The organism is Microbacterium sp. 71-36, from assembly GCF_001898305.1.
Classification (GTDB): Bacteria; Actinomycetota; Actinomycetes; order Actinomycetales; family Microbacteriaceae; genus Microbacterium.
Window position 1 is genome coordinate 1 of sequence record NZ_MKTP01000006.1, and the last position, 53,063, is coordinate 53,063.

A 53,063-nucleotide genomic window follows, 5' to 3' on the forward strand; every position below is an offset into this window, starting at 1 on the left:
GGCCGTATGGGTGGCGAGCGCGTGACCGTCCTCAACCTCACGGTGCACGCCGTCGACGCCGAGAAGGGTCTGCTGCTCGTCAAGGGCGCCGTCCCCGGTGCGCGTGGCCGCATCGTCTACGTCCGCAACGCAGTGAAGGGTGCCTGATCTCATGGCTGACTCGACTCTCGCGCTCGACGTTCGCAAGTCCGACGGCAAGAAGGCCGGCTCCGTGGAGCTGCCCGCCGCGATCTTCGACGTCAAGACGAACATCCCGCTGATCCACCAGGTCGTCGTCGCCCAGCGCGCCGCCGCCCGCCAGGGCACGCACTCGACCAAGCGTCGTGGCGAGGTCTCCGGTGCCGGTCGCAAGCCCTTCAAGCAGAAGGGCACGGGTAACGCCCGTCAGGGCTCGATCCGCGCACCGCACATGACCGGTGGTGGCATCGTGCACGGCCCCAAGCCCCGCGACTACGGCCAGCGCACCCCGAAGAAGATGATCGCCGCCGCGCTCCTGGGCGCGCTGAGCGACCGCGCTCGCGGCGAGCGTCTCCACGTCGTGGAGTCGTTCGGCATCGAGGGTGCTCCCTCGACCAAGGCCGCCGCCGCGGTCCTGACCGCCTTCGGCGCCGTCAAGAACGTCCTCGTGGTCATCGACCGCGACGACGAGCTGACGGTGAAGAGCGTGCGCAACCTCGCGTACGTCCACGTGCTGACCTTCGGCCAGCTGAACGCCTACGACGTGCTCGTCTCCGACGACATCGTCTTCACCAAGGCCGCCTACGACGCGTTCGTCGCCTCGAAGTCCGGCGCCACCGAGGAGGTCTCGGCATGACCGCCGTCAACAAGGACCCGCGCGACATCATCCTGAAGCCGGTCGTCTCCGAGAAGAGCTACTCGCTCATCGACGAGGGCAAGTACACGTTCCTCGTGGACCCCCGCGCCTCGAAGACCGAGATCAAGCTCGCGATCGAGAAGATCTTCGGCGTCAAGGTGGCTTCGGTCAACACGATCAACCGCGTGGGCAAGGCCCGTCGCACCCGCTTCGGCATCGGCAAGCGCAAGGACACCAAGCGCGCGATCGTCAGCCTCAAGTCGGGCACCATCGACATCTTCACGGCAGTCGGCTGACGGTCGGGATAGAGGACAAGAACAATGGCTATTCGCAAGTACAAGCCCACGACGCCCGGTCGCCGCGGCTCGTCGGTGGCCGACTTCGCCGAGATCACCCGATCGACGCCTGAGAAGTCGCTGCTGCGCCCGCTGTCGAAGACCGGTGGCCGCAACAACCAGGGCCGCATCACGACGCGTCACATCGGTGGCGGTCACAAGCGCCAGTACCGTCTGATCGACTTCCGTCGTAACGACAAGGACGGCATCGACGCCAAGGTCGCTCACATCGAGTACGACCCCAACCGCACCGCGCGCATCGCGCTCCTGCACTACAAGGACGGCGAGAAGCGTTACATCCTCGCCCCCAACAAGCTGCAGCAGGGCGACATCATCGAGTCCGGTGCCGGCGCCGACATCAAGCCCGGCAACAACCTGCCGCTGCGCAACATCCCCACCGGTACCGTGATCCACGCGATCGAGCTGCGTCCCGGTGGCGGCGCGAAGATGGCCCGTTCGGCCGGCGCCTCGGTGCGTCTGGTCGCGAAGGACGGCCCCTACGCGCAGCTGCGTCTGCCCTCGGGCGAGATCCGCAACGTCGACGTGCGCTGCCGCGCCACGATCGGCGAGGTCGGCAACGCCGAGCAGTCGAACATCAACTGGGGCAAGGCCGGCCGCAAGCGCTGGAAGGGCGTCCGTCCCACCGTCCGTGGTGTCGCCATGAACCCGGTCGACCACCCGCACGGTGGTGGTGAGGGCAAGACGTCCGGTGGTCGTCACCCCGTTTCGCCGTGGGGCAAGGCCGAGGGCCGCACCCGCCACGCGAACAAGGAAAGCGACAAGCTGATCGTCCGCCGTCGCACCGCCGGCAAGAAGCGCAAGTAGGAGTAGAGGAAGATGCCTCGCAGCCTTAAGAAGGGCCCCTTCGTCGACGAGCACCTGCTTCGCAAGGTCGTCTCGCAGAACGAAGCCGGCACCAAGAACGTCATCAAGACCTGGTCGCGCCGTTCGATGATCATCCCCGCCATGCTGGGACACACCATCGCCGTGCACGACGGTCGCAAGCACATCCCCGTGTTCGTGACCGAGACCATGGTCGGCCACAAGCTGGGCGAGTTCTCGCCCACCCGCACCTTCCGCGGCCACGTGAAGGACGACAAGAAGGGCCGCCGCCGCTGACGCGGGGCGTAAGAGGAGAGAGAAATGGTGGAGTCCATCGCACGCGTGCGACACATCCGCGTGACCCCTCAGAAGGCTCGTCGTGTCGTCGCTCTCATCAAGGGGAAGCAGGCCGAAGAGGCCCTCGCCATCCTGAAGTTCGCGCCGCAGGGCGCGAGCGAGCCGATCTACAAGCTCGTCGCCTCGGCGATCGCGAACGCTCGCGTCACCGCCGACAAGACGAACGAGTTCCTGGATGACGCCGACCTGTACGTGAAGAACGCGTACGTCGACGAGGGCACGACGCTGAAGCGTTTCCAGCCCCGCGCACAGGGTCGCGCCTTCCAGATCAAGAAGCGCACGAGCCACATCACGGTCGTGCTCGCGACGCCGGAAGACGCAGCTGCGGCCCCGGCTCGCGCCAACAAGAAGGCGAGCAAGTAATGGGACAGAAGGTCAACCCGTACGGCTTCCGCCTCGGCATCACCACCGACCACGTGTCGCGCTGGTTCTCCGACTCGACGAAGCCCGGACAGCGCTACGCCGACTACCTCGCCGAGGACATCAAGATCCGTCGCCTGCTGACCACCTCGCTCGACCGCGCGGGCGTCAGCAACATCGAGATCGAGCGCACGCGTGACCGCGTCCGCGTCGACATCCACACCGCCCGCCCGGGCATCGTGATCGGTCGCCGCGGCGCCGAGGCCGAGCGCATCCGCGCCGACCTCGAGAAGCTCACCGGCAAGCAGATCCAGCTGAACATCCTCGAGGTCAAGAACCCCGAGGCGGACGCTCAGCTGGTCGCCCAGGGTGTCGCCGAGCAGCTCTCCGCCCGCGTGGCCTTCCGCCGCGCGATGCGCAAGGGCCTGCAGGGCGCGCAGCGCGCGGGCGCCAAGGGTGTCCGCATCCAGGTGTCCGGCCGCCTCGGCGGCGCCGAGATGAGCCGCTCGGAGTTCTACCGCGAAGGCCGTGTGCCCCTGCACACCCTGCGCGCGAACATCGACTACGGCTTCTACGAGGCCAAGACGACCTTCGGCCGCATCGGCGTGAAGGTCTGGATCTACAAGGGCGACCTCACCAACAAGGAGCTCGCCCGCGAGCAGGCCAACGCGCCCAAGTCGCGCGGTCGTGACGACCGCGGTGGCGACCGTCGTCGTGGCCCGCGCAACGAGGCCCCCGTGGCAGAAGGAGCGTCGGCGTAATGCTCATCCCCCGCAAGGTCAAGTACCGCAAGCAGCACCACCCGGGCCGCTCGGGTCAGGCCACCGGTGGCACCACGGTGTCGTTCGGTGAGTTCGGCATCCAGGCGCTCACGCCCGCGTACGTGACGAACCGTCAGATCGAGTCTGCTCGTATCGCGATGACGCGTCACATCAAGCGTGGTGGAAAGGTGTGGATCAACATCTACCCCGACCGCCCGCTCACCAAGAAGCCGGCCGAAACCCGCATGGGTTCCGGTAAGGGTTCGCCCGAATGGTGGGTTGCGAACGTCAAGCCGGGTCGCGTCCTCTTCGAGGTCGCCGGTGTCAACGAGGAACTCGCTCGTGAAGCACTGACCCGTGCCATCCACAAGCTGCCGCTGAAGGCACGCATCATCAAGCGCGAGGAGGGCGACGCGTAATGGCGATCGGCACCAAGCAGCTCGCCCCGAGCGAGCTCGACACGTTCGAAGACCAGCGCCTCGTCGAGGAGCTGCGCAAGGCCAAGGAAGAGCTGTTCAACCTGCGCTTCCAGTCGGCCACCGGCCAGCTCGAGAGCCACGGCCGCATCCGTGCAGTCAAGCGCGACATCGCGCGCCTGTACACGGTGATCCGTGAGCGCGAGCTCGGCATCCGCGCCACCCCGGCCCCGGTCGAGGCGACGAAGGCGAAGAAGAGCAAGGCGAAGAAGGCGGATGCCGCCGACGACGCCGCGAAGGAAGAGGCGGAGTAATGGCTACCGCGAAGAAGGCAGAAGCCGAGGCGCAGGTCGTCGGCCACGAGCACGCCGCGAACGACGTCCGTGACGAGAGCGCCCGCGGTTACCGCAAGGCGCGTCGTGGCTACGTCGTCAGCGACAAGATGGACAAGACGATCGTCGTCGAGGTCGAGGACCGGGTGAAGCACCCGCTCTACGGCAAGGTCATCCGTCGCACGTCGAAGGTCAAGGCCCACGACGAGACGAACTCGGCCGGCATCGGCGACCTGGTCGTCATCAACGAGACCCGTCCGCTCAGCGCCACCAAGCGCTGGCGCCTGGTCGAGATCCTCGAGAAGGCCAAGTAAGCCTCGCGGCTTGCTTGGAACCCAAGGAGTAACAAGTGATTCAGAACGAATCCCGGCTGAAGGTCGCCGACAACACCGGCGCCAAGGAGCTGCTGACCATCCGTGTGCTGGGCGGCTCGAACCGCCGGTACGCGGGCCTGGGCGACGTCATCGTCGCCACGGTCAAGGACGCGATCCCCGGTGGAAACGTCAAGAAGGGCGACGTGGTCAAGGCCGTCGTCGTCCGTGTGGTCAAGCAGACCCGTCGTCCCGACGGCTCGTACATCAAGTTCGACGAGAACGCCGCCGTGATCCTGAAGAACGACGGGGAGCCCCGCGGCACCCGCATCTTCGGACCGGTCGGCCGTGAGCTTCGCGACAAGAAGTTCATGAAGATCGTCTCGCTCGCCCCGGAGGTCATCTGATCATGGCGAAGATCAAGAAGGGTGACCTGGTTCAGGTCATCTCGGGCAAGAAGCAGGACAAGGGCGGCGACCGCGGCAAGCAGGGTAAGGTCCTCGAGGTCCTCACCGAGCAGAACCGCGTGATCGTCGAGGGCGTCAACTACGTCACCAAGCACAACCGCGTCGGCCAGTCCCAGCGCGGCACCAAGACCGGTGGCATCGAGACGTTCGAGGCCCCGATCCACATCTCCAACGTCGCGATCGTCGACCCCTCGACCAAGAAGCCGACCCGTGTCGGTCACCGCGTCGAGGAGCAGGTGAAGGACGGCGTCAAGCGCACCGTCCGTGTGCGCTACGCGAAGAAGTCAGGCAAGGACCTCTGAATATGAGCACCGACACTGCCGTGGTGGCTGGCAAGATCCAGCCCCGCCTGAAGCAGAAGTACAACACCGAGATCAAGAAGGCCCTGCAGGAAGAGTTCGGCTACGCGAACGTCATGCAGATCCCCGGTCTGGTCAAGGTCGTCGTGAACACCGGTGTCGGCGAGGCTGCTCGCGACAGCAAGGTGATCGATGGCGCGGTCGAGGACCTCACCAAGATCACCGGTCAGAAGCCCATCGTCACCAAGGCCCGCAAGTCCATCGCGCAGTTCAAGCTGCGCGAGGGCCAGGCCATCGGTGCGCACGTCACCCTCCGGGGCGACCGTGCATGGGAGTTCGTGGACCGTCTCGTCAACCTCGCACTGCCCCGTATCCGCGACTTCCGCGGTCTCTCGGCCAAGCAGTTCGACGGCAACGGCAACTACACCTTCGGTCTCCAGGAGCAGTCCGTGTTCCACGAGATCGATCAGGACCGCATCGACCGCGTGCGTGGTTTCGACATCACGATCGTCACCACCGCCAAGACCGATGACGAGGGCCGCTCGCTGCTGCGTCAGCTCGGCTTCCCGTTCCAGTCGGCGGACGCTCAGGCCTGAGCCCCGGGCCCCCGGGATCCCGGGGGCCTCTCATCGAAGGTCGCCTGTCGTGTAACGGCAGTCGAAACCTCATGATCGAAAGAAGCAACACATGACGATGACAGACCCGGTCGCAGACATGCTGACCCGTCTGCGCAACGCGAACTCGGCACACCACGACTCCGTGTCGCTGCCGAGCTCGAAGCTCAAGACGCACATCGCCCAGATCCTCAAGCAGGAGGGTTACATCGCCGACTGGTCCGTTTCGGACGCCCGTGTCGGCCAGACCCTCACCATGACGCTGAAGTACGGCCCGAACCGCGAGCGGTCGATCGCCGGCATCAAGCGCGTTTCGAAGCCCGGCCTCCGCGTGTACGCGAAGTCCACCGAGGTCCCCACGGTCCTCGGCGGCCTGGGCGTCGCCATCCTGTCCACCTCCTCCGGTCTCCTCACCGACCGTCAGGCCGAGCAGAAGGGCGTCGGCGGGGAAGTCCTCGCCTACGTGTGGTGATCTGACATGTCGCGTATCGGACGTCTTCCCATCGACATCCCCGCCGGCGTCACCGTTTCGGTGAACGGCCGGGAGGTCGCCGTCAAGGGCCCCAAGGGCGAGCTCACGCTCACCGTGGCATCCCCCCTCGAGGTGTCGGTCGAGGAGAACCAGGTTCTCGTCACCCGCCCCGACGACGAGCGCGAGTCGCGGTCGCTTCACGGCCTGACCCGCACGCTCATCAACAACAACATCATCGGTGTCACCCAGGGCTACACCAAGGGCCTCGAGGTCGTCGGCACGGGTTACCGCGTGGCGCAGAAGGGGAGCTCGGTCGAGTTCGCCCTCGGCTTCTCGCACCCCGTCCTGATCGACCCGCCCGCGGGCATCACCCTCACGGTCGAAGGCAACAACAAGCTGACCGTGAGCGGCATCGACAAGCAGGCCGTCGGCGAGGCCGCCGCCAACATCCGCAAGATCCGCAAGCCCGAGCCCTACAAGGGCAAGGGTGTGCGGTACGCGGGTGAGGTTGTGCGCCGCAAGGCCGGAAAGAGTGGTAAGTAGCCATGGCTATCAAGACAAAGTCCGCCGCCCGCGCGCGTCGCCACGCTCGTCTGCGCAAGAAGGTCGTGGGTACGGAGCTCCGTCCCCGTCTCGTCGTGACGCGCTCGGCCCGCCACGTCTTCGTCCAGCTGGTCGACGACAGCAAGGGTCACACCGTGGCGTCCGCCTCGACGCTCGAGGTCGACCTGCGTTCGTTCGACGGTGACAAGACCGCCAAGGCCCGCAAGGTCGGCGAGCTCGTCGCCGAGCGCGCGAAGGCCGCCGGCTTCTCGGACGTCGTGTTCGACCGCGGCGGCAACCGTTACGCCGGTCGTGTCGCCGCGATCGCCGAAGGCGCCCGCGAAGGAGGGCTGAACCTGTGAGTGACAACAAGGAGACCGAAGTGACCGAGCAGACTGCACCGACTGAGGGTGCGGCTGGGTCCCAGGCACCCGCCGAGCGTGAGCGCGAGCCGCGCCGCGGTGGTCGTGAGCGCAACACCAACCAGCGCGACCGTGGTTCGCGCGACCGCAACGAGAGCCAGTTCCTCGAGCGCGTCGTGACGATCAACCGCGTCTCGAAGGTCGTCAAGGGCGGTCGTCGCTTCAGCTTCACGGCGCTCGTCGTCGTGGGCGACGGCAACGGTGTCGTGGGCGTCGGCTACGGCAAGGCCCGCGAAGTCCCCCTCGCCATCTCGAAGGGTGTCGAAGAGGCCAAGCGCAACTTCTTCCGCGTGCCGCGCTCCGGCTCGACCATTCCCCACCCCGTCCAGGGTGAGGCTGCCGCCGGTGTGGTGCTCCTGCGCCCCGCCGCCGCCGGTACCGGTGTTATCGCCGGTGGTCCCGTCCGCGCCGTCCTCGAGTGCGCCGGCATCCACGACGTGCTCTCGAAGTCGCTCGGTTCGTCGAACACGATCAACATCGTGCACGCGACCGTGGAGGCTCTGAAGTCGCTCGAGGAGCCCCGCGCCGTGGCCGCCCGCCGCGGTCTGGAGTTCGACCAGGTCGCCCCGGCCCGCCTCGTGCGCGCCGAGGCCGCGGCCCAGAAGGTAGGTGCCTGATGGCCGAGCGTCTGAAGGTCACGCAGATCAAGTCCAAGGTGAGCGAGAAGCAGAACCAGCGCGACACGCTGCGCTCGCTCGGTCTCAAGCGGATCGGCGACTCGGTCGTCCGTCCCGACGACGCGCAGACGCGCGGCTACGTCAAGACCGTCGCCCACCTCGTCAAGGTTGAGGAGATCGACTAATGGCTGACAAGAAGGACGAGACCACCACGGTCGACGCCCCGAAGAAGGCTCCGGCCCGTAAGACGGCCGCGAAGAAGGATGCCGCTCCCGCGGCGCGCCCCGGCGTGCTGAAGGTGCACCACCTGCGTCCCGTCCCCGGCGCCCACACCGCGAAGACCCGTGTCGGTCGCGGTGAGGGCTCGAAGGGTAAGACCGCCGGTCGTGGTACCAAGGGAACCAAGGCCCGCTACCAGGTCAAGGTCGGCTTCGAGGGTGGGCAGATGCCGCTGCACATGCGCACCCCGAAGCTCCGCGGCTTCAAGAACCCGTTCCGGGTCGAGTACCAGGTCGTCAACCTCGACAAGCTGGCCGAGCTCTACCCGCAGGGCGGCGACGTGACCGTCGTCGACCTGGTGGCCAAGGGCGCCGTGCGTAAGAACGAGAAGGTCAAGGTGCTCGGCACCGGCGACATCTCGGTCGCGCTCAACGTGTCGGTCGACAAGGTCTCCGGCTCCGCCGAGCAGAAGATCGTCGCCGCCGGCGGCTCCATCAACTGACGTCACACCCCGAAGGGGCCGGCGGCCGTGTGGCCGTCGGCCCCTTCTGGGTTAGTCTGATTCCGCGTGCGCCTCGTCGCGCGCCGAGATCGTTCTGGAGGAATCCCCTTGTTCAGCGCCATCGCGCGGGTTTTTCGCACGCCCGACCTGAGGCGGAAGATCGCCTTCACGCTGGGCATCATCGCCCTCTACCGGCTGGGTGCCCACGTGCCCACGCCGTTCGTCGACTTCCCGAACGTGCAGAGCTGTCTCGCCGCGTCCGGCAGTACCGAGGGCCTGCTGTCCCTGGTCAACCTGTTCTCGGGCGGGGCACTCCTCCAGCTGTCGATCTTCGCCCTCGGCGTCATGCCGTACATCACCGCGACGATCATCGTGCAGCTCCTGCGCGTGGTCATCCCGCACTTCGAGACGCTCTACAAAGAGGGGCAGGCCGGTCAGGCCAAGCTCACGCAGTACACGCGCTACCTGACGATCGCACTTGCGCTGCTGCAGTCCACGACGCTGGTGACGGTCGCGCGGTCCGGGCAGCTGCTCGGCACCGGCGGCGTTCCGGAGTGCCAGCAGCTGCTGACCAACGACATCTGGTGGGCCCAGCTGCTGATGATCATCACGATGACCGCGGGCACCGGCCTGGTCATGTGGTTCGCCGAGCTCGTCACCGAGCGTGGTGTCGGCAACGGCATGTCGATCCTCATCTTCACCTCGGTGGCCGCGACGTTCCCGGCTGCGATGTTCGCGATCCTGAACACGCGCGGCGTCGAGGTCTTCCTCCTGGTCCTCGCGGTCGGCATCGTCGTCGTCGCGCTGGTGGTGTTCGTCGAACAGTCCCAGCGGCGCATCCCCGTGCAGTACGCCAAGCGGATGGTCGGCCGTCGCACCTACGGCGGCACCAACACCTACATCCCGATCAAGGTCAACATGGCCGGTGTCGTGCCCGTCATCTTCGCCTCGTCGCTGCTGTACATCCCCGCGCTCATCGCGCAGTTCAACCAGCCGCAGGCCGGACAGGAGCCGGCGGCGTGGGTCACGTGGATCTCGCAGTACCTCACGCGCGGTGACCACCCGCTCTACATGCTGGTGTACTTCCTGCTGATCGTGGGCTTCACCTACTTCTACGTCGCGATCACGTTCAACCCGGTCGACGTCGCCGACAACATGAAGAAGTACGGCGGCTTCATCCCCGGCATCCGCGCGGGACGTCCGACCGCCGAGTACCTCGACTACGTCCTGACGCGCATCACTCTCCCGGGTTCCATCTACCTCGGCCTCATCGCCCTGCTGCCGCTCGTGGCGCTGGCGACGGTCGGTGCCAACCAGAACTTCCCGTTCGGCGGCGCGTCGATCCTCATCATCGTCGGCGTCGGCCTCGAAACGGTGAAGCAGATCGACGCTCAGCTCCAGCAGCGTCACTACGAGGGGCTTCTGCGATGACCGCACGTCTTCTGATCGTCGGACCTCAGGGATCGGGCAAGGGGACGCAGGGCGTCCGCGTCGGCGAGGCGCTGGGGATCCCCGTCGTCTCCACCGGGGACGTCTTCCGGGCCAACGTCTCGCAGGGCACCGAGCTGGGGCTCCAGGTGAAGTCGATCATCGACGCAGGGAGCCTCGTCCCCGACGAGCTCACCAGCGCCGTGGTCCGCGACCGCCTGTCGCAGCCCGATGCGGCCGAGGGGTTCCTCCTCGACGGGTACCCGCGCAACCTCGCCCAGGTCATGCACCTCGACGAGTTCCTCCAGGGGCGCGACGAGAAGCTGGATGCCGTGATCGCGCTGGTCGTGCCGCGAGAGGAATCGCTCACCCGTCTCACGGCTCGGGCAGCCGAGCAGGGACGCGCCGACGACACCGAGGCGGCGATCGCCACCCGGCTCGAGATCTACGAGCGGGAGACCGCGCCGATCCTCGACGTGTACGGCACCCGCGGCATCGTCGACGAGATCGACGGCGTCGGCGGCCTCGACGAGATCACGGCTCGCATCTCCGCCGCTCTCGAGGCGCGCGGCCTGCGTCCGGCGCTCTGACGTGGTGCTGCGCTCCTCGATCTACAAGAAGCCCGCACAGCTGCGTGCGATGGTCGAGCCCGGGCTGATCACTGCCGCGGCGCTGGACGCCGTTCGCGAGATGATCGCGCCGGGCGTCACGACCCTCGACCTGGATGCCGCCGCATCGCGCGTCATCACCGGCCGCGGCGCGAAGTCGAACTTCCAGATGGTGCGGGGGTACCGGCACACGATCTGCGCGTCCGTGAACGACCAGGTCGTGCACGGCATCCCGAACGACCGTCCGCTGCAGCCGGGGGATCTGCTCTCGATCGACGCCGGTGCGGAGTTCCGTGGGTGGAACGGGGATTCGGCGTTCACCGTCGTCGTGCCGGGCGACGCTCCGGAAGAGCTGATCGCTCCTCGACGCCGGCTGTCCGACGTGACGGAGGGGTCGCTGTGGGCGGGGATCGCCGCCCTCAGCCGTGCCGCGCATCTCGGGGAGGTGAGCGCCGCCATTGAGTCGTACATCGAGGACAACGCTCCCGCCGGGGGATACGGCATCCTGCGCGACTACGTCGGCCACGGCATCGGTCGCAAGATGCACGAGTCGCCCAGCGTGTTCAACTACCGGGTGCCGGATCGCGGTGCCGAGGTGCGGCCCGGCCTCGCGGTCGCCATCGAGCCGATGGTCGTGATCGGCGACCAGGAGACGCGGGTCGAGGACGACGGGTGGACCGTGTCCACGATCGACGGCACGGCCGGCTCCCATTGGGAACATAGCGTCGCCGTGCACGATGGAGGTATCTGGGTCCTCACCGCTCCCGACGGCGGTGCGGAGAAGCTGGCACCCTTCGGTGTGGTGCCGAAGGAGATCGATTGATGATGATGGCCGCTGCCCGCAAGTCCACGAACTGGTTCGCAATCGGGGTGACGGCGGCTGCCGTGGTCATCGTCCTCGTGATCGGGGGAGTGGTCTGGTTCGCCAACAACCAGGCGACCTCGCCCGGAACGGCGCCGGAGTCCTCGGCGGTCAACGCCGACACGGGCGCGATCGCGGTCGGGTCCGGCAGTCAGACGGTCGACACGTACATCGACTTCATGTGCCCGATCTGCAACTCCTTCGAGCAGGCGTACGGGCCGACCCTCCAGCAGCTGGTCGCCGACGGCACGATCACGTTGAACATCCACCCCATCTCGATCCTCGACTCGCAGTCGCAGGGCACCCAGTACTCGACGCGCGCGGCCAGCGCCGCGTACTGCGTGGCCGTCGACGACGCCGCCAACATCCCGGCGTTCGTGACGGCGATGTACGCCCAGCAGCCCAAGGAGGGCACGGCCGGTCTCGACGACGCCACGCTCGCCTCGATCGCGAAGGATGCCGGTGCGTCGGACGCCGTGACTTCGTGCATCACGGACGGGACGTACACCAAGTACGTGACGGCGTTGACGAAGAAGACGCCGTCGCAGACGGGTTCGGGCATCGCCACGCCGACGATCGCGATCAACGGCACCGTTCTGGTGAATCAGAACGACCTGACCGGCGACCCGCAGAAGGACATCGTCGGCCGCCTCAACGGTTGAGGCGAGGCGGCGAGTTGCCGCATCGCGCTCTACCACGTATGCTTGATCTTTGGTGCGTTGCGCCTTCATTGGCGTGTCGTAGCACCGAATCCCCATCCACCGCAGACCGGCCGGTCTGCAATGAGCGTGAGCGAGTTTATGGCGAAGAAAGACGGTGTCATCGAGATCGAGGGCACGGTGTCCGAGGCACTGCCCAATGCGATGTTCCGTGTCGAACTGACCAACGGTCACAAGGTGCTCGCCACCATCTCGGGCAAGATGCGGCAGAACTACATCCGCATCATCCCCGAGGACCGCGTCGTCGTCGAGCTGAGCCCTTACGACCTCACGCGAGGTCGCATCGTCTACCGCTACCGCTGAGTCCGGCCGAGAAGTAACGAACCGCTCCGGCGGATCGAAGACAGCGAAACAGGAACATCATGAAGGTCAACCCCTCCGTCAAGCCCATCTGCGACCACTGCAAGGTGATCCGTCGCCACGGGCGCGTGATGGTGATCTGCAAGAGCAACCCGCGCCACAAGCAGCGCCAGGGCTGAGCTCTTCCCCCAGCTCCACACCTCCCAACTGAATACACAACGGCAGGCTCAGAACCCGCGATGCGGGGGACACCTCGGGGCGGAGGCCCGGGCACCGATCCTGCTCCACACCTCCACGACACTCTGAGGAGAGCCGCATGGCACGTCTCGCCGGCGTCGACATCCCGCGCGACAAGCGCGTGGTGATCGCACTTACTTACATCTACGGCGTGGGCCGCACCCGCTCCACCGAGATCCTCACCGCGACCGGCATCAGCCCGGACGTCCGCGTCAAGGACCTCACCGACGACCAGCTGGTCACCCTGCGCGACCACATCGAGGGCACCTACAAGGTGGAGGGTGACCTCCGTCGCGAGGTGGCCGCCGACATCCGCCGCAAGGTCGAGATCGGTTCCTACGAGGGCCTGCGCCACCGCCGCGGCCTCCCGGTGCGCGGTCAGCGCACGAAGACGAACGCGCGTACCCGCAAGGGCCCGAAGCGCACCGTCGCCGGCAAGAAGAAGGCGCGCTAGGCCTCCGCCGGCGCAGGATTCAGGAGAACCGCACATGGCACAGGCCAAGTCCGCCGCGCGCAAGCCGCGCCGCAAGGAGAAGAAGAACATCGCTGTGGGTCAGGCCCACATCAAGTCGACGTTCAACAACACCATCGTTTCGATCACCGACCCCTCCGGGGCCGTCATCAGCTGGGCCTCGTCCGGCGGTGTCGGGTTCAAGGGCTCGCGCAAGTCGACGCCCTACGCCGCAGGTATGGCCGCGGAGTCCGCTGCACGCCAGGCCCAGGAGCACGGCGTGAAGAAGGTCGACGTCTTCGTCAAGGGTCCGGGCTCCGGCCGCGAGACCGCGATCCGCTCGCTGACCGCCGCAGGCCTCGAGGTCGGGTCCATCCAGGACGTGACGCCGCAGGCGCACAACGGCTGCCGTCCGCCGAAGCGCCGCCGCGTCTGACGCATCGTTCCCGGGGAGTGCTCGTCACTCCCCGGGACGTTCGCGCTCCCGCGCGCCCCACGGACATCCGGATGCCGCAGACCGCTGGGCGAGCGGCATCCGGCGAGTACAACTCAACACCTCACCCCATTACACGTGTCATATAGCGGGCACGTGATCGAAAGGAACACATAGTGCTCATCGCACAGCGTCCCACTCTGACCGAGGAGAAGATCGGGGAGTTCCGCAGCCGTTTCGTCATCGAGCCGCTCGAGCCCGGCTTCGGTTACACGATCGGCAACGCGCTGCGTCGCAGCCTCCTGTCGTCGATCCCCGGCGCGGCCGTCACGAGCATCCGCATCGATGGCGTCCTGCACGAGTTCAGCACCATCCCGGGCGTGAAGGAAGACGTCACCGAGATCATCCTGAACATCAAGCAGCTCGTCGTCTCGAGCGAGCGCGACGAGCCCATCACGGCCTACCTGCGCAAGACGGGTGCCGGCGAGGTCACGGCGGCGGACATCTCCGCTCCCGCCGGCGTCGAGGTGCACAACCCGGAGCTCGTCATCGCGACGCTCAACGACACCGCGAAGTTCGAGCTCGAGCTCACCATCGAGCGCGGCCGCGGCTACGTCTCGGCGACCCAGAACCGCAACGAGTACGCCGAGGCCGGTCAGATCCCGATCGACTCGATCTACTCGCCCGTTCTCAAGGTCAGCTACCGCGTCGACGCGACCCGTGCCGGCGAGCGTACCGACTTCGACAAGCTCGTCCTGGACGTCGAGTCGAAGCCGTCGATCGCCCCGCGTGACGCGGTGGCGTCGGCCGGTCGCACCCTCACGGAGCTGTTCGGTCTCGCGCGCGAGCTGAACGTCGAGGCCGAGGGCATCGAGATCGGCCCCGCGCCGGTCGAGACCGTCCTCTCGAACGAGCTGTCGATGCCGATCGAAGACCTCGACCTCTCGGTGCGCTCGTACAACTGCCTCAAGCGCGAGGGCATCAACACCGTTTCGGAGCTGGTCGCCCTCTCCGAGACCCAGCTGATGAACATCCGCAACTTCGGTCAGAAGTCGGTCGACGAGGTGCGCGACAAGCTCACCTCCCTTGGCCTGTCGCTCAAGGACTCGGTGCCCGGCTTCGACGGCGCCCAGTTCTTCGGCGGCTACGACGACGAGACCGTCTGACCTGTCGGACCCGACCGAACCTTCCTACTGGAGTAACACGACATGCCCAAGCCCACGAAGGGTCCCCGTCTCGGCGGCGGCCCGGCCCACGAGCGCCTGCTTCTCGCGAACCTCGCGGCGGCCCTGTACACCCACAAGTCGATCAAGACGACCGAGACGAAGGCCAAGCGCCTGCGTCCGCTCGCTGAGCGCCTGATCACGTTCGCGAAGCGGGGTGACCTCCACGCCCGTCGCCGCGTCCTGTCGGTGATCGGTGACAAGGAGGTCGTGCACACCCTCTTCACCGAGATCGCTCCGCTGGTCGCTGACCGCGACGGCGGCTACACCCGCATCACCAAGGTCGGCAACCGCAAGGGCGACAACGCCCCCATGGCTGTGATCGAGCTCGTCCTCGAGCCCGTCACGAAGAAGCCGTCGGCGTCGAAGTCGGCTGCGCCCGCTGCGGCTGCTGCCCCCGCTGCCGAGGAGACCCCCGTCGAGGAGGCTCCCGCTGAGGAGACCCCCGCCGCCGACGAGGCCGCCGACGCCGGCGCCGAGTCGCAGGAGGAGGGCGCGGCCGCCGAGGCTGCGGCCGAGGACGCCGTCGAAGGCGACGCCAAGGCGTAATCCTCTCTCTCACGAACCGAGGCCCTCTCCCGCACGGGAGGGGGCCTCGGTCGTGTGCGCGAGGGGCACGTAGGCTGAATGGGTGCGTATCCGCCTCGACATCGCCTACGACGGCACACACTTCCGCGGATGGGCGCGTCAGCCTGGTCTGCGGACGGTCCAGGGCACACTCGAGACGGCGCTGGGCCGCATCGTCGGAGGGGAACCGCGCCTGGTCGTGGCCGGCCGGACGGATGCCGGGGTGCACGCCTCCGGGCAGGTCGCGCACATCGATCTCGACGAGACGCAGGTCGCCCGTCTCCCTCGTCGACGTCGAGAGGGCGACGAGCCGGATGGCGTCGCGGCACTCGCGGGTCGCATCAGGGGGGTGCTGGGCGCCTACCCCGATGTCACCGTGAATCGCACGGTTCGGGCGCCCGACGGATTCGACGCGCGCTTCTCGGCCGTGTGGCGCCGCTATGTCTACCGGATCGCGGATCTCTCGACCGGGTACGACCCGCTCGAGCGGGCGCGCACGACCACCGTGAAAGCGCATCTGGACGTCGAGGCGATGGATGCCGCGGCGCGGAGTCTCATCGGCCTCCACGATTTCGCGGCGTACTGCAAGGCACGTGAGGAGGCGACCACCATCCGGACGCTGCTGGAGTTCGGCTGGCGTCGTGACCCGGAGGGTGCGCTCATCGCCCATGTGCGCGCCGACGCGTTCTGCCACAGCATGGTGCGCGCCCTGGTCGGTGCGTGCGTGGCCGTCGGCGAGGGGCGGATCGACCGCGAACGGGTCGTCGCGATCCGCGACGCGGGTGCCCGCCTCCCTGACACGAAGGTCCTCGCCGCGCGCGGGCTCGTGCTGGCCGAGGTGGGGTACCCCGCCGATGAACTGCTCGCATCGCGAGCCGAGCAGACCCGGAACCGACGCGATGCGGACGACATCGGTTCCTGAGCGTTTCGCAACCCTCAGCAACCCGTGGGGTGCGCCTTCTAGGCTGGCCTGGCCATGAAGGTCATTTCGTACAACCTGCGCAAGCATCGCGCGGCGGGGGAGCTCGCCGCGCTCGTCGACGCGCACGCGGTCGACGTCCTCTGTCTCCAGGAGTGCGACACCCGCGACATCCCCGCCGAGATCGCCGGGCTGCGGCTCGCGGAGGCCACGCAACGCAATCGCCTCGGACTCGCCGTCTACTACCGCGAGAACACGTTCCGCGCGGTCGAGGTGCGTTCGATCGCCCTCAAGAAGTCACTGCACGACTACGTCTTGAAGCCCGCGGAGGAGCGCATGCTGGGCGTCCGGCTGCGCGACATCGACGACGGCCACGAGGTCATCGTCGCCTCTTTCCACGCGGCTCCGCTCACGGCCCTGAACTCGCTGCGTCGCCATCAGATCCGTACGGCGCTGACGGAGTTGCAGGACCTCGGTCCGGGGCTCCCCGCTCTCATGGTGGGCGACTACAACTATCCGGTGTTCAAAGAGAACCTCGGCCAGGCGGTCCGTGATCAGGGGTACGAACTCACCCTCAGCGATGCCCGTACGTACACGCGTTACCGCTTCTTCCGGGGACACTACGATTTCGCGACATCGATCGGCTTCGACATCGCCCACATCCGGACTCTTCCGCAGGGGTTGAGCGACCACCTGCCGATCCTCATCACCGCGGAGGTCGAGGGCAACCGACCCGCGGTCGCCTCCTAGCCCCGGGAGGGACGTCCGCCCGCGGGAGGCTCCGGCGCCTCAGGCGTCGAGGTCCTGGCGGTGACGTCGGACCGTGGTTCCGACGGCGATCGCGCCGCCGACGAGAGCGAGAGCGCCGCCTCCGATCCAGATCCCGAGCGCGGGCGTGCCGCCGCCGGAGACACTGGCGGCGGCGTGCGTCGTCGCGCCGTCGGAGGTGTCGGTCGTCGTCGCGTGGGCGACGGAGGGAATCGCCAGGGCCGCTCCCGCGACAAGAGCGGCAGTGGCCACGGAACGGACCAGCGTGTTCTTCATGCGGTACCCACAATCCTCAAGAACGGGAGACCGCGCACGGCACGTGCAACGGAACGGCGGTCATCGGCCGCAGCACGATAGGGATCCGCCTCTTCGAGGATCCCCCATCCGTGCGCCACGCGCCACCGATGGGAGTTTCGATTGCGTAAAGGATGGGTGTCGTCGGCGCTCCCCGTCCGTGCACGCGCGAGCATGGGCACTTCTGATCGGGCGTCGCGCCCTGGGCCTGCCCGTTGGCGGCCGCCTAGAATCGGAAGACGACCACAGGAGGATTCATGGGGGACCGGGTGCGCCGCGGCCGAGCCGTGCTGGGTGCGATCGGCGCGGGAGCGATGCTGCTCGCGCTGGTCGGTTGCGGTGCGCCGCCGTGGGCTCAGGGCGGGCAGACGTCTCCTTCGCCCACCGTCGCGACCTCCGCTTCCACCGTTCCCGTCCCGGCGCCCGTGCCGAACGACCTGTCCAGCGGTTCCACCGAGAAGAAGGTGACGGCGGGCGCCATCGCCGCGACCGTGAAGTACTGGTCGACGCTGTCGATGGACCGCTGGACGGCGACCGCGCTCAAGCCGGTCAGCATCTCCATGGACACCACGGTCACGCCCAACGACGGGCAGCAGGTGTATCTGCAGCGGGCCACGATGACGGCGGTACCGGGGAACGCCACGCAGTCGTTCGCCGCGCTGACGCCACAGGTCGATCAGAGCAACCCGCCCGGATACGTCGTCCTGTCGCCCTACAGCTACTCGCAGACGTTCAACGTGGGGGAGGTCCCCGCCGAGGCGACCTTCGTGACGCTCCAGTTCACGTACGAGTTCCTGCTGCAGACGACACCGACCTCGAGCGACTTCGCCAAGCAGACGGCCAGCGACACCGTCACGGTCGCGATCGCCCGCGACGCGACGACCGGCGGCTGATCAGGCCCGGAGCCGCTCCCATCGGTCGCCACCCAGTCCGGTCGCCGTCAGCGCCGCTTCCTCGGCACGGTTCACGAGTTCGTCGAGGTCGTACCAGGCCGACTCCGCAGGGACCCACCCGATGCTCGCCGAGAGCTGGAGATCGGCCCAGTCGTCGGCATCCATCTCGGTCACGCGGCGCAGAAGAGTGCGCACGTGCTCCCGGAGAACCGGTCCGGGACGGCAGACGACCACGACGAGGCGGCCTCGAGCCGGGCGCCCGATGTCGGCCTCGGCCGGCAGCGTCGAGGCCACCAGCGCCTCGAAGGCCGAGACGATGCGGTTCCAGCCGTTCTCGCCGATCGTGCTGCGGATCTGATCGGGATCGTCGAGTCGGATCGCCAGCACGTTCCAGGAGCTCTCCTGCGAGCGACGGGCACGCGCGAGCCGGTCGTCCGCGGTGACCGAGAACTGCGGCCACGATCGGGCTGCGCGTGTCCCGACGGGAGAGACCGACGTGAAGTACAGCACGCTCACCGTGGCGCACACGAGGTAGATCAGCATCGCGAGGCCGTTGAGGATGCGCGGGAGCGTGAGATCCTGCGCGCTCGAGGGCAGGGCGAGACCGGCGACGACGATCGCTCCCGCGAGGGCGACGAATCCGGCGGACACGACGATCAGCGGCAGCGCGAGGCGCTCGAATCGGTCGGCGGCCCGACGGACCTCGGCGATCGTGAGACCCGCGAAGATCGCCGCCCCCAGGAAAGCCACCCGGAACGTCATCCCGTACACCTGGAGATCGGAAGCCAGGACGAAGGCGACGGCGGTGGCGATCGACTGGAGCACCGCGATCCAGGGCAGGGCGGGAACGTGCCGCCGCGCCCGGAAACCCGACCAGATCAGCGCGGGGGCACCGAGCATCAGGCCGAGTCCGGCCCGGCGGACGCCCTCGTCGTCGACCACCGAACCCGTGACCGAGATCCATGTGCTCGACATCGCCAGCACGAACGCCAGCGACCAGAGCAGCGCCGCGCGCGACGGGCGGTGCAGGAACCCGAGACCGATCACCATCACGGTCGCCAACGTGGCGACGGTCGCCTGGGCGAGCCCGAGGTTGGCGAGCGTCTCCTGGGTCGTCATGCCTCGGCCGCCGTCGAGCGCGAAGGCAGACGGACCGTGACCGTCGTGCCCGTGCCGACCTCGCTCTCGAGCTCCAGCGATCCCCCCTGCTCCTCGACGATGCTGCGGACGATGCCCATCCCGAGACCCGTACCGGGCGTGGGGCTTTCGCGCGCCGCACGGGCGCGGAAATAAGGGTCGAAGATCCGGGGGAGGTCTTCGGGATGGATGCCGATGCCCGTGTCGGCGAACGTGAGCTCGACGTGATCGTCGAAGACGTGGCCCGTGACGTGCACGCTCCCGCCTCCGGGGGTGTACTTGATGGCGTTGCTGAGGATGTTGTCGAACGCCTGCCGCAGACGGAATCCGTCTCCCGCGACTTCGGCCGTCGCCGGGAGGTCGTCGTTCACGCTGACACGGCGGGCGGCCGCGGCCGGCCGGAACGACTCGAGCGACGAAGCGATGATGCGGCTGGCATCCGCCGTCGCGGACGCCTTCTCTTCGCGGAACACCCCGCGGGAGTTCGCCAGGATCTCCGAGATGAGCGTCTGCATGCGTTCCCCGGCGCCCGCGATGACCTCGAGCTGCTCGCGCACCTTCGGCGTCAGGTCCGGCGCGTCGAGCGCGAGGTCGGCGTGGCCGATGATGGCCGTGAGCGGGTTGCGCAGCTCGTGGGAAACGGTCGCGGCGAGGCGCTCCCGCGCCCGTTCCGCCTCGATGAGGGCGGTGATGTCGTGGACGATGAGAAGCGTGCTCTCGGGCTCGTCGGACGGCACGAGGCGCCGGGTGGACACGGACAGAGCGTGCCAGTCGCCCTGCGCGTCGAAGAGCCACACGCGTTCATCCTCGAACTGCTCGCCTCGTGCGGCCCGCACGAAGGGGCGCTCCGTGTCGGGCAGCGGTTCGCCGCGCAGGGTGGCGTATTCGACCGCTCCGCCGGGCCGCGACGGCTCGTCGCGCTCGATGCCGTACAGGTTCACGTACATGTCGTTGAGCGCGAGGACCTCGCCGTCGACCGACAGCCGCGCGATGCCGGTGTCCAGGCCGTTGAGCATCTGCGACACGCGCCGTTCCTGTCCGGTGACGCGTTGCAGCGTGCCCTGCAGTCGGGTGGCCTGGCGCCGGAGGAGTTGCTTGAACGCGCGGGTCTGTCGCGAGGACAGATACGCCGTGATCGCGATGAACGTCAGTGACAGGAGGACCACGATCAGCCGCAACGCCGTGGCGGGGCCGGCGCCGTTGACGGAGGCGTCCGCCACGATGATCACGCCGACGGCGGCGAGGGAGGCGATCATCATGCTGAGGACGAAGTGGGTGGCGATCCAGGTGATCGGGAACACCCAGAAGAACCCGAAGCGCAGGTCGGTTCCGAAGCTCAGCAGCCCGATGCCGACGATGTCGCCGAAGGGGATGAGTGCGACAGCATTCCGCGGGAGCCGGTGCCAGGGCACCATGATCGCGACCGCGGTCAGGGCGATGACGACGCCCACGCCGGTCGAGAACGTCCACACCGCGAAGAGGGACGGCACGAGGGCCTGGACGAGCAGGACGGTGATGACGACGCTCGCGCCGAGGACCAGCTGCAGGAGCCAGACTGAACGCGTCCGGCTGCTCGGGCCGCTCGCGTCGTCGGCGTCGGAAGCGACCGGCGAAAACACCGACCGAACGCTCCTCACGGCTGCCATGTGATCGAGTGTATAGACGATGGTGTAGTCTTCTGCGCGCCATCCTGTCTCTGCTCGCCCTTCGCTTCCTCCCGGGTCGCGTCGTCCGGTCAGACTCCCCCTGAGGCCTGCATCCCGCAGTGTGATGGTCGTTTCGTCGACCTCCGCGCACCTGCGCCCTCAGTACCAGGAGATACCCGTGAGCAGCTCCACTCACCGCCGAACTCTGCGCGCCGCGGCGCTCGCCGCCGTCGTCGCCCTCGGCGGTCCGATCACCCTTTCCGGGTGCGCCCAGGTCGCGGACGCGTTCAACGCGATCCAGGCGCAGACGTCCGGTGGGGGACAGTCGGTCGTCGTCGCGACCCCCGCGCCGCAGGCGACGGCTTCCGCCATGCCGTTCGACTCCCGGTTCACCTACGACGGTTCGGTGTCGCTGTCCTCGGAGGTCGCCGACGGCCTCGAGCTGCGCCTCGACGTCTGGGCGGTCGACCCGAAGCGCACCATGGAGTGGACCGCGACCAACGAGAAGCAGTTCGGCTTCGCGCTCAACGTGCACGATCACCGCGTCGACGAGAAGTCGGTCCTCACCCAGAAGCGTCGCGTCTACATCTCGTCGGTCTCCATCACCTCGCAGACCGCGCAGTCCGGCGGTCAGGTGTCGAATCCGTTCCAGTTCAGCGCCGACCCGCGCACGCTCGTGCCGACCGACACCCTCCGCTCGGACCGCGGCCTGCTCCTGAACAGTTTCCAGGGCGGCCTGCTCGTGCCCACGACCTCGATCCGCCAGCTGCCGAACGACACCTACGGCATCACGCTGGAGTTCGCGCTGAACATCGCCGTCGAGGGCTCCGCGAACTCCGACACGTCGTTCACGCAGCAGACGGTGTACCAGTATCTGCCGATCGCCATCTTCTCCTCCGACGGGTCGGCGACCGCCAGCCAGTCGAGCGATTCGACGACGGGCACCGGCCGCGCGCCGGGCTGGGGCCAGAGCAGCGACCAGGGCTGAACGCCCGGCTGCGTCCCGGCTCAGACGTGCGGAACCGCGCCCGACCCGGGACGCAGTCGGCGGCTCTCCATCAGCAGGGAGAGGTCGTGCACGTCGACGACGGTGTGGTGTTCGAACGTCACGTCGGGGGTGTCGGTGTAGTCGATCAACGGCATCTGCCCGGCGAAGATCCGTCGCACCGCGGCCTCCGCCTCGGTGCGGGGCGTCGATCCGGCGTGCAGCACGAAGACGGTGTCGCGTGCGGGGACGCCGGACGAGGACCCCGGCAGCGCTTCGTGCGTGGCATCCACCAGCACCGTGATCATCTCTTCGGCGCGGCCTGCGCTGTGCGCCGCGCGGATCAGATCGATCTCGGGGATCCGGGCGATCATGACGTGGACCCGCTCGTGGTCGCGCAGGATGTCTTCCGCGGCCAGACGGAGGATGCGGCGATCGTGCGCCCGGGTCCCCGGTGACGGATCGTCGTCGAGCTGTCGTCCCAGGAGCACGGACCCGAACCCCATCCCCACGATCGCCAGCGCGCTGAGGAGGGTGGTGATCTGCGTCGACGCGGTGACGTGCCACAGGGCCGACGTCATCCCGGCGGTGACGCCCACCACCAGCCGGTAGAGGTTGAAGGCCCCGAACACGACGAGTGTCGCGACGAGGATCCGAGCACCGGCCAGATCGCTCACGGGTCGACGCGCGAACTCCACCGCGGCGAGGACGGCGAAGACCACGAGTCCCGCTGTCTTGAGGAGAGTGGCCTCGTCCGCGGGGACGACGAAGGTGACGGCGAGCATCAGGATGCCGACGGCCCCCGTCGTGGCCGCACCGATCCCGCGCCGCGCGTTGAGGCGACGGGCGCCCGCCCAGGCCAGTCCGACCGTCACGACGTTGGTGGCGTTCCCCACCGCGGCGGCGAACGTGCCGCCGCCGGCCACCTCCACCACGTTCGCCAGGGAGCACGCCAACGCGGCGAGGGCGGCGACGCCCATGTACCGCACGAGTTCCGCGCGTGGGCCGCCGCGGTCGTCGCCATGGCGGCCGTGCGCCAGGAACAGCGCGGCTCCCGCGACAGATGCCGCGGCGATGGCGGCGAGGAGGTCGAGGACGACCATCTCGGAGCTCTCCCTGTGCCCGGGCCCCGCGGGAATCTTGAGGAAATCTTGCGGGGACGGTGGTCATGTGCGGCGGTGGCCTTGCGGTGAACCTATCAGAGTGGGACACGGCTGAACCGCCGCCCCTCCGACAGGAAGACACCGCCATGACCGATGCGCGAAGCTTCGCTCCCCAGAACCGGGCGCTCACCTATCCGGTGGGCGGCGCGGCGGCTCCCATCGTCGAGGAGCACGCGTTCCCGGACGACTTCGCCTCCGTGCTGGAGCACTCGACGGTGCACCGCTCGACCATCGGATGCGTCATCCCGGCGTACAACGAGGAGGAGTCGATCGCCGAAGTGATCGAGGCCCTGCTCGGTCAGACCCGCGTGCCCGATGTCATCCACGTCGTCGTCAACAACACGTCCGACGCGACGGTCAAGATCGCGTCCGAGTACAGTGGCCCGCACGAGATCACCACCGACCTCGGTGAGCAGTTCACCGAAGTGTTCGTCCACGACATCGGCAAGAACCCCGACAAGAAGGTCGGCGCACTGAACTACGGCTACTCGCTCGTCGAGGGGTACGACTATCTCCTGGGCGTCGACGGCGACACCATCGCCGACAGCAAGGCCGTGGAGTACCTCGAGACCGAGGCCGTGTCCGACTCCCGTATCGGCGGCATCTCGGCGATCTACACGATCGACGACAAGCCCATCAAGGGCATGATCGCCCGCTTCCTCACGGCCGGCCAGCGGACGCAGTTCGCCGCCTTCAACCTGCAGAACCTCCTGCGCGGCCGCAACATGGCGGTGCTCGGCGGGCAGTTCTCGATCTTCTCCACCAACGCCCTCCGCGAGGCGATGAAGCAGAACCACCAGGTCACGCCCTGGGTCAAGGACTCCGAGGTGGAGGACTCCCTGCTGTCGCTGCAGATCAAGAGCGCCGGCTACCTGACCAAGATCAGCCCGTACGCCCGCGCCAACGTCGGCGGCATGACGACGCTCTCCGGGTACGACGCCCAGCAGGTGAAGTGGACCTACGGCGCCATCGAGCTCATGTGGCCGGGGCAGCGTGGGGACACCAAGGGACAGCCGTTCCACCCCAACCTGCGTCTGCGCTGGTTCGAGAACTTCGGCATGCTGACCAACCTCTTCGTCCGCGTGGCGTTCCTGACGCTCCTCGCCGGTTCGCTCTCGATCAACGCCTTCGTCTTCTCGCCCCTGTGGCTGATCCCGCCGGTGGTGGCCATGCTGCTGAACCTGCGGATCGCCCGCACGATGGCCGCGGTCGACCGCACGGACATCCTCTTCGCCGTGCTGTTCTTCCCGGCCGAGATCTTCATGTGGATCCGCATCAGTCACTTCGTGCGCTCCTGGACCCGCTTCCTCTCGCGGAAGAAGGTCGACAACTGGGCCATGCAGGCCAAGGCCGAGCGCGGTGGCGGCCTCGGTCACTGGGCGCCGATGGTGGTCCTCATCGCCGTCGCGATCGCGCTCGCCGTCATCTGGGTCCTCGTCGGGCCGATGGTGCAGTCCTCGATCCTCTGGATCGGCTGGCCCATCGTCGGTGTCGTCACCGTCCTGCAGACCCTCCTCATGTTCTCCAAGCTCGTCCGTCGTCACCACGGATACAAGGTCTGAACGCGACCCGAACGCGTCAGAAAACGGATGCCTCGGCCCTGGGGAGGGTCGAGGCATCCGTGATGTCCGGGCTCGGTCAGGGCGTCGCCGACAGCTCCGACGTGAGACGGTAGCCGACCCCGCGCACGGTCTCGATGTACCGGGGATTCGCGGGGTTGTCGCCGAGCTTTCGGCGGAGGTTCGTCATGTGCGCTTCGATCGCGCGCTTGTCGGCTTCGCCGACGAAGTAGCTGGTGACGTACGACTCGCCGCGCAGCACGAGGGTGAGGTCGGCCTTGCTCCGCACACGGCGCTTGGACTCCATGAGCGTGGCGAGCAGGTCGAACTCCGTGCGGGTGAGGTCGAGTTCGAGCCCGTCCACCCGCACGATACGGCTGTCGGGGTCGAGCTGGAGGTCGCGGTGGACGATCCAGGGGCCGCCGTTCGGCGTCAGTTCGCCGTGCGCCCGCGGGGCGAGCTCGGTGCCGGGTCGCGGCGCGAGGTCGGTGCCCGGGGGAGTGGCCCACGGATCGGGGCCCTGCGACGACGGCACGACGACAGGGGCGCTGGGCAGCGGGGCCGCCGGCGCGGGGGCCGGGGTCGGTTCGACGTGGGCCACGGGTTCGGGGGCGGGACGCGCGGCCGGGAAGGACGGTCCGACACTGTCCTGGCGCGGACTCGGGACGGCGGAGCCGCCGGCGCGCGGGCGGCGCAGGAGCGCCTCGATGCGGGCGCGCAGCTCGCGGGGACGGAAAGGCTTCACGACGTACTCGTCCGCACCCGCGCCGAGGCCGAGCACGACGTCGGCCTCCTCTTCGAGCCCCGTCAGCATGATGATGTAGGTGTCGCTCTGCTGACGGATGCGGCGGGCGGCTTCGAAGCCGTCGATCCCGGGCATGTTGACGTCGAGCGTGGTGATGAGGGGCTGGTAGGCGATGACCGCCCGGACGCCGTCGATCCCGTTGCCGACCGACACGGTGGAGAACCCGGCCGATTCGAGCACCTCGACGAGGAGGTGGCGGATGTCGGGGTCGTCCTCGACGATCACGGCCGTCTTCAGCATCTCGGTGCTGTCGCTCATCCCACCACTCTTCCGGCTTCTGCACGGGGCCCGTGCCCGCGTCCTCCCCCGAGTCGCGGCGGCCGCACAGCGGCCGAGCCACATCTTTACATACTTCGCGGCGCTTACGGTTAGTCGGTGGCGGGCAGTCGTGGATCAGCGGCTCTCGCGGGTCAGCTCGACCGCGGCATCCGGCCACCAGGTTCCTGCAGCGGGCCCGCCGTTGCACTCGCCGTCGCTCTCGCCGGGTGGTTTGATCCACAGCGTCGTGTCGACGACGCCGTCGCCGAAGGCTCCGCCGGCCGCGCCCACGAGTCGGCCCGCGGGGTTGCACCACTGCGAACCGGCTGGACCTGCGCCGTTGCGGGAGGTGTCGATGATGGCGTGGGTCCCTCCGAGCAGATCGGAGAGCTGGTGCGCATAGGCGAACTCGTTCGCGGTGTCCTGATAGTTCGAGACGTTCAGCGCGATTCCGCGCACGTCGCCCATCAGCCCGGTGGAACGCAGGAGGTCGGCCATCTCGGTCGCCGGATGCCAGGCGGAGTGCCCGCCGTCGAGGTAGATCCACGTGTCGACGCCGCGGATGTTGTCCACGGCGGTGCGGAGGTATCCGGCTCGGTCGTCGAGCGATCCGCACGACGGGGCGAGCGCGATGCTGTCGGGCTCGAGGACCACGATCTTGCGCACGTCGGAGGCGTTGCGCAGAGCATCGCCGATGCGCGCCGTCCATTCGGCGTAGGCCTGCGGGTCCAGCCCCCCGGCGGAGTGATTGCCGCAGTCGCGGTCGGGGAGTCCGTACACGGCAACGGAGACCGTCGCGTCCTGATCGCGGGCCTCGGCGGCGAGGTGCGCGATGCGGTCCCACACCTCGTCGACGGGGTCGATCTCGGGGGTGAGCCAGTAGGTCGTCGGTTGGGCGGCCAGCCACGCCGCGGCGTCCGCCTCGGGAGTGCCGGCCGCGGCCTGTGCCGCGGCCTTCGCCGCCTTCGACTCGTCCGGGGTGACGATCCGCGTGTCCACCGCGGGGGGTCGCGCCGAGAGGGTCTGGAACAAGGAGGTCACCAGCGATCCGACGACGGCGATGCCGGCCAGGAGCGCGACGGCGAGCACGACCGCTCCCGTGACCAGGACCGGCCGAGGTATCCGGCGCCGTCGACCCGGGCGGTGCGCTCTCCCCACCCTCGAGACTTTAGTCGAGGGCTCGAGCGCTGCGGCCGAGCTCCGAAGGGTACGGAGCCGACGCGGTGATTATGGACTCGATCCGGAAATTCCCAGCACTCGTACGGCCCGCGTGTACTGGTTAGCCCAGCGGACCGGATACCCTCGGAACGTGGGCAAACTGGTTTACAACGCGCTCGGTCACTCGTTCGACATCGAGGACCGGACGCTCGCTCACCTGCGGTTGGTCTTCATGAACAAGTTGCGCCGAGGCGAGCCGTTCATGTTCCATTTCCCGGTGGGCGACGGCAGTGGCACGCGCACCCTCTGGATCCACCCGTCGATCCCGCTGGTCTTCCACTTCTACGGCAGTCGTTCGCCGCACGTGAACCGTCGTTGGGTCGACGAGCTCATGCACGAGGCGAGTTCACCGAACGGGCTCACGGTCGTCGCAGAACCCGATCCGGATGCCGTGGAGCCGGCGACGGTCTGATCCGTCAGCGGCACTCCGCATCGACGACCTCGCGAACGCGGTCCAGGAAGTCCGCCAGATGGTCGGCGGCTCCGGGCGGCAGATCGAGCGCGAACTCGCGGATCCGTGCCGTGACGGGGTCGATCGCATCGACGTCGGCACTCCGGTCGAAGGGCACCACGAATTTGCTGCGCCGGTCCGAGGGGTTGGCCACGAAACCGATGAGGCCGCCGGCCGCGAGGCGATCGAGCATCCCCGTGACCGACGCCGTCGAGACGGCCAGGGCCTGGGCGATCTCCGTCGGGGTCACGGTGGCGCCTTCGTCCGCACGCTCGAGGATCAGCCGCATCGCCGCGCGGGCGTTCTCACTGGGACCGCAGTCGGTCTGGCGTCGCCGGGCGAGGCGGGCCTCGGCGAGTCGCAGTCTCTCGACGGCGCGGGCGGCGACCGTCGAGGGGTCGTCTTCAGTCACGATCGTCATGGCTCTCCTGTAAGGGTCCGGCCGCCCGATGCGACAGTCTAGTTAGGCAAACGAGATTCCAGTGATGCGATGGACCCGGCGAAGCCCATGGTGAACGGTAAAGAAACTTGGCGTGTGCCGGATATTCCTGCGTGATTCATTAGGTAATAGTTAGGCAATCTAGTAAAATATGAATTGCCGAAACTCCGGAAGGAGATGCTCATGGGCCTACTGTTCTACGGGTCGTCCGAGCGCCCGATCCGGATACCGGACCGTGTGCTCGCCCACGTGAAGGTGGTCATCGCCACCAAACTCCGCCGCGGCGAGAGCTTCACGATGTCCTGGCGCCACCCCGAGGGGGAAGAAGGAGGGCGCAGCACGATCTGGATCCAGCCGTCGATTCCGCTCCGCTTCGTCTTCGGCGCGGTCGAACCCGAGATGCTCGATCCCGCTCTGCTGCAGTCATACGCCAATTCGGCCAACTCATCGAGCGGCCTCACCATCGACCTCGATGCCGCGGTGCCCGCCGATGCCGGAGAGTCCGCTCGCCGGACGGCGTGACGCGGGGCCGACTCGGGTCCCGCGGGAGCGGTCATCTCAGCGCCGCCCCGACGCGTGCCGGTGAGCGATGAGCGACATCCACTCCATCCCCGGGCACGGCGGTGCCGAGCGTCCGCGCATGCGCTCCCAGGCCTCGACGTAGATGCCCTCGAGAAGGGATGCCGCCGTGTCGGCGTCACGCGTGAGGGTTAGCAGGACCGCGTACACGCGGGGCGAGGTGGCGTCGTAGAAGGCGACGAAGGCGTCGCAGTCCCCGGTCGCCGCACGGACCAGGAGGGCATCCAGGTCGACCTCGCCGAGCGGGGCGGAAGGGCTGACGGTGAGCGTCATGGGCACCTCCCTGCTCGTCGTTTCCTCAGTCAACCGGCCCCTGCGCTCCGTGTCCGGGGGTTGCGCTCGCGGGGCGATTCCCCTAGACCCGGTGCGGCGACCCGCCGACGCCCGTGGGGTGTCCCGTCAAGCCCGGGCCGGACACCCGGGTGCGCGTCTAGCCTGACCGCATGAGACCGTTCGTCCGATGGGCCCTCGCCCTGGCAATGACCTTCGCCGGTGTGGCGCACCTCACGTTCGCGCGACGCGACTTCCAGGCGCAGGTGCCCGACGCCCTCGTCGAACGCGTCCCCCTCGATCGCGACGCCGTCGTCGTGGCATCCGGGGTCGTCGAGATCGCCTTCGGCGTCGCGCTGGTCGCGCTCCCCAAGGAACGACGCCGCATCGGGGCCGCGCTCGCGGCGTTCTACGTCGCGATCTTCCCGGGGAACGTCGACCAGTGGCGGAAGAAGCGGTCGGCGTTCGGACTCGACACCGACCGCCGCCGGTTCACACGGCTCTTCTTCCAGCCCGTGCTCGTCGCTGCGGCGTGGTGGTCGACCCGCTGACTCGGCGATGACCGCCGTCGTCAGCCTGGAGTTCGTCTTCGACGCCGCAGCGGACGCGGCGGTGCGCCGCGAGTGGGACCTTCTCGCCGCGGCGGACCTGCCCAGTCAGGCCCGGCACACGGGGGCGAGCAACCGTCCGCACGTCACTCTGCTGGTGCGCCCGGTCCTCCCGGACTCCTCCGTCGGCGGGCTGTCCGATCGGCTCCCGGTTCCGGTGACGCTGGGTCCGCCCGTCCTCTTCGGCTCCGGTCGGACGCGCGTGCTCGCGCGTTCGGTCATCCCGACCATCGCGCTGTTGGATCTGCACGCCGACGTGCACGCGTCGGCGGGAGCCGGCGACGACGCTCCGCACACCGTGCCGGGGGAGTGGACGCCGCACGTGACGCTCGCGCGGCGCGTGCCCGTCGACCGCGTCGGCGAGGCGCTCGCCGCGCTGTCCGTCGAAGGCGGGGAGCCGATCGCGGCGTGCGCGGTCGGCATCCGCCGGTGGGATGCGGCCACCCGGACGATCACGCACGTCGCCGGACGTGGCACGCTGGGATCGTGCTGAACGACGACGCCCTGGCCTTCCTCGCCGAGTATCACCTCGCGACCCTCTCGACGATCGGTCGTTCGGGACGCGTGCACGCCGTCCCCGTGGGCTTCACCTACGACGACGGTGTGGTGCGCGTCATCGGCTCTCGCGGAACGCAGAAGTTCGTCAACGCGGAGCGCTCCGGCCGCGCCTCGATCTGCTCGGTCGACGGCGGCCGATGGATCAGCTTCGAGGGGCCCGCGCGCGTGAGCGAAGACCCCGAGGCCGTCGCGCGCGCCGTCGACCTGTACACCGCGCGCTACCGCCGGCCGCGAGTGAACCCCGAGCGCGTGGTCCTGGAGATGACCGTGGAGCGGGTGCTCGGATCCGCCCCCTTCCGCGCCGGGGCGGCGTAACCTGGAGGCATGTCCTTCCCTCCTCCTGTGATGCCCCTCGGGCGTGAGGGGGTCGTCGGCGTCCGCATCGCCGACGGCAGAGGCGCGATCGGACCCGTGGCCCTCGCCGCTTGATCGGCGACGTCGCGCGACCCTCGAGTCGTGCGCCCACGCGCCGCGTTCGACCTCCGTCGGCGTGGCGTCCTCCGTTCTCCCGCGCACCGACGCGGGTGTCCTCCGACCGGACAACCTCCGGTCCACCGATGGGACCCTCATGATCGCCCTCACCGAATCCACCGTCCGATCCAGCTTCGTCAACGTCTCGCTGCGCGAGCGCAAGGCGATCGTCCTTCCCGCGGATCTGGCGGGTCACGACTGGGACCGTCTCGACTACTTCGGCTGGCGGGACCCGAAGTCGCCCCTCATGGGGTTCATCGTCGCCGAGATCGACGGGAGCGCCGTCGGCCTGCAGCTGCGTCAGGCCGAGCAGCCCACCCGGTCGAGGCCGCAGTGCTCGTGGTGCTCCGACGTCACGCTGCCCAACGACGTCGTGTTCTTCGCGGCACGGCGGGCCGGGAGCGCCGGAAAGGCGGGCAACTCCGTCGGCACGCTCCTGTGCGCGGGGTTCGAGTGCTCGGCCAACGTGCGGCGCCTGGACCCGCCGGCCTATCTGGGTCACGACGCCCAGGCGGCGCGGGATCGCCGCATCGAGGGTCTCCGCGCCCACGTCGACGGCTTCTTCCGCGACCTCATGGTCGGCTGAGCCGGGTACGTCCCCGCGCGCCCCGATGCCGCCCGGCCCCGTTCGGCTGGGCCCGCCGGGTCAGCGGGGCGGGCAGGTGGCGAAGGCGTACTCCGCGGCGTCCGGGGTCGAGAGGCGCCGGTCGCGCAACACGGTCGCCGTGGGGGTCGCGTCGTCGGCGCACATCTGAGCGAACGAGCGCGGCAGCTGGTCGGTGTACTCGATGTCGATGACGTGGGCACCGTACACGTCCGAGTACGCGGAGCATTCGTCGTAGGCCGCGCACTCCTCGGCGACCGCGAAGTCGAATCCCGCGGCATCCCGGAGTCGATCCGCGAACTCGGCCGCGTTCTTCTGACCGGCGGCGAGGCCCGCCCCGTGCGCCGCCGCCACCAGTGCGGCGGCGACGGCGGCGTTGTCATCGAACGTGAGCGCGCCGTCGGTGCGCGTGAAGGTGTCGAGGTTGTCGAATTCCACCGCCTGGAATCCGGATGCCGCACACCCGCGGATCCACGCGGCGACGTGCTCCACCACGCGTCGGCGTGCTTCGTCGGTCGAGGTGTCGACGAGGCGTTCGTCCGGCCAGTCGGGGTCGAACACCGGCTCACCGTCGCGCTCGAGAAGGGTCCCGTCGGGCCAGTCGTCACTCTCGCCGGGTTGGGTCTGGAACGCGTTGACGTAGCAGATGGAGTACAGCCCGTCGGCGGGTTCGGCCGTGCGGTCGCGGACGACGACGGTCACCCCCTCGGCCGGTGGGTAGGCGGCGCCGAGCTGATAGTCGACGCGCGCGTCGGTCGGGAAGCTCGTCGAGGCGTCGCGTGGGGGCGCGTCGGCGACCGTGCTGCACGCGGTGAGGGCGAGGATGAGCCCGGCGATCGCGACGAGGGGGACGGCGCGCGGCATGCGACCACCCTACGATCCGGCGCCTGGGATACTCGACGCGATGAACCGCAGCCTCAGCGCCCTGATCGCGGTCGCCCTGTGCGCGGCCGCGCTGTCGGGGTGCGCGCTCGAGCCGACGATCGTTCCCTCCGCATCCTGCGCCCCCGGTGCCGTCCAGGTGGGCGAGGGGGCCGACGCCCTGCAGGCCGCGCTCGACGCGGCCGCCCCGGGAGACGTGCTCCAGTTGTCCCCGTCGGTGTACCGCGGACGTTTCCGCGCGGCGGCGGTCGCGACACCGGACGCCCCGATCGTGCTGTGCGGTTCGACGGGCACGGTGCTGGACGCCGGCGACGTCGCGGATGGGTACGCGCTGCACCTGGAGGGCGCGGCGTACTGGGACGTCCGCGACCTCGCGGTGCGGGGCGGACAGAAGGGAGTCGTGCTCGACGCGACGACGCATTCTTCGCTCAGCGGTCTGACGATCTCGGACGTGGGCCAGGAGGGGCTGCATCTGCGCGCGGGGAGTGCGGACAACTCCGTGCGCTCCGTCACGGTCGAGCGCACCGGACTCACCGACCCTGAGTTCGGCGAGGGTGTCTACGTCGGTTCGGCACAGTCGAACTGGTGCCGCTACACCGGGTGCGATCCCGACCGCAGCGATCGCAATGAGTTCGTCGGGCTCGTCGTGCGCGACACGACCGCCGAGGCGCTCGACGTCAAGGAGGGCACCACCGGCGGAACCGTGCGCGACTCGTCGCTGTCCACGGGCGCCGCGTCCGCCGTCGACAGCGCGGTCGACCTCAAAGGTTCGGACTGGCGGCTCGAGAGCAACACGATCGAGGGACGCGTGGATGCCGTGAGCATCCACGTCATCCTGGCGCCGTGGGGTTCGGGCAATGTCGTGGCCGGGAACGTTCTCCGTCCGGGGCAGGCCGGAGTCGGCGTCGCCGTCGTCGGCGCCGCCCGGGATGCGGGCAACACCGTCGCGTGCGAGAACACGGTCGCCGCGGGCGTGTCCCTCAGCGACGTCACATGCACGTGACACGGACGCGGTAACCTGCACTGTCACCCCCGGACCGTAACTCGGCGTATCCGCCGCAGGCAGGGGAGGACACGTGGGCCAGGGCTCATTCGGTGAACAGCTGATGTGGCTGCTTCCGTTCGGGTATCTCGGGATCGTGTCCTGGGGCTTCTGGCTCGTCCGCAAACTGCTGGCCGCGACGTCGCGTCCGGTGCGCAACGACTACCGCACGACCACCACGGTCGTGGTCCCCTCGTTCCACGAGGATCCCGACGTGCTGGTGCGTTGCCTGCAGACCTGGGTGCGTCAGGGGCCGTCACGGATCATCATCGTCCTGGACGTCGCCGACGTCGAGGCACAGCAGCGCATCGAGGCGATGGGGCTGCCCACGGTCGAGGTCGTGATGTTCCACCACCGGGGCAAGCGTTCGGCGCTGGGTGTCGGCATCCGGATGGTGGACACCGAGCTGATCGTGTTCGTCGATTCCGACACCGCGTGGGAGGACGGCATGCTCGACGCCGTCCAGATGCCGTTCATCGACCCGGCGGTGGGCGCGGTCAGCACCCGCCAGAACGTGTACATGCCGAAGTCGAGCGTCTGGCGCCGCGTGGCCGACTGGATCATCGACCTGCGCTACACGGACTACGCCCCCGCGATGGGGCGCTTCGGCGGCATCATCTGCGCGTCGGGCCGCACGGCGGCCTATCGCACCTCGGTCATCCAGCCCCGGGTCGAAGACCTCGAGCACGAGATCTTCTTCGGCAAGGAATGCATCGCCGGCGATGACGGGCGCATGACCTGGCTGGTGCTCTCGCAGGGTTTCCGCGTGGCGCACCAGGACAGCGCCCGTGCCCTGTCGATGTTCCCCGGCACGTTCCGGGCCTTCGTGAAGCAGCGCGTGCGATGGAGCCGCAACTCGTTCCGCTGCTACCTCACCGCTATCCGCCACGGGTGGGTCTTCAAGGTGCCGCTGATCTCGCAGATCACGATGATGCAGATCCTGTTGACCCCCTTCACGATGTGCGTGGCACTGGCCTACATCTTCCTGTCGGTGCGCGCGCAGCAGCCGATCCTCGCCCTCACACTCGCGATCGTCTGGCTGTTCGTGGGGCGTGGCATCCGCGGGATGTCGCACCTGTGGCGGCGTCCCGAGGACATCGTCCTGCTGCCGCTGGTGACCGTGATCATCATCTTCGTCGCCCTGCCCGTCAAGGTGTACGCGCTGTTCACGATGAACAAGCAGGGCTGGTTGACGCGCTCCGCCGACGCGCAGGGCGGAGAGGGGCAGTCCGAGGCGAGTCTGGGCGGCGAGGGGCAATCCGCCGCGAGCATGGGATGGGCGACTTCGTCCGCGGACGCCACGGATCCGGCGCGTGGCTGACGACGGCGCACTGACCGCGCTGGAACGCGGCGACACGCACCCGGCCATCCGAGGGGTGGCGCGGGTGATCATGGTCGTCGCGGTGATCGTGCTCGTGGCCGGCGTCGTCCTCGCGGGCAATTTCGTCCACACCGGCACGTTCCTGCCCTGGCTCCGCGCCGACGCGCCGACGGGCCCGGTCGTGGGGGTGTCTCCGACCCCGGATGCCGGCGAGACCCCGGCCGCTCCGAAGAGCCCCGCCGAATTGGTCGCGGCCGAGGACGCGCGGCTGACGGCCGTGGCCGCGCTGGCGCCCGGGGACCCCGCGCTCGTGGACCAGTGGAACACCGTCGTCCTGGCTCCACAGAACGGGCAGGCGACGCTGTACCACGTCGCCGACCTGGTGGCTCTGGGGGCGGTCCGCGCCGAGGATGCACGGACCTTCACCCTTCTGCGCAACGTCGTCATCCGTCGCGGAGTGGAGCTTGACTTCCTCGGGGGCGCCACGCTGCGGATGGCGAGTTCGCCCTCGGGGACCACGAGCATCGTCACCTGGGGCGGCGTCCTCGGCATCGTGGGTGCCGAGGACGATCCCTTCGTCGTCACCTCCTGGGATGAGGCGGCTGCCGCCCCCGACGTCGACGAGACGGACGGCCGGGCCTACATCCGTGCGCGGGACGGCGTGCTCGGGATCAAGGACGCCGAGATCCGCGATCTCGGATACTGGAGCGGTCGCACCGGTGGTCTCGCCGTCACGGGCACCGGCGACGACCGCGCCTCGGCGGGGATCGTCTCGACGAAGATCACGGGACTGCACTACGGGGTGTTCTTCTCGGACACCACCCAGGCGGGCATCCAGGACAGCACGATCGAGCGCTCCACCCTGACGGGCTTCGAGGTGACCAACGGCGCGTCGGACACCACCGTCGAGCGGACGACGATCACCGGCTCCGGCGGCGACGGCATCTCCGTCTCGCGACAGTCCACGGGGACGAAGATCACCGACACCACGGTCGCCGGCTCGTCGGGATGGGGCATCCGCATCGACGGTTCCGCCCTCGCCGACGGTCCCACGTCGGGCGGGTACGGATTGAGTCCCGCGAAGGGGTTCACGCTCACCGGTTCGCACGTGCGCGACAACGGCGAGGGCGGCGTGCGGGTGATCTCCACCGACGCGACCGAGATCCGCGGCACCGAGGTGTCCGAGACGCGCACGGCGGTCCTCGTCGAGGGTGCGTCGACCGGGCTCACCGTGGCCGACGCCGACCTCACCTCGTCCGACCTGCGCGGTCTGGACGTGTCCGGCAAGATCACGGATGCCACGGTGTCCGACTCCCGACTCGCCGGCCGCCGCATCGCGCTCGAACTGACCGGCGCGGCCGCGATCGTTCGCGACAACGATCTGCGGGTGGCATCCGGATTCGCCGTCGAACTCTCCGACGGCGCGCGTGCCGACATCACCGGGAACACCTTCCACGGCGTCGGTCAGGACGTCGTGGCCGCGTGGTCGGGCTCCCGGACGATGCAGCAGGGCAACGTGCAGACCGATTGGACGTTCCAGTGGGCCTGGGTCGGCTGGATGAACGAGCATCCGATGATGTGGATGTGGGCGTTGGTCCTCCTGATCCCGGCGATCGGGGTGCCGGTGCTCTGGCGACGCCGTCGCGAACACCAGAAGCTCCGGAGGCTGCTGCACGAGGCGCTGCTGCGGCACGGAGAGGAGCAGGTGGCGGCCTACCGCCCCGACGCCGCCGCGGGATGGGCGCCACCCGACCTGGCGCGACGCGAGCCCACTCCCACCGCCGAGACGCCTCGGCCCGGTCCCGGCAGGCGCGGGCCCGCGTCGGCGTCCACCGAGGCGCGTCTCGCATGGCGCCCGGCCGCATCGCCGACGACGGTCGGCCCTCGCCCGGCGCCTCATCGGCCCCGCTCGTTCGCCGACCTGCGCACCGGTCCCCTGGAAGGCCGCACCTTCGCCTCCCTGCAGCAGTTCGCCGTGGCGGCGGTGCTCGAAGGAGGGTATTCGGTGCCGACCATCGCGCGCCTGTTCCGCATCCAGCAATGGCGGCTGCAACAGTGGGTCGACGCGGCAGCGCACAACCCGACCGGGGGAGGGAGTCGTCGATGACCGAGGAGCACGAGGACGATCGGCTGAACACCGTTCTCCGCACGCTCGGCGAGCGGGTGCGTGCCATGCGCCTGGCTCGCGGGATGTCGCTCGCCGCGTTGTCGTTCGAAGCCGCGCTGTCCGAGCAGCGCATCAAGTCGATCGAGTCCGGTCGCACCGCGGTGCCGTTGGCGGTGCTGGTGGCGCTCGCCGACGTCTTCGAGGTCGGTGTGTCAGACCTGTTCGGCGACGGGATCGCCGCGACTCCGGCGTCCGACGCGATCGACGCGCCGAGTTCGAGCCCTCACGTGGTGCCGAGCCCCGTGATCTGGGGTGGGGAGCTTCCTCCCGCGCCCTGGATGACTTCGCGGACGCCGCTCGAACCGGACGCAGCCCCGGCCGCCCCGGTGCATCGATCCCCCGCCGAGGGCGCGCCCGGCACGGGTTTCTCGCCGCACATCGCGCCCGGGACGGAGGTGCTGCCGCCGGCCCCGTGGCAGACACCGGCGACATCCGCGGGACATCACACCGCCCCGCCCCCGCCGGCCCCGGCGCACGCCCCATCCGTCCCGCCCGCGCACGTGCCCTCGGTCGCTCCGCGCGTGCACCAACGCGCGGCCGAGCGGGGGATGCAGGGGGCGTCGGCCTACGTCCTCGTCGCGTCGGGCACCCAGCCGGCGACCGCGCCGCGAACCTTCGCCGACCTTCGCGTGGGTCCGCTCGCCGGACGGAACTTCCGCTCGTTGCAGGAGTTCGCCGTGGCCTCCGTCGTCGAGGGGCATCACGCGATCGCGGACGTCGCCCGGGTGTTCCGGGTACCGGTGTGGCGGCTCGACCAGTGGGTACGTGAGACCGGGCACGTGATCTGAGCCCCCGCGGGGCCGGGAGATCTCAGAGCGCCCGGAGCTTCTCCAGCAACGGGCCGGCGACCTCGTCGACGAAACGCTGTTGCTGTGCGTCGCCGACCTGAACGATCGCGACATCGGTGAAGCCCGCGTCGATGAAGGGACGCGCGCTCTCCGCGAGTTCATCGAGATCCGGGCCGCAGGCGATCGAGTCCGCGACGTCGTCGGGGCGCACGAACTGCGACGCGCCGGCGAACCCCGCGGGAGTGGGCAGATCGGAGTTCACGGCCCAGCCGCCGGCGAACCACCGGAACTGGTCGTGCGCGCGGGCGATCGCGGCATCCTTGTCGGGATCCCAGCTGATCGGGATCTGGCCGATCTTGCGCGAGACGCCCTCGTGGTGCTCGTCCCACCCGCGGATCAGGTCCGCCTCGGGTTCGGTGGTGATGAGGTGGTCGCCCAGCGGCGCGAACCGCTCGACCGAATGCTCGCCCGACACGGCGACGCCGATGGGCACACCGCCCTCGGGTGCATCCCACACCCGCGCGGAATCGACCCGGAAGTACTCGCCGTCGTAGGTCACGAGATCGCCGGTGTGCAGCGCGCGGATGATCTCGATCGCCTCGACGAGCATGTCTTGGCGGGCATGGACGGCCGGCCAGCCCTCGCCGACCACGTGTTCGTTGAGGTTCTCTCCGGAGCCGAGGCCGAGAGTGAACCGCCCGTCCGACAGCAGCTGCAGCGTGGCCGCCTTCTGCGCGACGACGGCGGGGTGGTAGCGGATGGTCGGGCAGGTGACGTAGGTCATCAGCTCGATGTCGGTGGTGGCGTAGGCGACTGCGCCGAGCACGGTCCACGCGTACGGCGCGTGCCCCTGGGACGTCAGCCACGGGGAGTAGTGGTCGCTGGAGACGAGGAAGTCGTATCCGGCGCGCTCGGCGCCGACGGCGTAGTCCACGAGTTCGCGGGGACCGCTCTGCTCGGTCATGAGGGTGTATCCGAAACGAGTCATGCCGTCACGGTAGGTCGGTCCCGTGCCGAGGCCCGCGGGGTTGCGCGGAACGCACGGATACGGCACCGGGCCCACGGCATCCACCGTGGACCCGGTGCGGCGGATCAGTCCTCGGGTGCGTGGACGACCTTCTCGCCCTCGAACTCGTCGCGGCGCTTCTTCTCGGCGTCCTTGCGCGTCTTGGCCAGGCTCGCCACGGTCGCCACCGCGACGGTCGCCGCGATGAACAGCAACGACAGCCAGATCGGGATCTCCGGCACCCACAGCAGCGGCTCGCCGCCGTTGATGAAGGGGAGCTCGTTGACGTGGAGGGCGTGGAAGACGAGCTTCACTCCGATGAACGCCAGGATGACCGCGAGGCCCTGCGAGAGGTACACGAGGCGCTCGAGGAGGCCGCCGATGAGGAAGTACAGCTGCCGCAGACCCATCAAGGCGAAGGCGTTGGCCGTGAACACGATGTACGCCTCGTTGGTCAGCCCGTAGATCGCGGGGATCGAGTCGATCGCGAAGACCAGATCGATGAAGCCGATCGCGACGATGACCAGGAGCATCGGCGTGACGAAGCGCTTCCCGTCCTTCTGCACGGTGAGCTTGTCGCCGTTGTACTCCTCGCTGACGGGGAGGACGCGGCGCACGAATCGCATGAACCTGCCGTTCGCGGGGTCGCTCTCACCGTGTGCGAACGCCTGACGGTACGCGAGGAAGAGCAGCAGCGCGCCGAAGATGTAGAAGATCCACGAGAAGTTCTCGATGAGGGCGGCACCGACGGCGATGAACGCCCCGCGCATCACCAGCGCGATGACGATGCCGATCATCAGGACCTTCTGCTGGTACTTCTTGGGCACCGCGAAGCCGGTCATGATGATCAGGAACACGAAGAGGTTGTCGATCGACAGGGCCTTCTCGGTGAGGTAGCCGGCGAAGTACTCGCCGCCGTAGGTCCACCCCGAGACCACGCCGATGCCGACGCCGAACAGCAGGGCCAGGCCGATGTAGAACGCCGACCAGCGGGCGGATTCCCCGATGGTCGGTTCGTGCGCCTTGCGGACGTGTGCGAAGAACTCGAACACGAAGAACGCGATCGTGATCGCGATCGTGATGATCCAGATGAGCGGGGTGACACCCACGCGGGCCTCCAAGGGTTCTGGTGTACGTCGAAACACCAAGGTCTCTTCCACTCGCGATGCGAGCCGACGGCCCGGGTCCACGATGGCGTGGACCGTATTGACGGGATCGTCGCGTGGGAATACTCCCCTTGTCGGGGACCATCATACCGGAGCTTGACAGGCCTGGCCGAATGCCGATTCGGAGTCGATCAGCACGACCGCGTCGCGGACGCAAGCCCTCGCTCCGGAATCGGGCCCGCCCACAGGATGCCGGGAGGACCCGGATCGAGGAGGACCCGATGGACGAACGCGAACCCACCCAGGACGCGCCGGTGATGGACGGTGCGACCGAGGCGGCACCCGAGGAGAAGTCGGCCGGTGCACAGGAGCAGCGGTCGGCGGACCGTGCTGTCGGCGGCGACACCGCCGACGCGGAGCTGAACGACGACCTGCGCAGCATCCGCGCGTACGGCGAAGACCGCTGAACGACGGACCCCGTCCGGAGCCGGGGTGGGGGAGTGGCTCGACGGACGGGGAACGTCGCGCGCCGGGAGAGGCGCATCCGCGCCGGCGATGCCGGGGCTGGGTAGGACGAGAGTACGCCCGGCGGATGCGAGAAGGACCGGCTCTCAGCCGATCCGAAGGCGCCGCCGCACCATCTCCCGGAATCGCCAGGTCCGCTCGCGCATCCGATGGCGCCGCGCGGCACCGCGGAGGGTCGCGGCCCACCGTTCCAGCACCGCCGACTCGTCGAACTCCGCCGCGCGGGCGACCGCATCGCGTCGCATCCGCGCCAGTACGCGTTCGTCGGTCGAGTGGGCCGACACCAGCGTCGCGGTGAGTCGCGCCACGTCGCCCGCCGGGACGAGCCACCCCGTCCGACCATGACGGATCAGCTCGCGCGGACCGTACGGCACGTCGTACGCGATCGGCAGGCATCCCGCCGCCATCGCCTCGGCCACGACGAGCGAGAACGCCTCGGAGCGGCTGGTGAGGAGCAGAACGGATGCCGAGGTCAGGGCCCCGCGTGCAGCCGGGACGAAGCCGTGCAGCCGCACGCGCCCGTCCGTGCCCGCCCGTTCCTCGAGCCGGTCGCGCTCCGGTCCGTCACCGTAGACGTCGAGGGTGAGCTCCGGGACGCTCTCCGCCGCGCCGCGTGACGCGGCGACGGCGTCCTCGACGCGTTTGATGCCCTCCAAGCGTGCGATCACGACCGCGCCGCTGCGCGGTCCCGAGGGGACCTCGACCCGCGACACAGGGTGAGGGACGACGGCCAGCAACGGCAGGGGGCCGACCCGCCGCCGCACGTCGCGCGCCTGTCGGGCGGTGCAGAACACGACCGCGTCGAACGCGCCGAGCCGCGCGAAGACCTCCGCCCGCGAGGGCCGCAGCGCCGCGCCGTCGTCGGTCAGGTGCGAGCCGTGCACCACATGGACGACGACGACATGGGGACGCCGGTACCCGGCCGCGAATCGCGCCATCGCCTTGCTGTCGACGAGGAGGAACGTCGCCTGCCGTTCGGTGAGACGGTCCAGCCACGCCGCGTACAGGGTCCGCACTCCACGCCAGGCGGCACGCGGGGCGCCCTGCGCGTCGCAGGTCACGACGACACGGCGCACACCGCCGTCCGGTGCGGGGACGTCGCGGCGGTCGCTGGCGGCCAGGGTCCCGTCGCGACGCAGATGATCGATCTGTTGCACGGCGCCCCGGGGATCCGTGCGGACGCGACGCAGAACCACTCCGTCCACGCTGTCGACGGCGGAGTCCGCCGGAAGCGGGGAGAAACCCGCGGCCGGTCCGACCGCTCGGCCCCGCAGATCGTTCTCGCGCAGCCAGTCCCACAGGTTCCGCACCCGGACGCCGGACGACAGGGCGGCGCGCTCCGCGAGCTCTGCCGCGGTGGCGATCGGGTCGGGGCGATCCTCGCACGTCAGCACGTCCACGGGCACCCCGCCTCGTCGATCGAACATCCGCGACCGCTGCAGCAGCGCGGCCGTCAAACCGCCGTAGGAGCGGGGGATTCCCCAGGTCAGAACCATCTGACGACCCGGTGGCAGCACGGTCATCGCGCGCGCTCGGTGCAGGAGGGATGTCCGTTCCGGGGTCGGTGCCGGTCGGCGCCGCGGGGGGAGGTGCGCATGACGTGACTCTACGCGGGGCCGAGCGCCCGGAAGCGGGTGGTCAGCGTCCGCCCCCGCCCCCGCCGCCCATGCCTCCGCCGGAGAAGCCGCCGCCGAACGACCCGCCCGAGAAACTGCCCGACCCGCTCGTCGTGGGTGCGGGACTGGTTCCGGAGTGCATCGTCGACAGCGACGACGCGAACAGTGCGCTCGAGAACCCGTTCGGTCCCGAGTACCAGCCGAGCTCCGTCCCCGTCGCCTGCGCCTGGACGGCCAGGACGTCGGCCCATTCGCGTTCCACTCCCCAGACGACCGCCCACGGGAGCAGCTTCTCGTAGAGGTGCAGGACCTGCACGGGGTCGTCGGTCCCCCCGGATCTGCGCTCAGCCCCCTCCGGGCTCTGCAGCACCCGCAGCCGGTCGGCCTCGGCCAGGGTCAGGTAATCGCGCAGCCCGATCAGGTGATCGCGCACGGGGGCGCCGGCATCCGTCACCCGGTCCGAGTACCGGATCAGGACGAACGTCAGGATGCCGCCGACCACCGTCGTGGGGATCGCTGCGATCTGCCACCAGGTCGGCGTCGCGCCCACCGCGGTGATCATCAGGGCAGCGACCGAGACGCCGAATGCGGCGACGGCGATCACCCCCGCGGCCACCGCGCCGCGCATCTGCGGTCGGCGCATCCATCCGCGTCTCCGCACCTCCGTGCCGGCCACGGCGAGCATGTCGCGCAGACGCGCGCCCGCATCGCTGCCCGGTGTGTCCAACGCCACGCGCTCGCCGGGGCGCGGGCGGTCGCCGAACACGGCGGCGAGGACGCCGGCGCGCAGAGGCGTCGCTCCCGCCGCGTCGACGTATTCCAGGGCCAGCTCGTCGTCGGCCGACGGGCTCTCGACGATGCGGAGATGCCCGGCCACCGCCGTGTCGAGGACCGCGGCGGGAAGGGCGGCGCCGCTGCGTCCGACGAGGTGCGCTCCCTCGAGGACGTCGACGCCGGCGGGCGGGGTGTACTCCGCGACGATGATCCCCCGACCTGCCGCATCGCGATTGCGGCGGCGCGAGACGACGGCGGCGCCGATCGCGACGGCGCTGAGCCCGAGGGTGCCGAGCGAGACCGCGGCCAGTGCCGGGGCGGCATCCACGGAGAACTGCTCGGCCGCCGTGCGAACCACCTCGCCGGGCACGAACGTTCCCCTCGCGAAGCCGACGGCGATGGTGACGTTCTCGCCCGGACCCAGATCGTTCGACCCCGCCGAGAACGTCAGGCCGCCGTCGGCCCGATCCGTCCGGGTGACCTCGCAGCGGTCGGAGGACCCCTGTGCGCCCCGGTAGCAGGCCGCGGCACCGTCGAGCGCCGCCGCCGCGAGCGAGGCGTCGACGGTCACTTCCACGTCGACCCGTCCGAACGGCTGCGCCCAATCGGTTCCGTTGACGTCGCGGTAGAACTCGTCGGCGTCCGTGTCGGCGAATGCGCGGATGGTGTCGCGCTGCGTGTACGAGATCACATAGGTCTGCCTGCCGTGCACGTAGTCGTCGTCACCGGTCAGCACCCGCACCTCCCGCCGGTCGGTTTCGACCTCGAAAGGTATGGCCGCGCCGTCGGCGCCGGTCACCGCGGTGATCCGCGTCTGCAGAGGGACTCCGTCGTAATCGTCCGGGATCACGCGGATGATTCCGCGGTTCTGGTCCTCCTCCGGAAACTCCGCCACGAGTGTCTCGGTGACCGACAGCTCGGCATGCCCGTCCGCGGCCCGGGTCAGCGACATCCGCGCGTCGAGTGAATCGAACCGGAAATCGTCGACGTCGGCATGGGCGGGGGCGGTGGGGAGGACCGTGAGGAGGACGCAGAGGAGCGCCGCCGCGGTCAGCGCGGCGCGAAGCGATCGGACTCGAGAGGCGAGGACGTCCATGCCTCGACGCTATCGAGATGCCGTCCGGATCGAATCCGTCCTGCGGGGGATGCCGGTCACCGACGCGGGGGAGGGGATCGGCTCAGCGCGCGTCGGCGCCCGCGGCATCGTGCGCGTCCCGCTCCGCCGTGAGACAGCACTTCTCGCCGGTGCGGGTGCACGGGCCGGCGACGGCGCAGCGCATGCGCTCGAGGAACGCGGTCACGGCATCCGCTTCGACCGGGCTCAAGCCGGAGGTGGCGCGCATCATGCGCTCGTGCATATCGCCGAGTTCGCCGCGCATCTCGTCCTCCGTGTGTGGTGTGGCGCGCACGAGGATCTTGCGTCGATCCGTCGGATGCCGCTCGCGGCGAACGTGGTCGGAGCGTTCCAGTCGATCGAGGAGCGCGGTGATGGAGGCCGTGGACAGTCCGAGGTGACGCGCGAGATCGGCGGGCGTCGTGTCCGTCGCGGATGCGGAGGCGCGGGCGAGGTACCGCAGGACGACGAGTTCGTTCTCTCCCATCGCCATCGAGTCCTGCGTGCGTCGGCGCATCGCCATCTCCGCGCTGCGGTACTCCCGCAAGGCGTGCATGACACGTGAGTTGCGCCGATCTTCGGTGCCCTCGCCGTACCAGTAGGGAGCAGGGGATGTGGTGTCCATCCGGCCGCCTCCGATCTTCGCCTTATATCTCGGTTGCTTATTCGCTAGTCTATCTAGTAAGTTCGTGAACAAGAAAAGAGGGAAGGGAAACATCATGGCGAAGCTGTTCTACGGAACGACCCCCGAGCCCATCACGATCGACGATCGGATGCTGGCCCACGTCAAGGTGGTCGTCGCCACCAAGCTCCGCCGCGGCGAGAGCTTCACGCTGTCGTGGACGCACGGGGCGGACGAGCCCGTCGGGCGCTCCACGATCTGGCTGCAGCCCGCCATCCCGCTGCGATTCGTGTTCGAGTCCGAGCAGCCCGAGTCGCTCGACCAGAACCTGCTCAAGCGCATGGCCAACGACGCCAACTCCTCACGCGGGCTGAGCCTCGACATCGATGCCGCGGAGGCCCCCGCCGCCGAGCGCCCGTCGCAGGCCCGACCGAATCGCACGGCGTCGTCCACCGCTCCGCGCTCACTGGTCCGCGCCGCGTGAACGCGGCGGACAGCGCGGTCGCGACTCAGTCCGCCGCGTGGGACGTGCCGACGGAGCCGCTCGCGATCATCGCACCCGGCGTGGGTGTCACGGCCTGACGTCGCCCTCGTCTGCGTCGTCGTCGATGCCCGAGGCGCCGGGTTCCCGCCGGGTCAGGATGATCGCCGCGGCCAGCAGCACTGCGCCGACGACGATGAAGCCGAGCTTCGCGGTGACGGGACCGTCCGCGGGGAGGAGCAACGTCGGCGCCGCGAAGACGCACGCGGCCACGACGGCGAGGATCGTCCCCCACGGGCGCTCCTGCTGCGGCCGGCTACCAGCACCACGCTCCTCCACGGGGCTCACGGGACGACGTAGCCCGCGGCTCGGACGAGCGAATACCACTCCGCACGCGTCAAGACGATGTCGGCGCCGGAGGACGCTTCGACCACCCGGCTCGGGGTGGTCGTCCCCAGGACCACCTGCATTCCGGCCGGATGCCGCGTGATCCACGCCACGGCGATCGCGATCGGGGCCACTCCGTAGCGTCCCGCGAGCTCATCGATCACGGCGTTCAGCTCCGCGTATTCCGGATCCCCGAGGAACACGCCGTTCCCTCTCGACCCCTGCAGCGGCGACCATGCCTGCAGGGTGATGCCCTCCAGGCGGCAGTAGTCGACGAGCCCGCCGCCGTCCAGGACGGCGGACTGCGGCGCCGACTCCATGTTCATCGCAAGCCCCTGGGCGACGATGGGGGCGTGGGCGACCGAGAGCTGCACCTGATTGGCGACGATGGGCTGACGGACCGCGGTGCGGAGCAGATCGATCTGGCGCGGCGTGTGGTTGGACACACCGAACGCGCGCACCTTGCCCGCGGCTTCGAGCTCGTCGAACGCGCGCGCCACTTCCTCGGGCTCGACGAGTGCGTCGGGCCGGTGGAGCAGGAGCACGTCGACGTAGTCGGTGTCGAGCGCGCGGAGGGACTCGTTCACCGAGGCGACGATGTGCTCGTAGGAGAAGTCGAAGTACGGCCCTTCGCGGACGATGCCCGCCTTCGTCTGCAGCCGGATCTCCGCGCGCTCCGACGGGCTCAGCCGGAGCGCCTCCGCGAACCGTCGCTCGGCGGAATGGAGTTCTCGGGCGTAGATGTCCGCGTGATCGAAGAAGTCGATGCCCACGGAACGCGCTGCTTCGTAGAGCTCGCGGACCGCGGCGTCGCTCTTGCCGTCGATCCGCATCATTCCGGCGACGACGGCGGGCACGGCGGGGCCCGAGGGGCCGAGGGGGACGGATCGCATCGCTCCACGTTATCCCGCGCGCGTGGGTCCGCGCCTCAGTCGGACGCGTCCCCGTCGGCGTCGTCCTCGCCGTCCGCAGACCCGTCGGGCGTCTGCCGATCGTCGTCCGGTGACGCCGAGCCCCGCGGTGCAGCGCGCAGCAGCTCGTTCATCTCGGACAGGAAGCCGCCCAGCTGTTGCTGCTGCCAGCGCAGATCGCGGGTGCGATCCTCGGCGTCGCGCAGCACCGTGGCGGCGTGGGCCGCGATGGTGTCCGCGATGCGTTGAGCCTTCTCGCGCGCATCGTCGAGGATGCCGCGTGCCTGGACCTGCGCCTGTGCCTCGACCTGCTGGGCCTGAGCGCGGGCCAGTCGCTCGTGATCGTCGGCCCGCCCCGCGATCCGGCGCGCGTGCGCGAGGGCGGCCTCCACCTGCTCGCTCGCGTCCGAGGTGATCCGCTCGGCGTGGGCGACGGCCTGATTGTGCAGCACGAGGAACTCCTGCTGCGCCTCGTCCTGACGCCGGGTCAGCGACTCCTCGAACTCGAGGACCCGTGCGGTCATCTCCCGGACGTCGCGCTCCGCCGCGGCCCGCAGGTCGGCGGTCTCGCGCGAGACGAGCGAACGCAGCGCGGCCGCGCCCTTCTCGGCCTCCGTGCGGACGGCTGCGGCCTCACGCTCCGCCTGGGCCACTTTCTCCGTCGCGTGGGCGCCCTCGCGTTCGAGCCGGGTGTGGTGGGCGGTGAGTTCGGTCTCGATCCGGAGGCGCGCCTGGTCGGCGTCGTGCTGCGCCTCCGATCGGATCCGGTCGCGTTCGGCGACCGCGTCGGAGCGGATGTCGTCGGCTTCGTCGCGGGCGGTGGACAGGAGCCGTTCCGCCTGCGACGCCGCGTTCTGCACCAGCACGCTCGCCTGTTCTTCGGCGACGCGGAGAATCGCGTCGAACCGCTGGCGCGCCTGCGCCGGATCGTCGCCCTCGCCGTCCGTGCCGCCGATGAGACCGCTCGAGAGGGCGGCGACCTGCGTCTCCGCGTCGGCCGCGCGCGCGGCGGCGGCGCGCGCCTGCTCCTGCAGTCGCCCGGTCTCCTCGCTGTGACGGCGGGCCACCTCGGCGAGCTCGTCGTCGTGGTCTGCGCGCTGTTGCGCGAACATCGCCTCGGCGCGAAGCTTCTCGCGATGCACCTCGTCGGAGGCCTCCCGCGCCCGCCGGACCAGCTGGCGGACGCTCTCGTCGACCGCCTCGCGATCGTATCCGCGGAAGCCGACGGGGAACGTCGGCGACGGATCGTCCTCGGCCGTCCGGCGGAGCAACTCGTCGAGCGGCGAAGACTCTGCTCCGTCTGTCGGCCGGTGCGACTGCGCGGTCTGGTCGTCCGTCACGGGGACTCCTCTCGGGGCGACCCGGCGACGCCCGACGAGCGAGGTGCCGGCCGCGGGCTCGTGCAGAGGGATGCGCGGTCTCGAACCGGGTGCCGTGGCCACGAGACCGCGCATCCATGGTGAGCGACCGGGATGAAGAGTACGGAACTTGGGGGAGAACCACTCGAGATCGCTCGAGGACGACCATGCCACGCACGAGGGGCTCAGACCCCGGCGTGCGGCGATACCTCACCCGGGGAATCGCCCGCGGACGGGACGGATTCCGACCATGTCAGCATTCCGCCGCGGCTCCTCCCGCGTGCGGCGGTGCGGAGCGCGGTAGTGTGGCGGAGCCCCTCGACGCCGCCGGAGACGCCCATGACCGAGACGATCGTTCGGTCTCCCCGCCTCGCCGGCCGTCCGGGAAGCCGTCGTGTCGTTCTCCTCGCGCTCGTCGGCGGGTGTGCCGCTTTCCTGAGTGCCGGCTTGATCTGGCTCAGTCGCCTGTGGGATCCCACGGTTCACTACGTGAGTCAGTTGGGGGCCACGGGGATGCCGACGGCGCCGCTGTTCAACTCCGCTCTGCTGCTGCTCGGCATCGCCGCGGTGCTCGTGGACAGAGCGCTCCTCCACCGGCCCGACGTCTACGTGGTCGGCTGGCCCATCGCCGCGACCCTGGTCGTGTGCGGGGCGTGTTTCGCACTGGCATCCGTCGTCACCTGCTCGCCCGGATGTCCCGTGCCGTTCACCCCGGGCGCTCTGCCGCAGGACCTCATCCACATCAGCGCGGCCGTGCTCGGCTTCGTCCTCGCCATCGTCGCGATGGCGCAGGTGTCGGTTCTGCGCCGCCGTCCGTGGATGCGTGCGGCGAGCCTCGTGACCCTCGTCGCCGTCGGTCTGACGTCGTTCACCGGTGCCATGCTGGCGCTGTTCCGCGGCGACACGGTTCTCGGTGGGAATCTCGAGTTCACCGCCGCGACGCTCGCGATCGCGTGGTTCGGGGTCTTCGGGCTGCAGGTCGCCGCGGACGAGGTCGTCACCCGCGGTGACCCGTCGGACCCTCGCTGACGCAGCGGTTAGCGTTTACCCATGAACCGACGACGACTGCGCCGAGTGATCGGGGTGATCGTGCCGATCGCGAGCATCGTCGTCGTGCTGGTCGTCCTCCACGGAGCCGGTGTGCCGCTCACGCTCCCGGGCGTGCTCGTCTTCATCGTGCTCCTGATCGTGGGGCGAGTGGTCTTCGGGTTCGCTCGAAGGCGGCGCGCCGACCGCGGCTGATCGGCGCCCCGCCTTCCTCACACGTCGCCGTCGGCCTCGATCAGACCCCACGCGTGCGCGGCGCGGATCGCGCTCGCACGGTCCGACACCTCGAGCTTGCGGTACAGGCTCTGCAACTGCGTCTTGACGGTGTTGGGTGAGACGACCAGGGCGCGGGCGATGTCAGCGATCGTCGAGGTCGGTGTGAGCTGCGCCAGGACCACCTGCTCGCGCTTGGTGAGGTGGGGAACGCTCACGGATGACGCGAAGAACGAGACGCGATCCGAGACGCGGTCGCGCGCCGCGGGGGACAGGAGTCGCAGGACGAGGCCGCGGTCCTCGGGGGCGACCGCACTCCACGGACTCCACAGGTCGTGACGCGCGCTGAGCGCCTCGGCCCGCTGGGCGGTCGATCGGTGCGCCCCCGTCCCGTTGAGCCGCACGTCCGCGACCATGCTGACGACCAGGCTCTCCAGCGCGGCGCGCGGGGAGGAATCCTGATGGATGCCCCACTTCACGCTCATCACGTAGGCCTCGTGGGCGCGCCCGGCGTACAGCTGCGACAGCGCGATCGCGGGGGCGGTGGCTGCGGAGAGCCCGAACGGCCCCTCGAAGAGGGCCATGGCCTTGCGGGCCTGACGCAGGGCGATCAACACCTTCGCGCGAGCGGTCAGAAGCTGGATCGACTGGAAGTGAGACGGGGGCGTGCTCCGCGTCCGCCCCATCCACGACCGCAGCATCCCGAGCGCATCCGGGGCCGCTCCGGAGAGCAGGAACGCGAGGGCTTGGACGGACGCGGCGAACGGCCACAGTTCCCGAGCGCCGCCCGTCGCCGTCATCATGTCCAGGCGCTCCCGTGCGGCCGCGGCATCCCCGCGTTCCAGGCTCAACCACGCGTCGGCCAGACGCGTGCCCTCGCCCCACGGAGAGTCGATCCATCCGTCCTCCCGATCGGTCTCGCACAGCACCCCGGCCGCGCGGACGTCGCCCTCGAGCAGCGCCACGACGGCGAGGACCCCGCGGGCGCGCAGCCGACGGGCGGGAGGGGCGAGGCGTTCGACCTGCCCGAGGGCGAGGGTCGCGTCGCGCAGCTTGCCCATGGCGAGGTGGGTCATCCCCACCTGGTACCACCCCTCGGCGACGGCGTCGTCCGACAGCGACGGACGACGCCGCAGGGCGTCCACGAGCAGGATCGCCGATTCGGTGGCCAGCGCGAACCGCCCGGCGGCGCGCAGCAGGTTCACGCGCACGATCAGTGCCTCGATGTTGTGCTGCGCGGCCGCTTTCGCTTCCGGGAGGCGACCGAGCGCTCCGACCGCGAGCGCGGGGGTCTCGGCGGAGGCGGCCGTGTCGGCGTCGACCGAGAGGAGGGCGTCGACCGACAGGGGGTCGAAGCCCACGTGCGAGCGGAGCGTCTCGACGAGCGTCGTGAAGGCGGCGGCGTCCCGGGCCCAGACCTCCGGTCCCGCCGAGCGCAGGATCGACCCGAGGGTGGGCCACTGGCCGGCGTCGGCGGCGAGCTGCGCGGCGCGCAGGGGCTCTCCGGCGGCGACGAGGTGATCGAGCAGGCGCAGGCGCGCGCGCTCGACCAGCTCGGGCGCGCCCGCCGTGATCTCGCGCAGCCACTGGGTGCGCACCGGTTCGGCCAGCACCAGCCGGGTCGTGCTGGGCCACACGAAGCCGGCTTCCTGGAGCTCGGCCAGGAGATCGCTCGTGGTGCCGGTGGTCGAGTCGATCCCGATCGCGTCGGCCAGCTCGACGTTGATGTACGGGGCCACCGCGAGCAAGCGCACCTCGTCGGTGATCGGGGCGCTCAGATGCGCCTCCATGTCCGCGGTGAGAGCGTGTCCGGCGTAGTCCGCAATGGCATCCGCCTCGTCCCGCGTGCGCAACGGCAGGCCCTCGAGGCGGAGCCGTGAGCTCGCAAGCTGCGCGAGGGCCGGCCATCCGTGGGTGCGGCGCATGAGCACGTCGATGGCGACGTCGGTGGTCTCGATCCCGTTCAGGTCGAGAACGAGGGTCAGCTCTTCGCGGGTCATCAGGAGGTCGGCCGGAGTGAGGACGTGGACGTCGAACTCCAGGGCGATCAGGGGGCTCTCCAGACGCGTCACGTGCCGCGTGGAGACGACCACCCGCAGCGAGGGATCCGCGCGGAGCAGATCGAGGATCGCGGCGGAGCCCACCGCGGACGCGTCGGTCAGGTTGTCGACCAGCAGGACGTGCTGCGGCGGACCCGCGTCGAACGCGGCCGCGACACGGTCGAGCGTCGCGGTGTCGGCGTGGGCGGCATCCAGCAGCTGGATGCCGGTCTCGGGGTCATCGTCGAGGGTCGCCGCGAACTGCCGCAGCAGGGCGCTCTTGCCCACACCGGCGGGTCCGCGCAGGAGCACGACATCGCTCTCGAGAGCGTCGCGGAGCTTGGCGACCGTCATGGTGCGGGGTGTCCAGAAACGGCTGGAGCGCCGGGCGGCGCGGGCGGCGGCGGGCGGGGTGTCGAGGTCGATCAGCATCGTGTTCTCCAACTCTCGGTCTGCGGTGTCGTCGTCCCGGGTTCGGGTCGGGGAGACGAAGGGAGCGCACAGCCGGGGTGCGCTTCACCCGATCATTGGGGTGATGTTCGCCCGGACGACCTGTCGAGGGAGCGGTTTCATCCCCGCGGTCATCCCGCCTTCACCCTGTCGGCATCACACTCTCCGCCCCCCTGTCACCATCGCGGAGCGTCGCCGTTTCCCCCCGCGTATCGCCCGTTCGCGGGCGTTCCGGCAGGGCGAGGCGCGCCCTCCGCCCCGTGCCTATGCTTCCCGGGCTCGGCGTTCCCGATGCGGACCGAGCGGAAGGTGGAAAACGAGTGGACATGCAACGCGTCGCGCGGATCCTGCGCGCGTACTGGAAGGCGATCGTCGCTCTGACTCTCGCCGGTGGGCTCGCGGGTTTCGGCTGGAGCGCTCTGCAGCCGCGGGTCTACACCGCCGACGCGAGCGGCTACGTCGCCAGCGTGTCGTCCGACGGATCGACGAGCTCGGCGCTGGCCGGGGGCACACTCGCGCTGTCGCGGGTGAAGTCCTTCATCGACATGGGTTACTGGAAGTCGGTGGCCGAAACGGCGCGGGACGAGCTCGGACTCACCGACAGTCCGGAGTCGCTGGTGCAGCGCATCCGTGTGTCCAACCCCGTCGACACCGTCAACGTGCGCGTCGATGCGACGGGACCGACGCCCGAGGCGGCACGCGACCTCGCGCAGGCGTGGCTCCAGGGGATGACCGTCCAGGTCGATCAACTGGAATCCACGGGGGGCGGACACGGCGCGGTGAAGCTGGTCGCGGGCGACTCGGCGCGGCTGCCGACCGCGCCGTCCTCGCCCAACGAGAAGCTCGCCATCGCCGTCGGAGCCCTCGCCGGAGCGGTCGCGGGGGTCCTGTTCGCCCTGGTGCGTCGCGCGTTCGACCGGCGCGTCCGATCGGCGCACGACATCTCCGACTCCGTCGACGTGTCGGTGGTCGGCATCCTGCCGGTGGACAAAGAACTCGCCGCCGGACGTGCCGTCTTCTCTTTCGACGACATCCGGGACGGGCGCGGCTCCTTCGCGCACAAAGAGGCGATGCGGGAACTGAGGACGAACCTGCAGTACGTGGATGTGGACCGACCCCCACGCGTCATGGTCGTCACGAGCCCGCTGCCCGGCGACGGGAAGTCCACGACGGCCGCGAACCTCGCGGTGAGCATCGCGGCGACGGGGCAGTCGGTGATCCTCATCGACGCCGATCTGCGCCGACCTGTGCTGGGTGCGACGTTCGGCTTCTCGGATGATGTGGGGCTCTCCGACGTCCTCGCGGGTCGCGCGCGCATCGAGCAGGTGGCCCACCAGGTCGACGAGAACGGACGTCTGTTCGTCGTCGCGGCCGGGCGTACGCCGCCCAACCCCAGCGAGATGGTCGGCTCGCAGCGCATGCAGCAGCTGGCGCGCACGCTGGCCGACGACATGGTCGTCATCATCGACTCCCCGCCGACGCTCGCGGTCGCCGACGCCGCGGTCATCGCGAACTGGGCGGACGGCGCGGTCCTCGTGGTGACCGCCGGTCGCACGACGGACGACATGCTCCAGCGGGCGGTCGGGAACATCGCCAAGACCCGTGGCCGGCTCCTCGGGGTCGTCCTCAACCGTGTCCCGCTGCGCGGCGCGGATTCGAACTATTACGGCTCGCAGTACGGCGGCTACTACGGCTACGGCGCACCGAGCTCCGGTGTCGACCGCCCGCGGTGGTGGCGTCGGCCGTGGCGTCGCGCCACGGTCGAGAAGAAGGATGCCGGTGAGCAGGCGCCCGGTCCGCGTCGGCGGTCCGCGGAACTGCCTCCCTCGAACGTGCGTGGTCTGCGGACCCTCGCTTCGGGGCGGAAGGGATCGCCGGTGCCGGGTGATTCCGGTGGTGAAGGCGAGGTCTCTGTCGCGGAGCCCGCCGCGGACGTCCCGGACGACCGGACGTCCCGACGCCGTCAGAGGGGGTGAAAACACGCACCCGACAACGCCGGAGGGCGCCGACCCCCGGGGGAATCGGCGCCCTCCGGCCTGATCAGTGCGCGGTCTCACCGGGGGCGACCACCGCCTTCACTGTCCGGAACAGGATCACG

67 protein-coding genes and 1 pseudogene (1 of these 68 running past the window's edge) are annotated in these 53,063 nt (G+C 69.4%); 49 read left to right on the top strand and 19 right to left on the bottom strand.

The genetic code is table 11. The annotated features are described in order from the left end of the window. From rplC to BGO45_RS14145, 31 genes and pseudogenes are all read left to right on the top strand, one after another. Window positions 1–147, top strand: a pseudogene (gene rplC / locus BGO45_RS13995) (50S ribosomal protein L3); the annotation flags it as partial. A 4-nt stretch (window positions 148–151) separates the two neighbouring features. Continuing rightward, entirely contained in the window at window positions 152–814 is a 663-nt protein-coding gene (gene rplD, locus BGO45_RS14000; RefSeq protein WP_076491318.1) for a 50S ribosomal protein L4, read from the top strand. Beyond that, window positions 811–1,110 carry a 50S ribosomal protein L23 gene (gene rplW, locus BGO45_RS14005; RefSeq protein ID WP_022878259.1) on the top strand — a complete coding sequence of 100 codons (300 nt, stop codon included), beginning with the start codon at window positions 811–813 and terminating at the stop codon, window positions 1,108–1,110. Before rplD ends, rplW begins: the two co-directional genes overlap by 4 nt. 24 nt (window positions 1,111–1,134) lie before the next feature. Beyond that, the gene (rplB, locus tag BGO45_RS14010; RefSeq protein ID WP_076491316.1) at window positions 1,135–1,974 is read left to right on the top strand and encodes a 50S ribosomal protein L2; all 840 of its coding nucleotides are present in this window, start codon (window positions 1,135–1,137) and stop codon (window positions 1,972–1,974) included. 12 nt (window positions 1,975–1,986) lie between these two features. Then, window positions 1,987–2,268 (top strand): 30S ribosomal protein S19, encoded by a 282-nt coding sequence (gene rpsS / locus BGO45_RS14015; protein ID WP_022878257.1) that lies wholly within the window; start codon window positions 1,987–1,989, stop codon window positions 2,266–2,268. Window positions 2,269–2,292: 24 nt separating this feature from the next. Further along, entirely contained in the window at window positions 2,293–2,691 is a 399-nt protein-coding gene (rplV, locus tag BGO45_RS14020; RefSeq protein ID WP_292695265.1) for a 50S ribosomal protein L22, read from the top strand. Next, a complete protein-coding gene (gene rpsC, locus BGO45_RS14025; RefSeq protein WP_058230882.1) occupies window positions 2,691–3,449 on the top strand; it encodes a 30S ribosomal protein S3 in 759 nt (252 codons plus the stop codon). Before rplV ends, rpsC begins: the two co-directional genes overlap by 1 nt. Next, window positions 3,449–3,868, top strand: a complete 420-nt coding sequence (gene rplP, locus BGO45_RS14030; RefSeq protein WP_013584008.1) for a 50S ribosomal protein L16 — start codon at window positions 3,449–3,451, stop codon at window positions 3,866–3,868. The genes rpsC and rplP overlap by 1 nt, the downstream gene beginning before the upstream one ends. Then, window positions 3,868–4,179: a 50S ribosomal protein L29 gene (rpmC, locus tag BGO45_RS14035; RefSeq protein ID WP_013584007.1), complete on the top strand. Its 312-nt coding sequence runs from the start codon at window positions 3,868–3,870 to the stop codon at window positions 4,177–4,179. The genes rplP and rpmC overlap by 1 nt, the downstream gene beginning before the upstream one ends. Beyond that, on the top strand, window positions 4,179–4,511 hold the full coding sequence (gene rpsQ, locus BGO45_RS14040; protein ID WP_076491314.1) for a 30S ribosomal protein S17: 333 nt from the start codon (window positions 4,179–4,181) through the stop codon (window positions 4,509–4,511). Before rpmC ends, rpsQ begins: the two co-directional genes overlap by 1 nt. Window positions 4,512–4,546: 35 nt before the next feature. Continuing rightward, on the top strand, window positions 4,547–4,915 hold the full coding sequence (rplN, locus tag BGO45_RS14045; protein ID WP_013584005.1) for a 50S ribosomal protein L14: 369 nt from the start codon (window positions 4,547–4,549) through the stop codon (window positions 4,913–4,915). A 2-nt stretch (window positions 4,916–4,917) separates the two neighbouring features. Next, window positions 4,918–5,277: a 50S ribosomal protein L24 gene (rplX, locus tag BGO45_RS14050; RefSeq protein ID WP_076491312.1), complete on the top strand. Its 360-nt coding sequence runs from the start codon at window positions 4,918–4,920 to the stop codon at window positions 5,275–5,277. Between the two features lie 2 nt (window positions 5,278–5,279). Further along, on the top strand, window positions 5,280–5,870 hold the full coding sequence (gene rplE, locus BGO45_RS14055) for a 50S ribosomal protein L5 (protein WP_292695271.1): 591 nt from the start codon (window positions 5,280–5,282) through the stop codon (window positions 5,868–5,870). 91 nt (window positions 5,871–5,961) lie between these two features. Further along, on the top strand, window positions 5,962–6,360 hold the full coding sequence (gene rpsH, locus BGO45_RS14060) for a 30S ribosomal protein S8 (RefSeq protein ID WP_076491307.1): 399 nt from the start codon (window positions 5,962–5,964) through the stop codon (window positions 6,358–6,360). Between the two features lie 6 nt (window positions 6,361–6,366). After that, a complete protein-coding gene (gene rplF, locus BGO45_RS14065; protein WP_076491304.1) occupies window positions 6,367–6,903 on the top strand; it encodes a 50S ribosomal protein L6 in 537 nt (178 codons plus the stop codon). A 2-nt stretch (window positions 6,904–6,905) separates the two neighbouring features. Next, window positions 6,906–7,265, top strand: a complete 360-nt coding sequence (gene rplR, locus BGO45_RS14070; protein WP_022877830.1) for a 50S ribosomal protein L18 — start codon at window positions 6,906–6,908, stop codon at window positions 7,263–7,265. A gap of 20 nt (window positions 7,266–7,285) precedes the next feature. Next, window positions 7,286–7,942 carry a 30S ribosomal protein S5 gene (gene rpsE / locus BGO45_RS14075; protein ID WP_254845535.1) on the top strand — a complete coding sequence of 219 codons (657 nt, stop codon included), beginning with the start codon at window positions 7,286–7,288 and terminating at the stop codon, window positions 7,940–7,942. Further along, the gene (gene rpmD, locus BGO45_RS14080) at window positions 7,942–8,127 is read left to right on the top strand and encodes a 50S ribosomal protein L30 (RefSeq protein WP_013583998.1); all 186 of its coding nucleotides are present in this window, start codon (window positions 7,942–7,944) and stop codon (window positions 8,125–8,127) included. The genes rpsE and rpmD overlap by 1 nt, the downstream gene beginning before the upstream one ends. Then, window positions 8,127–8,663, top strand: coding sequence for a 50S ribosomal protein L15 (rplO, locus tag BGO45_RS14085; RefSeq protein ID WP_076491299.1), 537 nt, complete (start codon window positions 8,127–8,129; stop codon window positions 8,661–8,663). The genes rpmD and rplO overlap by 1 nt, the downstream gene beginning before the upstream one ends. Before the next feature lie 108 nt (window positions 8,664–8,771). Further along, window positions 8,772–10,094 (top strand): preprotein translocase subunit SecY, encoded by a 1,323-nt coding sequence (gene secY / locus BGO45_RS14090; RefSeq protein WP_076491297.1) that lies wholly within the window; start codon window positions 8,772–8,774, stop codon window positions 10,092–10,094. Further along, entirely contained in the window at window positions 10,091–10,681 is a 591-nt protein-coding gene (locus BGO45_RS14095) for an adenylate kinase (RefSeq protein ID WP_292695277.1), read from the top strand. Before secY ends, BGO45_RS14095 begins: the two co-directional genes overlap by 4 nt. Before the next feature lies 1 nt (window position 10,682). Then, window positions 10,683–11,522: a type I methionyl aminopeptidase gene (gene map / locus BGO45_RS14100; RefSeq protein WP_292695279.1), complete on the top strand. Its 840-nt coding sequence runs from the start codon at window positions 10,683–10,685 to the stop codon at window positions 11,520–11,522. Next, a complete protein-coding gene (locus BGO45_RS14105) occupies window positions 11,522–12,223 on the top strand; it encodes a thioredoxin domain-containing protein (RefSeq protein WP_292695281.1) in 702 nt (233 codons plus the stop codon). The genes map and BGO45_RS14105 overlap by 1 nt, the downstream gene beginning before the upstream one ends. Window positions 12,224–12,361: 138 nt before the next feature. Then, on the top strand, window positions 12,362–12,583 hold the full coding sequence (gene infA / locus BGO45_RS14110; protein WP_013583992.1) for a translation initiation factor IF-1: 222 nt from the start codon (window positions 12,362–12,364) through the stop codon (window positions 12,581–12,583). 59 nt (window positions 12,584–12,642) lie between these two features. Beyond that, the gene (gene rpmJ, locus BGO45_RS14115) at window positions 12,643–12,759 is read left to right on the top strand and encodes a 50S ribosomal protein L36 (protein WP_005050492.1); all 117 of its coding nucleotides are present in this window, start codon (window positions 12,643–12,645) and stop codon (window positions 12,757–12,759) included. A 137-nt stretch (window positions 12,760–12,896) separates the two neighbouring features. After that, on the top strand, window positions 12,897–13,271 hold the full coding sequence (gene rpsM / locus BGO45_RS14120; protein ID WP_076491291.1) for a 30S ribosomal protein S13: 375 nt from the start codon (window positions 12,897–12,899) through the stop codon (window positions 13,269–13,271). Window positions 13,272–13,305: 34 nt separating this feature from the next. Beyond that, the gene (gene rpsK, locus BGO45_RS14125; protein ID WP_013583990.1) at window positions 13,306–13,704 is read left to right on the top strand and encodes a 30S ribosomal protein S11; all 399 of its coding nucleotides are present in this window, start codon (window positions 13,306–13,308) and stop codon (window positions 13,702–13,704) included. A 173-nt stretch (window positions 13,705–13,877) separates the two neighbouring features. After that, window positions 13,878–14,867 (top strand): DNA-directed RNA polymerase subunit alpha, encoded by a 990-nt coding sequence (locus BGO45_RS14130; protein WP_022879045.1) that lies wholly within the window; start codon window positions 13,878–13,880, stop codon window positions 14,865–14,867. Between the two features lie 42 nt (window positions 14,868–14,909). Then, a complete protein-coding gene (gene rplQ, locus BGO45_RS14135) occupies window positions 14,910–15,473 on the top strand; it encodes a 50S ribosomal protein L17 (protein WP_292695290.1) in 564 nt (187 codons plus the stop codon). A gap of 82 nt (window positions 15,474–15,555) precedes the next feature. After that, window positions 15,556–16,413, top strand: a complete 858-nt coding sequence (gene truA, locus BGO45_RS14140; protein ID WP_076491288.1) for a tRNA pseudouridine(38-40) synthase TruA — start codon at window positions 15,556–15,558, stop codon at window positions 16,411–16,413. 54 nt (window positions 16,414–16,467) lie between these two features. Beyond that, window positions 16,468–17,160 carry an endonuclease/exonuclease/phosphatase family protein gene (locus tag BGO45_RS14145; RefSeq protein ID WP_292695292.1) on the top strand — a complete coding sequence of 231 codons (693 nt, stop codon included), beginning with the start codon at window positions 16,468–16,470 and terminating at the stop codon, window positions 17,158–17,160. Between the two features lie 39 nt (window positions 17,161–17,199). Here the strand turns inward: BGO45_RS14145 and BGO45_RS14150 are convergent, their stop codons facing one another. Then, window positions 17,200–17,454 carry a hypothetical protein gene (locus tag BGO45_RS14150; protein WP_292695294.1) on the bottom strand — a complete coding sequence of 85 codons (255 nt, stop codon included), beginning with the start codon at window positions 17,452–17,454 and terminating at the stop codon, window positions 17,200–17,202. A gap of 275 nt (window positions 17,455–17,729) precedes the next feature. Here BGO45_RS14150 and BGO45_RS14155 point away from each other — a divergent pair, with 275 nt between their 5' ends. Continuing rightward, window positions 17,730–18,365, top strand: a complete 636-nt coding sequence (locus BGO45_RS14155) for a hypothetical protein (protein ID WP_292695295.1) — start codon at window positions 17,730–17,732, stop codon at window positions 18,363–18,365. Here BGO45_RS14155 and BGO45_RS14160 read toward each other — a convergent pair whose 3' ends face one another. Together BGO45_RS14160 and BGO45_RS14165 are read right to left on the bottom strand one after the other, a co-directional pair. Beyond that, window positions 18,366–19,484, bottom strand: coding sequence for a hypothetical protein (locus tag BGO45_RS14160; RefSeq protein WP_292695297.1), 1,119 nt, complete (start codon window positions 19,482–19,484; stop codon window positions 18,366–18,368). Beyond that, a complete protein-coding gene (locus tag BGO45_RS14165) occupies window positions 19,481–21,148 on the bottom strand; it encodes an ATP-binding protein (protein ID WP_292695299.1) in 1,668 nt (555 codons plus the stop codon). Before BGO45_RS14165 ends, BGO45_RS14160 begins: the two co-directional genes overlap by 4 nt. A gap of 178 nt (window positions 21,149–21,326) precedes the next feature. Here BGO45_RS14165 and BGO45_RS14170 point away from each other — a divergent pair, with 178 nt between their 5' ends. Next, window positions 21,327–22,136 (top strand): fructose 1,6-bisphosphatase, encoded by an 810-nt coding sequence (locus BGO45_RS14170; protein ID WP_292695301.1) that lies wholly within the window; start codon window positions 21,327–21,329, stop codon window positions 22,134–22,136. 20 nt (window positions 22,137–22,156) lie between these two features. Here BGO45_RS14170 and BGO45_RS14175 read toward each other — a convergent pair whose 3' ends face one another. Continuing rightward, complete coding sequence (locus tag BGO45_RS14175; RefSeq protein ID WP_292695302.1) at window positions 22,157–23,236, bottom strand: hypothetical protein; 1,080 nt, start codon at window positions 23,234–23,236, stop codon at window positions 22,157–22,159. A gap of 146 nt (window positions 23,237–23,382) precedes the next feature. Here BGO45_RS14175 and BGO45_RS14180 point away from each other — a divergent pair, with 146 nt between their 5' ends. Continuing rightward, complete coding sequence (locus BGO45_RS14180; RefSeq protein WP_292695304.1) at window positions 23,383–24,858, top strand: glycosyltransferase; 1,476 nt, start codon at window positions 23,383–23,385, stop codon at window positions 24,856–24,858. A 76-nt stretch (window positions 24,859–24,934) separates the two neighbouring features. Here BGO45_RS14180 and BGO45_RS14185 read toward each other — a convergent pair whose 3' ends face one another. Then, window positions 24,935–25,918, bottom strand: coding sequence for a response regulator transcription factor (locus BGO45_RS14185; protein ID WP_292695306.1), 984 nt, complete (start codon window positions 25,916–25,918; stop codon window positions 24,935–24,937). 135 nt (window positions 25,919–26,053) lie between these two features. Next, the gene (locus BGO45_RS14190; RefSeq protein ID WP_292695308.1) at window positions 26,054–27,076 is read right to left on the bottom strand and encodes a glycoside hydrolase family 6 protein; all 1,023 of its coding nucleotides are present in this window, start codon (window positions 27,074–27,076) and stop codon (window positions 26,054–26,056) included. Window positions 27,077–27,227: 151 nt separating this feature from the next. Here BGO45_RS14190 and BGO45_RS14195 point away from each other — a divergent pair, with 151 nt between their 5' ends. After that, the gene (locus BGO45_RS14195) at window positions 27,228–27,548 is read left to right on the top strand and encodes an ATP-dependent DNA ligase (RefSeq protein ID WP_292695310.1); all 321 of its coding nucleotides are present in this window, start codon (window positions 27,228–27,230) and stop codon (window positions 27,546–27,548) included. Between the two features lie 4 nt (window positions 27,549–27,552). Here the strand turns inward: BGO45_RS14195 and BGO45_RS14200 are convergent, their stop codons facing one another. Next, the gene (locus BGO45_RS14200) at window positions 27,553–28,008 is read right to left on the bottom strand and encodes a MarR family transcriptional regulator (protein WP_076491263.1); all 456 of its coding nucleotides are present in this window, start codon (window positions 28,006–28,008) and stop codon (window positions 27,553–27,555) included. Between the two features lie 201 nt (window positions 28,009–28,209). Here BGO45_RS14200 and BGO45_RS14205 point away from each other — a divergent pair, with 201 nt between their 5' ends. Beyond that, entirely contained in the window at window positions 28,210–28,548 is a 339-nt protein-coding gene (locus BGO45_RS14205; RefSeq protein ID WP_292695312.1) for a hypothetical protein, read from the top strand. A 36-nt stretch (window positions 28,549–28,584) separates the two neighbouring features. Here the strand turns inward: BGO45_RS14205 and BGO45_RS14210 are convergent, their stop codons facing one another. Further along, window positions 28,585–28,878: a hypothetical protein gene (locus tag BGO45_RS14210; RefSeq protein WP_076491258.1), complete on the bottom strand. Its 294-nt coding sequence runs from the start codon at window positions 28,876–28,878 to the stop codon at window positions 28,585–28,587. A gap of 170 nt (window positions 28,879–29,048) precedes the next feature. Between BGO45_RS14210 and BGO45_RS14215 the strand changes: the two genes are divergently transcribed. The 4 genes from BGO45_RS14215 to BGO45_RS14230 all read left to right on the top strand — a co-directional run bounded on the left by BGO45_RS14215 (window position 29,049) and on the right by BGO45_RS14230 (window position 31,098). Continuing rightward, window positions 29,049–29,426, top strand: coding sequence for a hypothetical protein (locus BGO45_RS14215; protein ID WP_292695314.1), 378 nt, complete (start codon window positions 29,049–29,051; stop codon window positions 29,424–29,426). Window positions 29,427–29,433: 7 nt separating this feature from the next. Continuing rightward, window positions 29,434–29,976 (top strand): 2'-5' RNA ligase family protein, encoded by a 543-nt coding sequence (locus BGO45_RS14220; RefSeq protein ID WP_292695315.1) that lies wholly within the window; start codon window positions 29,434–29,436, stop codon window positions 29,974–29,976. Then, complete coding sequence (locus BGO45_RS14225) at window positions 29,970–30,356, top strand: PPOX class F420-dependent oxidoreductase (protein ID WP_083696537.1); 387 nt, start codon at window positions 29,970–29,972, stop codon at window positions 30,354–30,356. The genes BGO45_RS14220 and BGO45_RS14225 overlap by 7 nt, the downstream gene beginning before the upstream one ends. A gap of 253 nt (window positions 30,357–30,609) precedes the next feature. Continuing rightward, entirely contained in the window at window positions 30,610–31,098 is a 489-nt protein-coding gene (locus BGO45_RS14230; protein WP_292695317.1) for an FBP domain-containing protein, read from the top strand. Between the two features lie 60 nt (window positions 31,099–31,158). Here the strand turns inward: BGO45_RS14230 and BGO45_RS14235 are convergent, their stop codons facing one another. Next, window positions 31,159–31,980 (bottom strand): endo alpha-1,4 polygalactosaminidase, encoded by an 822-nt coding sequence (locus tag BGO45_RS14235; protein ID WP_292695319.1) that lies wholly within the window; start codon window positions 31,978–31,980, stop codon window positions 31,159–31,161. 40 nt (window positions 31,981–32,020) lie between these two features. Between BGO45_RS14235 and BGO45_RS14240 the strand changes: the two genes are divergently transcribed. The 4 genes from BGO45_RS14240 to BGO45_RS14255 all read left to right on the top strand — a co-directional run bounded on the left by BGO45_RS14240 (window position 32,021) and on the right by BGO45_RS14255 (window position 37,316). Next, window positions 32,021–33,001 carry a right-handed parallel beta-helix repeat-containing protein gene (locus BGO45_RS14240; protein ID WP_292695320.1) on the top strand — a complete coding sequence of 327 codons (981 nt, stop codon included), beginning with the start codon at window positions 32,021–32,023 and terminating at the stop codon, window positions 32,999–33,001. A gap of 73 nt (window positions 33,002–33,074) precedes the next feature. Continuing rightward, a complete protein-coding gene (locus tag BGO45_RS14245; protein WP_292695322.1) occupies window positions 33,075–34,361 on the top strand; it encodes a glycosyltransferase in 1,287 nt (428 codons plus the stop codon). Next, a complete protein-coding gene (locus BGO45_RS14250) occupies window positions 34,354–36,468 on the top strand; it encodes a right-handed parallel beta-helix repeat-containing protein (RefSeq protein WP_292695323.1) in 2,115 nt (704 codons plus the stop codon). The genes BGO45_RS14245 and BGO45_RS14250 overlap by 8 nt, the downstream gene beginning before the upstream one ends. Further along, on the top strand, window positions 36,465–37,316 hold the full coding sequence (locus BGO45_RS14255) for a helix-turn-helix transcriptional regulator (protein WP_292695325.1): 852 nt from the start codon (window positions 36,465–36,467) through the stop codon (window positions 37,314–37,316). Before BGO45_RS14250 ends, BGO45_RS14255 begins: the two co-directional genes overlap by 4 nt. 22 nt (window positions 37,317–37,338) lie before the next feature. Here BGO45_RS14255 and BGO45_RS14260 read toward each other — a convergent pair whose 3' ends face one another. Both BGO45_RS14260 and BGO45_RS14265 read right to left on the bottom strand, forming a co-directional pair. Next, a complete protein-coding gene (locus BGO45_RS14260) occupies window positions 37,339–38,304 on the bottom strand; it encodes an LLM class F420-dependent oxidoreductase (protein ID WP_292695326.1) in 966 nt (321 codons plus the stop codon). 104 nt (window positions 38,305–38,408) lie between these two features. Then, a complete protein-coding gene (locus tag BGO45_RS14265; RefSeq protein WP_292695328.1) occupies window positions 38,409–39,431 on the bottom strand; it encodes a TerC family protein in 1,023 nt (340 codons plus the stop codon). Between the two features lie 278 nt (window positions 39,432–39,709). Here BGO45_RS14265 and BGO45_RS14270 point away from each other — a divergent pair, with 278 nt between their 5' ends. Continuing rightward, a complete protein-coding gene (locus BGO45_RS14270; protein WP_076491249.1) occupies window positions 39,710–39,895 on the top strand; it encodes a hypothetical protein in 186 nt (61 codons plus the stop codon). Window positions 39,896–40,039: 144 nt separating this feature from the next. Here BGO45_RS14270 and BGO45_RS14275 read toward each other — a convergent pair whose 3' ends face one another. The 3 genes from BGO45_RS14275 to BGO45_RS14285 form a co-directional block, all read right to left on the bottom strand. Beyond that, the gene (locus tag BGO45_RS14275; protein WP_292695331.1) at window positions 40,040–41,449 is read right to left on the bottom strand and encodes a glycosyltransferase; all 1,410 of its coding nucleotides are present in this window, start codon (window positions 41,447–41,449) and stop codon (window positions 40,040–40,042) included. 142 nt (window positions 41,450–41,591) lie between these two features. Continuing rightward, entirely contained in the window at window positions 41,592–43,439 is a 1,848-nt protein-coding gene (locus BGO45_RS14280; protein ID WP_292695332.1) for a DUF2207 domain-containing protein, read from the bottom strand. 82 nt (window positions 43,440–43,521) lie between these two features. After that, a complete protein-coding gene (locus BGO45_RS14285) occupies window positions 43,522–44,082 on the bottom strand; it encodes a MarR family transcriptional regulator (protein ID WP_292695334.1) in 561 nt (186 codons plus the stop codon). Window positions 44,083–44,176: 94 nt separating this feature from the next. Between BGO45_RS14285 and BGO45_RS14290 the strand changes: the two genes are divergently transcribed. Beyond that, window positions 44,177–44,563, top strand: a complete 387-nt coding sequence (locus tag BGO45_RS14290; protein WP_292695336.1) for a hypothetical protein — start codon at window positions 44,177–44,179, stop codon at window positions 44,561–44,563. A gap of 87 nt (window positions 44,564–44,650) precedes the next feature. Here BGO45_RS14290 and BGO45_RS14295 read toward each other — a convergent pair whose 3' ends face one another. Genes BGO45_RS14295 through BGO45_RS14305 form a run of 3 tightly spaced genes read right to left on the bottom strand, consistent with a single transcriptional unit; the run spans window position 44,651 to window position 47,198 of the window. Beyond that, window positions 44,651–44,908 (bottom strand): hypothetical protein, encoded by a 258-nt coding sequence (locus BGO45_RS14295; RefSeq protein ID WP_292695338.1) that lies wholly within the window; start codon window positions 44,906–44,908, stop codon window positions 44,651–44,653. After that, on the bottom strand, window positions 44,905–45,840 hold the full coding sequence (locus BGO45_RS14300) for an aldo/keto reductase family oxidoreductase (RefSeq protein ID WP_292695340.1): 936 nt from the start codon (window positions 45,838–45,840) through the stop codon (window positions 44,905–44,907). The genes BGO45_RS14295 and BGO45_RS14300 overlap by 4 nt, the downstream gene beginning before the upstream one ends. 35 nt (window positions 45,841–45,875) lie before the next feature. After that, window positions 45,876–47,198: a cell division initiation protein gene (locus BGO45_RS14305; RefSeq protein WP_292695342.1), complete on the bottom strand. Its 1,323-nt coding sequence runs from the start codon at window positions 47,196–47,198 to the stop codon at window positions 45,876–45,878. Between the two features lie 357 nt (window positions 47,199–47,555). On the opposite strand from BGO45_RS14305, the gene BGO45_RS14310 reads away from it, so the two are divergent. Together BGO45_RS14310 and BGO45_RS14315 are read left to right on the top strand one after the other, a co-directional pair. Further along, entirely contained in the window at window positions 47,556–48,245 is a 690-nt protein-coding gene (locus tag BGO45_RS14310) for a DUF998 domain-containing protein (RefSeq protein WP_292695344.1), read from the top strand. A gap of 21 nt (window positions 48,246–48,266) precedes the next feature. Further along, complete coding sequence (locus BGO45_RS14315) at window positions 48,267–48,458, top strand: hypothetical protein (protein ID WP_292695346.1); 192 nt, start codon at window positions 48,267–48,269, stop codon at window positions 48,456–48,458. A gap of 17 nt (window positions 48,459–48,475) precedes the next feature. Here the strand turns inward: BGO45_RS14315 and BGO45_RS14320 are convergent, their stop codons facing one another. After that, window positions 48,476–50,947, bottom strand: a complete 2,472-nt coding sequence (locus BGO45_RS14320) for a LuxR C-terminal-related transcriptional regulator (protein WP_292695348.1) — start codon at window positions 50,945–50,947, stop codon at window positions 48,476–48,478. Window positions 50,948–51,291: 344 nt separating this feature from the next. On the opposite strand from BGO45_RS14320, the gene BGO45_RS14325 reads away from it, so the two are divergent. Beyond that, window positions 51,292–52,941 (top strand): polysaccharide biosynthesis tyrosine autokinase, encoded by a 1,650-nt coding sequence (locus BGO45_RS14325; protein ID WP_292695350.1) that lies wholly within the window; start codon window positions 51,292–51,294, stop codon window positions 52,939–52,941. Window positions 52,942–53,005: 64 nt separating this feature from the next. On the opposite strand, the gene BGO45_RS14330 is transcribed toward BGO45_RS14325, so the two are convergent. After that, a protein-coding gene (locus BGO45_RS14330) for a sugar transferase (RefSeq protein WP_292695352.1) crosses the window boundary here: on the bottom strand, window positions 53,006–53,063 show its 3' portion. 1,286 nt of this gene lie beyond the right edge of the window; 58 of the gene's 1,344 nt are visible here — the last part of the coding sequence; the start codon falls outside the window, past its right edge; the stop codon is at window positions 53,006–53,008.

Bases quoted from the DNA above. Each gene is read 5' to 3' on its own strand.
- rplD (WP_076491318.1), top strand. From the start codon at position 152: ATGGCTGACTCGACTCTCGCGCTCGACGTTCGCAAGTCCGACGGCAAG.
- rplW (WP_022878259.1), top strand. From the start codon at position 811: ATGACCGCCGTCAACAAGGACCCGCGCGACATCATCCTGAAGCCGGTC.
- rplB (WP_076491316.1), top strand. From the start codon at position 1,135: ATGGCTATTCGCAAGTACAAGCCCACGACGCCCGGTCGCCGCGGCTCG.
- rpsS (WP_022878257.1), top strand. From the start codon at position 1,987: ATGCCTCGCAGCCTTAAGAAGGGCCCCTTCGTCGACGAGCACCTGCTT.
- rplV (WP_292695265.1), top strand. From the start codon at position 2,293: ATGGTGGAGTCCATCGCACGCGTGCGACACATCCGCGTGACCCCTCAG.
- rpsC (WP_058230882.1), top strand. From the start codon at position 2,691: ATGGGACAGAAGGTCAACCCGTACGGCTTCCGCCTCGGCATCACCACC.
- rplP (WP_013584008.1), top strand. From the start codon at position 3,449: ATGCTCATCCCCCGCAAGGTCAAGTACCGCAAGCAGCACCACCCGGGC.
- rpmC (WP_013584007.1), top strand. From the start codon at position 3,868: ATGGCGATCGGCACCAAGCAGCTCGCCCCGAGCGAGCTCGACACGTTC.
- rpsQ (WP_076491314.1), top strand. From the start codon at position 4,179: ATGGCTACCGCGAAGAAGGCAGAAGCCGAGGCGCAGGTCGTCGGCCAC.
- rplX (WP_076491312.1), top strand. From the start codon at position 4,918: ATGGCGAAGATCAAGAAGGGTGACCTGGTTCAGGTCATCTCGGGCAAG.
- rplE (WP_292695271.1), top strand. From the start codon at position 5,280: ATGAGCACCGACACTGCCGTGGTGGCTGGCAAGATCCAGCCCCGCCTG.
- rpsH (WP_076491307.1), top strand. From the start codon at position 5,962: ATGACGATGACAGACCCGGTCGCAGACATGCTGACCCGTCTGCGCAAC.
- rplF (WP_076491304.1), top strand. From the start codon at position 6,367: ATGTCGCGTATCGGACGTCTTCCCATCGACATCCCCGCCGGCGTCACC.
- rplR (WP_022877830.1), top strand. From the start codon at position 6,906: ATGGCTATCAAGACAAAGTCCGCCGCCCGCGCGCGTCGCCACGCTCGT.
- rpmD (WP_013583998.1), top strand. From the start codon at position 7,942: ATGGCCGAGCGTCTGAAGGTCACGCAGATCAAGTCCAAGGTGAGCGAG.
- rplO (WP_076491299.1), top strand. From the start codon at position 8,127: ATGGCTGACAAGAAGGACGAGACCACCACGGTCGACGCCCCGAAGAAG.
- BGO45_RS14095 (WP_292695277.1), top strand. From the start codon at position 10,091: ATGACCGCACGTCTTCTGATCGTCGGACCTCAGGGATCGGGCAAGGGG.
- BGO45_RS14105 (WP_292695281.1), top strand. From the start codon at position 11,522: ATGATGATGGCCGCTGCCCGCAAGTCCACGAACTGGTTCGCAATCGGG.
- infA (WP_013583992.1), top strand. From the start codon at position 12,362: ATGGCGAAGAAAGACGGTGTCATCGAGATCGAGGGCACGGTGTCCGAG.
- rpmJ (WP_005050492.1), top strand. From the start codon at position 12,643: ATGAAGGTCAACCCCTCCGTCAAGCCCATCTGCGACCACTGCAAGGTG.
- rpsM (WP_076491291.1), top strand. From the start codon at position 12,897: ATGGCACGTCTCGCCGGCGTCGACATCCCGCGCGACAAGCGCGTGGTG.
- rpsK (WP_013583990.1), top strand. From the start codon at position 13,306: ATGGCACAGGCCAAGTCCGCCGCGCGCAAGCCGCGCCGCAAGGAGAAG.
- rplQ (WP_292695290.1), top strand. From the start codon at position 14,910: ATGCCCAAGCCCACGAAGGGTCCCCGTCTCGGCGGCGGCCCGGCCCAC.
- BGO45_RS14145 (WP_292695292.1), top strand. From the start codon at position 16,468: ATGAAGGTCATTTCGTACAACCTGCGCAAGCATCGCGCGGCGGGGGAG.
- BGO45_RS14150 (WP_292695294.1), bottom strand. From the start codon at position 17,454: ATGAAGAACACGCTGGTCCGTTCCGTGGCCACTGCCGCTCTTGTCGCG.
- BGO45_RS14155 (WP_292695295.1), top strand. From the start codon at position 17,730: ATGGGGGACCGGGTGCGCCGCGGCCGAGCCGTGCTGGGTGCGATCGGC.
- BGO45_RS14160 (WP_292695297.1), bottom strand. From the start codon at position 19,484: ATGACGACCCAGGAGACGCTCGCCAACCTCGGGCTCGCCCAGGCGACC.
- BGO45_RS14165 (WP_292695299.1), bottom strand. From the start codon at position 21,148: ATGGCAGCCGTGAGGAGCGTTCGGTCGGTGTTTTCGCCGGTCGCTTCC.
- BGO45_RS14175 (WP_292695302.1), bottom strand. From the start codon at position 23,236: ATGGTCGTCCTCGACCTCCTCGCCGCCATCGCCGCGGCATCTGTCGCG.
- BGO45_RS14180 (WP_292695304.1), top strand. From the start codon at position 23,383: ATGACCGATGCGCGAAGCTTCGCTCCCCAGAACCGGGCGCTCACCTAT.
- BGO45_RS14185 (WP_292695306.1), bottom strand. From the start codon at position 25,918: ATGAGCGACAGCACCGAGATGCTGAAGACGGCCGTGATCGTCGAGGAC.
- BGO45_RS14200 (WP_076491263.1), bottom strand. From the start codon at position 28,008: ATGACGATCGTGACTGAAGACGACCCCTCGACGGTCGCCGCCCGCGCC.
- BGO45_RS14205 (WP_292695312.1), top strand. From the start codon at position 28,210: ATGGGCCTACTGTTCTACGGGTCGTCCGAGCGCCCGATCCGGATACCG.
- BGO45_RS14210 (WP_076491258.1), bottom strand. From the start codon at position 28,878: ATGACGCTCACCGTCAGCCCTTCCGCCCCGCTCGGCGAGGTCGACCTG.
- BGO45_RS14215 (WP_292695314.1), top strand. From the start codon at position 29,049: ATGAGACCGTTCGTCCGATGGGCCCTCGCCCTGGCAATGACCTTCGCC.
- BGO45_RS14220 (WP_292695315.1), top strand. From the start codon at position 29,434: ATGACCGCCGTCGTCAGCCTGGAGTTCGTCTTCGACGCCGCAGCGGAC.
- BGO45_RS14230 (WP_292695317.1), top strand. From the start codon at position 30,610: ATGATCGCCCTCACCGAATCCACCGTCCGATCCAGCTTCGTCAACGTC.
- BGO45_RS14235 (WP_292695319.1), bottom strand. From the start codon at position 31,980: ATGCCGCGCGCCGTCCCCCTCGTCGCGATCGCCGGGCTCATCCTCGCC.
- BGO45_RS14240 (WP_292695320.1), top strand. From the start codon at position 32,021: ATGAACCGCAGCCTCAGCGCCCTGATCGCGGTCGCCCTGTGCGCGGCC.
- BGO45_RS14255 (WP_292695325.1), top strand. From the start codon at position 36,465: ATGACCGAGGAGCACGAGGACGATCGGCTGAACACCGTTCTCCGCACG.
- BGO45_RS14260 (WP_292695326.1), bottom strand. From the start codon at position 38,304: ATGACTCGTTTCGGATACACCCTCATGACCGAGCAGAGCGGTCCCCGC.
- BGO45_RS14270 (WP_076491249.1), top strand. From the start codon at position 39,710: ATGGACGAACGCGAACCCACCCAGGACGCGCCGGTGATGGACGGTGCG.
- BGO45_RS14275 (WP_292695331.1), bottom strand. From the start codon at position 41,449: ATGGTTCTGACCTGGGGAATCCCCCGCTCCTACGGCGGTTTGACGGCC.
- BGO45_RS14280 (WP_292695332.1), bottom strand. From the start codon at position 43,439: ATGGACGTCCTCGCCTCTCGAGTCCGATCGCTTCGCGCCGCGCTGACC.
- BGO45_RS14285 (WP_292695334.1), bottom strand. From the start codon at position 44,082: ATGGACACCACATCCCCTGCTCCCTACTGGTACGGCGAGGGCACCGAA.
- BGO45_RS14290 (WP_292695336.1), top strand. From the start codon at position 44,177: ATGGCGAAGCTGTTCTACGGAACGACCCCCGAGCCCATCACGATCGAC.
- BGO45_RS14300 (WP_292695340.1), bottom strand. From the start codon at position 45,840: ATGCGATCCGTCCCCCTCGGCCCCTCGGGCCCCGCCGTGCCCGCCGTC.
- BGO45_RS14310 (WP_292695344.1), top strand. From the start codon at position 47,556: ATGACCGAGACGATCGTTCGGTCTCCCCGCCTCGCCGGCCGTCCGGGA.
- BGO45_RS14315 (WP_292695346.1), top strand. From the start codon at position 48,267: ATGAACCGACGACGACTGCGCCGAGTGATCGGGGTGATCGTGCCGATC.
- BGO45_RS14320 (WP_292695348.1), bottom strand. From the start codon at position 50,947: ATGCTGATCGACCTCGACACCCCGCCCGCCGCCGCCCGCGCCGCCCGG.
- BGO45_RS14325 (WP_292695350.1), top strand. From the start codon at position 51,292: ATGCAACGCGTCGCGCGGATCCTGCGCGCGTACTGGAAGGCGATCGTC.